Source organism: Klebsiella sp. PK18 (assembly GCF_057784655.1).
This window is the reverse complement of the sequence record NZ_CM173493.1, coordinates 3,287,569-3,343,097: the sequence shown is the minus strand read 5'-3', so window position 1 is coordinate 3,343,097 and position 55,529 is coordinate 3,287,569. Positions and strand designations below refer to the sequence as shown.

General features: G+C 53.9%; 57 protein-coding genes and 3 pseudogenes (1 of these 60 running past the window's edge). 21 read left to right on the top strand and 39 right to left on the bottom strand.

Annotated features, from left to right (window positions below; all coding sequences use genetic code 11):
• Positions 1-175: 175 nt before the first annotated feature.
• The gene (locus AC3EMD_RS16410; protein ID WP_016160694.1) at positions 176-862 is read left to right on the top strand and encodes a KPN_01159 family EAL domain c-di-GMP phosphodiesterase; all 687 of its coding nucleotides are present in this window, start codon (positions 176-178) and stop codon (positions 860-862) included.
• A gap of 129 nt (positions 863-991) precedes the next feature.
• Positions 992-1,402, top strand: coding sequence for a Spy/CpxP family protein refolding chaperone (locus tag AC3EMD_RS16405; RefSeq protein ID WP_049138355.1), 411 nt, complete (start codon positions 992-994; stop codon positions 1,400-1,402).
• A gap of 75 nt (positions 1,403-1,477) precedes the next feature.
• Here AC3EMD_RS16405 and AC3EMD_RS16400 read toward each other — a convergent pair whose 3' ends face one another.
• The gene (locus AC3EMD_RS16400) at positions 1,478-2,980 is read right to left on the bottom strand and encodes a UbiD family decarboxylase (RefSeq protein WP_016160696.1); all 1,503 of its coding nucleotides are present in this window, start codon (positions 2,978-2,980) and stop codon (positions 1,478-1,480) included.
• A gap of 120 nt (positions 2,981-3,100) precedes the next feature.
• Here AC3EMD_RS16400 and AC3EMD_RS16395 point away from each other — a divergent pair, with 120 nt between their 5' ends.
• Positions 3,101-3,991 (top strand): LysR substrate-binding domain-containing protein, encoded by an 891-nt coding sequence (locus AC3EMD_RS16395; protein ID WP_008807694.1) that lies wholly within the window; start codon positions 3,101-3,103, stop codon positions 3,989-3,991.
• Between the two features lie 6 nt (positions 3,992-3,997).
• Here AC3EMD_RS16395 and AC3EMD_RS16390 read toward each other — a convergent pair whose 3' ends face one another.
• Complete coding sequence (locus AC3EMD_RS16390; protein ID WP_012542132.1) at positions 3,998-5,782, bottom strand: sensor domain-containing diguanylate cyclase; 1,785 nt, start codon at positions 5,780-5,782, stop codon at positions 3,998-4,000.
• Positions 5,783-5,855: 73 nt separating this feature from the next.
• A complete protein-coding gene (locus AC3EMD_RS16385) occupies positions 5,856-7,064 on the bottom strand; it encodes an HD domain-containing phosphohydrolase (protein ID WP_008807692.1) in 1,209 nt (402 codons plus the stop codon).
• 308 nt (positions 7,065-7,372) lie between these two features.
• Here AC3EMD_RS16385 and fraE point away from each other — a divergent pair, with 308 nt between their 5' ends.
• The 4 genes from fraE to AC3EMD_RS16365 all read left to right on the top strand — a co-directional run bounded on the left by fraE (position 7,373) and on the right by AC3EMD_RS16365 (position 11,111).
• Positions 7,373-8,416 carry a fructose-asparagine asparaginase gene (gene fraE, locus AC3EMD_RS16380; RefSeq protein WP_012542131.1) on the top strand — a complete coding sequence of 348 codons (1,044 nt, stop codon included), beginning with the start codon at positions 7,373-7,375 and terminating at the stop codon, positions 8,414-8,416.
• A 657-nt stretch (positions 8,417-9,073) separates the two neighbouring features.
• Positions 9,074-9,988 carry a kdo(2)-lipid IV(A) palmitoleoyltransferase gene (gene lpxP / locus AC3EMD_RS16375; RefSeq protein WP_302073600.1) on the top strand — a complete coding sequence of 305 codons (915 nt, stop codon included), beginning with the start codon at positions 9,074-9,076 and terminating at the stop codon, positions 9,986-9,988.
• An 89-nt stretch (positions 9,989-10,077) separates the two neighbouring features.
• Positions 10,078-10,716: a leucine efflux protein LeuE gene (gene leuE / locus AC3EMD_RS16370; protein ID WP_004203730.1), complete on the top strand. Its 639-nt coding sequence runs from the start codon at positions 10,078-10,080 to the stop codon at positions 10,714-10,716.
• A 131-nt stretch (positions 10,717-10,847) separates the two neighbouring features.
• On the top strand, positions 10,848-11,111 hold the full coding sequence (locus AC3EMD_RS16365) for a DUF2534 family protein (protein ID WP_065883887.1): 264 nt from the start codon (positions 10,848-10,850) through the stop codon (positions 11,109-11,111).
• Between the two features lie 59 nt (positions 11,112-11,170).
• Here AC3EMD_RS16365 and AC3EMD_RS16360 read toward each other — a convergent pair whose 3' ends face one another.
• The 4 genes from AC3EMD_RS16360 to AC3EMD_RS16345 form a co-directional block, all read right to left on the bottom strand.
• Positions 11,171-11,296 (bottom strand): hypothetical protein, encoded by a 126-nt coding sequence (locus AC3EMD_RS16360; protein ID WP_012542130.1) that lies wholly within the window; start codon positions 11,294-11,296, stop codon positions 11,171-11,173.
• A 119-nt stretch (positions 11,297-11,415) separates the two neighbouring features.
• A complete protein-coding gene (gene yoaJ, locus AC3EMD_RS16355) occupies positions 11,416-11,490 on the bottom strand; it encodes a protein YoaJ (RefSeq protein WP_004892898.1) in 75 nt (24 codons plus the stop codon).
• A complete protein-coding gene (locus AC3EMD_RS16350) occupies positions 11,490-11,591 on the bottom strand; it encodes a YoaK family small membrane protein (protein WP_004150782.1) in 102 nt (33 codons plus the stop codon). Before AC3EMD_RS16350 ends, yoaJ begins: the two co-directional genes overlap by 1 nt.
• Before the next feature lie 57 nt (positions 11,592-11,648).
• On the bottom strand, positions 11,649-12,662 hold the full coding sequence (locus AC3EMD_RS16345; protein WP_302073599.1) for a GGDEF domain-containing protein: 1,014 nt from the start codon (positions 12,660-12,662) through the stop codon (positions 11,649-11,651).
• A gap of 155 nt (positions 12,663-12,817) precedes the next feature.
• Here AC3EMD_RS16345 and AC3EMD_RS16340 point away from each other — a divergent pair.
• Positions 12,818-15,064, top strand: a pseudogene (locus AC3EMD_RS16340) (replication endonuclease).
• Between the two features lie 40 nt (positions 15,065-15,104).
• On the opposite strand, the gene AC3EMD_RS16335 reads toward AC3EMD_RS16340, so the two are convergent.
• From AC3EMD_RS16335 to AC3EMD_RS16320, 4 genes are all read right to left on the bottom strand, one after another.
• On the bottom strand, positions 15,105-15,869 hold the full coding sequence (locus AC3EMD_RS16335) for a hypothetical protein (RefSeq protein ID WP_137963090.1): 765 nt from the start codon (positions 15,867-15,869) through the stop codon (positions 15,105-15,107).
• Positions 15,853-16,197, bottom strand: coding sequence for a hypothetical protein (locus tag AC3EMD_RS16330; RefSeq protein ID WP_064177961.1), 345 nt, complete (start codon positions 16,195-16,197; stop codon positions 15,853-15,855). Before AC3EMD_RS16330 ends, AC3EMD_RS16335 begins: the two co-directional genes overlap by 17 nt.
• Positions 16,194-17,588 carry a hypothetical protein gene (locus AC3EMD_RS16325; RefSeq protein WP_171004572.1) on the bottom strand — a complete coding sequence of 465 codons (1,395 nt, stop codon included), beginning with the start codon at positions 17,586-17,588 and terminating at the stop codon, positions 16,194-16,196. Before AC3EMD_RS16325 ends, AC3EMD_RS16330 begins: the two co-directional genes overlap by 4 nt.
• Positions 17,589-18,147: 559 nt before the next feature.
• On the bottom strand, positions 18,148-19,146 hold the full coding sequence (locus tag AC3EMD_RS16320) for a phage portal protein (protein ID WP_302073598.1): 999 nt from the start codon (positions 19,144-19,146) through the stop codon (positions 18,148-18,150).
• Positions 19,147-19,413: 267 nt separating this feature from the next.
• Between AC3EMD_RS16320 and AC3EMD_RS16315 the strand changes: the two genes are divergently transcribed.
• The 4 genes and pseudogenes from AC3EMD_RS16315 to AC3EMD_RS16300 all read left to right on the top strand — a co-directional run bounded on the left by AC3EMD_RS16315 (position 19,414) and on the right by AC3EMD_RS16300 (position 21,975).
• On the top strand, positions 19,414-19,872 hold the full coding sequence (locus AC3EMD_RS16315; RefSeq protein WP_254923362.1) for a hypothetical protein: 459 nt from the start codon (positions 19,414-19,416) through the stop codon (positions 19,870-19,872).
• Entirely contained in the window at positions 19,869-20,063 is a 195-nt protein-coding gene (locus tag AC3EMD_RS16310; RefSeq protein WP_254923361.1) for a hypothetical protein, read from the top strand. Before AC3EMD_RS16315 ends, AC3EMD_RS16310 begins: the two co-directional genes overlap by 4 nt.
• Before the next feature lie 16 nt (positions 20,064-20,079).
• Positions 20,080-21,179 (top strand): annotated as a pseudogene (locus tag AC3EMD_RS16305) (phage tail-collar fiber domain-containing protein).
• Between the two features lie 415 nt (positions 21,180-21,594).
• A complete protein-coding gene (locus AC3EMD_RS16300) occupies positions 21,595-21,975 on the top strand; it encodes a hypothetical protein (protein WP_137963007.1) in 381 nt (126 codons plus the stop codon).
• 377 nt (positions 21,976-22,352) lie between these two features.
• On the opposite strand, the gene AC3EMD_RS16295 is transcribed toward AC3EMD_RS16300, so the two are convergent.
• The 4 genes from AC3EMD_RS16295 to AC3EMD_RS16280 all read right to left on the bottom strand — a co-directional run bounded on the left by AC3EMD_RS16295 (position 22,353) and on the right by AC3EMD_RS16280 (position 24,997).
• Positions 22,353-23,093 (bottom strand): hypothetical protein, encoded by a 741-nt coding sequence (locus tag AC3EMD_RS16295; protein WP_302073597.1) that lies wholly within the window; start codon positions 23,091-23,093, stop codon positions 22,353-22,355.
• Positions 23,090-23,443: a hypothetical protein gene (locus AC3EMD_RS16290; RefSeq protein ID WP_137963008.1), complete on the bottom strand. Its 354-nt coding sequence runs from the start codon at positions 23,441-23,443 to the stop codon at positions 23,090-23,092. Before AC3EMD_RS16290 ends, AC3EMD_RS16295 begins: the two co-directional genes overlap by 4 nt.
• 457 nt (positions 23,444-23,900) lie before the next feature.
• Entirely contained in the window at positions 23,901-24,344 is a 444-nt protein-coding gene (locus AC3EMD_RS16285) for a phage tail protein (RefSeq protein WP_094955161.1), read from the bottom strand.
• 14 nt (positions 24,345-24,358) lie between these two features.
• Positions 24,359-24,997 carry a hypothetical protein gene (locus AC3EMD_RS16280; protein ID WP_302073596.1) on the bottom strand — a complete coding sequence of 213 codons (639 nt, stop codon included), beginning with the start codon at positions 24,995-24,997 and terminating at the stop codon, positions 24,359-24,361.
• A 542-nt stretch (positions 24,998-25,539) separates the two neighbouring features.
• On the opposite strand from AC3EMD_RS16280, the gene AC3EMD_RS16275 reads away from it, so the two are divergent.
• Complete coding sequence (locus AC3EMD_RS16275) at positions 25,540-25,779, top strand: putative hemolysin (RefSeq protein WP_302073595.1); 240 nt, start codon at positions 25,540-25,542, stop codon at positions 25,777-25,779.
• Here the strand turns inward: AC3EMD_RS16275 and AC3EMD_RS16270 are convergent.
• Both AC3EMD_RS16270 and AC3EMD_RS16265 read right to left on the bottom strand, forming a co-directional pair.
• A complete protein-coding gene (locus tag AC3EMD_RS16270; protein WP_016160702.1) occupies positions 25,769-26,125 on the bottom strand; it encodes a DUF488 domain-containing protein in 357 nt (118 codons plus the stop codon). The genes AC3EMD_RS16275 and AC3EMD_RS16270 overlap by 11 nt on opposite strands.
• Positions 26,112-26,621: a 2-thiouracil desulfurase family protein gene (locus tag AC3EMD_RS16265; protein WP_012968516.1), complete on the bottom strand. Its 510-nt coding sequence runs from the start codon at positions 26,619-26,621 to the stop codon at positions 26,112-26,114. Before AC3EMD_RS16265 ends, AC3EMD_RS16270 begins: the two co-directional genes overlap by 14 nt.
• A gap of 145 nt (positions 26,622-26,766) precedes the next feature.
• Here AC3EMD_RS16265 and AC3EMD_RS16260 point away from each other — a divergent pair, with 145 nt between their 5' ends.
• Positions 26,767-27,459, top strand: a complete 693-nt coding sequence (locus AC3EMD_RS16260; RefSeq protein WP_046878998.1) for a CTP synthase C-terminal region-related (seleno)protein — start codon at positions 26,767-26,769, stop codon at positions 27,457-27,459.
• Between the two features lie 31 nt (positions 27,460-27,490).
• Here the strand turns inward: AC3EMD_RS16260 and AC3EMD_RS16255 are convergent, their stop codons facing one another.
• Positions 27,491-28,666: a CynX/NimT family MFS transporter gene (locus tag AC3EMD_RS16255; protein WP_162494479.1), complete on the bottom strand. Its 1,176-nt coding sequence runs from the start codon at positions 28,664-28,666 to the stop codon at positions 27,491-27,493.
• Between the two features lie 106 nt (positions 28,667-28,772).
• Between AC3EMD_RS16255 and AC3EMD_RS16250 the strand changes: the two genes are divergently transcribed.
• Positions 28,773-29,567, top strand: coding sequence for an AraC family transcriptional regulator (locus AC3EMD_RS16250; protein ID WP_008807682.1), 795 nt, complete (start codon positions 28,773-28,775; stop codon positions 29,565-29,567).
• Here AC3EMD_RS16250 and AC3EMD_RS16245 read toward each other — a convergent pair.
• From AC3EMD_RS16245 to AC3EMD_RS16235, 3 genes and pseudogenes are all read right to left on the bottom strand, one after another.
• The gene (locus AC3EMD_RS16245; RefSeq protein WP_012542127.1) at positions 29,551-29,997 is read right to left on the bottom strand and encodes a DUF441 domain-containing protein; all 447 of its coding nucleotides are present in this window, start codon (positions 29,995-29,997) and stop codon (positions 29,551-29,553) included. The genes AC3EMD_RS16250 and AC3EMD_RS16245 overlap by 17 nt on opposite strands.
• Positions 29,998-30,114: 117 nt before the next feature.
• Positions 30,115-30,615 carry a YbaK/prolyl-tRNA synthetase associated domain-containing protein gene (locus tag AC3EMD_RS16240; protein ID WP_008807680.1) on the bottom strand — a complete coding sequence of 167 codons (501 nt, stop codon included), beginning with the start codon at positions 30,613-30,615 and terminating at the stop codon, positions 30,115-30,117.
• Between the two features lie 95 nt (positions 30,616-30,710).
• A pseudogene (locus AC3EMD_RS16235) lies at positions 30,711-30,870 on the bottom strand (hypothetical protein).
• On the opposite strand from AC3EMD_RS16235, the gene AC3EMD_RS16230 reads away from it, so the two are divergent.
• The gene (locus AC3EMD_RS16230) at positions 30,865-32,001 is read left to right on the top strand and encodes a glycosyltransferase family 9 protein (RefSeq protein ID WP_162823382.1); all 1,137 of its coding nucleotides are present in this window, start codon (positions 30,865-30,867) and stop codon (positions 31,999-32,001) included. The pseudogene AC3EMD_RS16235 and the gene AC3EMD_RS16230 overlap by 6 nt on opposite strands.
• Positions 32,002-32,172: 171 nt before the next feature.
• On the opposite strand, the gene AC3EMD_RS16225 is transcribed toward AC3EMD_RS16230, so the two are convergent.
• The 3 genes from AC3EMD_RS16225 to umuD all read right to left on the bottom strand — a co-directional run bounded on the left by AC3EMD_RS16225 (position 32,173) and on the right by umuD (position 34,362).
• A complete protein-coding gene (locus AC3EMD_RS16225) occupies positions 32,173-32,415 on the bottom strand; it encodes a DinI family protein (RefSeq protein ID WP_002901096.1) in 243 nt (80 codons plus the stop codon).
• Between the two features lie 262 nt (positions 32,416-32,677).
• On the bottom strand, positions 32,678-33,940 hold the full coding sequence (gene umuC / locus AC3EMD_RS16220; RefSeq protein ID WP_008807677.1) for a translesion error-prone DNA polymerase V subunit UmuC: 1,263 nt from the start codon (positions 33,938-33,940) through the stop codon (positions 32,678-32,680).
• Positions 33,941-33,942: 2 nt separating this feature from the next.
• Complete coding sequence (gene umuD / locus AC3EMD_RS16215) at positions 33,943-34,362, bottom strand: translesion error-prone DNA polymerase V autoproteolytic subunit (protein ID WP_008807676.1); 420 nt, start codon at positions 34,360-34,362, stop codon at positions 33,943-33,945.
• A gap of 494 nt (positions 34,363-34,856) precedes the next feature.
• Here umuD and AC3EMD_RS16210 point away from each other — a divergent pair, with 494 nt between their 5' ends.
• Positions 34,857-35,633: a BPL-N domain-containing protein gene (locus AC3EMD_RS16210; RefSeq protein WP_022065834.1), complete on the top strand. Its 777-nt coding sequence runs from the start codon at positions 34,857-34,859 to the stop codon at positions 35,631-35,633.
• A gap of 26 nt (positions 35,634-35,659) precedes the next feature.
• Here the strand turns inward: AC3EMD_RS16210 and AC3EMD_RS16205 are convergent, their stop codons facing one another.
• Both AC3EMD_RS16205 and AC3EMD_RS16200 read right to left on the bottom strand, forming a co-directional pair.
• On the bottom strand, positions 35,660-36,247 hold the full coding sequence (locus tag AC3EMD_RS16205) for a TetR/AcrR family transcriptional regulator (RefSeq protein WP_022065835.1): 588 nt from the start codon (positions 36,245-36,247) through the stop codon (positions 35,660-35,662).
• 386 nt (positions 36,248-36,633) lie between these two features.
• Positions 36,634-37,842, bottom strand: a complete 1,209-nt coding sequence (locus AC3EMD_RS16200) for a pyridoxal phosphate-dependent aminotransferase (RefSeq protein ID WP_044612786.1) — start codon at positions 37,840-37,842, stop codon at positions 36,634-36,636.
• Between the two features lie 68 nt (positions 37,843-37,910).
• On the opposite strand from AC3EMD_RS16200, the gene AC3EMD_RS16195 reads away from it, so the two are divergent.
• Positions 37,911-39,008, top strand: coding sequence for a glutamine amidotransferase-related protein (locus AC3EMD_RS16195; protein WP_039103095.1), 1,098 nt, complete (start codon positions 37,911-37,913; stop codon positions 39,006-39,008).
• Here the strand turns inward: AC3EMD_RS16195 and AC3EMD_RS16190 are convergent.
• Genes AC3EMD_RS16190 through AC3EMD_RS16160 form a run of 7 tightly spaced genes read right to left on the bottom strand, consistent with a single transcriptional unit; the run spans position 38,992 to position 45,670 of the window.
• Positions 38,992-39,915 carry a dihydrodipicolinate synthase family protein gene (locus AC3EMD_RS16190; protein ID WP_023297410.1) on the bottom strand — a complete coding sequence of 308 codons (924 nt, stop codon included), beginning with the start codon at positions 39,913-39,915 and terminating at the stop codon, positions 38,992-38,994. The two genes, AC3EMD_RS16195 and AC3EMD_RS16190, sit on opposite strands and share 17 nt — an antisense overlap.
• 10 nt (positions 39,916-39,925) lie before the next feature.
• Positions 39,926-41,095 (bottom strand): M24 family metallopeptidase, encoded by a 1,170-nt coding sequence (locus tag AC3EMD_RS16185; RefSeq protein WP_016160709.1) that lies wholly within the window; start codon positions 41,093-41,095, stop codon positions 39,926-39,928.
• Positions 41,082-42,182 carry a mandelate racemase/muconate lactonizing enzyme family protein gene (locus AC3EMD_RS16180; protein ID WP_302073594.1) on the bottom strand — a complete coding sequence of 367 codons (1,101 nt, stop codon included), beginning with the start codon at positions 42,180-42,182 and terminating at the stop codon, positions 41,082-41,084. The genes AC3EMD_RS16185 and AC3EMD_RS16180 overlap by 14 nt, the downstream gene beginning before the upstream one ends.
• The gene (locus AC3EMD_RS16175) at positions 42,179-43,354 is read right to left on the bottom strand and encodes a M20 family metallopeptidase (RefSeq protein ID WP_008807667.1); all 1,176 of its coding nucleotides are present in this window, start codon (positions 43,352-43,354) and stop codon (positions 42,179-42,181) included. The genes AC3EMD_RS16180 and AC3EMD_RS16175 overlap by 4 nt, the downstream gene beginning before the upstream one ends.
• A 13-nt stretch (positions 43,355-43,367) precedes the next feature.
• Positions 43,368-44,108 (bottom strand): amino acid ABC transporter ATP-binding protein, encoded by a 741-nt coding sequence (locus AC3EMD_RS16170; protein ID WP_012968502.1) that lies wholly within the window; start codon positions 44,106-44,108, stop codon positions 43,368-43,370.
• Positions 44,105-44,830 (bottom strand): amino acid ABC transporter permease, encoded by a 726-nt coding sequence (locus AC3EMD_RS16165; protein ID WP_008807665.1) that lies wholly within the window; start codon positions 44,828-44,830, stop codon positions 44,105-44,107. The genes AC3EMD_RS16170 and AC3EMD_RS16165 overlap by 4 nt, the downstream gene beginning before the upstream one ends.
• Positions 44,831-44,857: 27 nt before the next feature.
• Positions 44,858-45,670, bottom strand: coding sequence for an ABC transporter substrate-binding protein (locus tag AC3EMD_RS16160; protein ID WP_022065841.1), 813 nt, complete (start codon positions 45,668-45,670; stop codon positions 44,858-44,860).
• A 192-nt stretch (positions 45,671-45,862) separates the two neighbouring features.
• Between AC3EMD_RS16160 and AC3EMD_RS16155 the strand changes: the two genes are divergently transcribed.
• Positions 45,863-46,759, top strand: coding sequence for a GntR family transcriptional regulator (locus AC3EMD_RS16155; protein WP_012542124.1), 897 nt, complete (start codon positions 45,863-45,865; stop codon positions 46,757-46,759).
• A 51-nt stretch (positions 46,760-46,810) separates the two neighbouring features.
• The gene (locus tag AC3EMD_RS16150) at positions 46,811-47,596 is read left to right on the top strand and encodes an SDR family oxidoreductase (RefSeq protein ID WP_163595713.1); all 786 of its coding nucleotides are present in this window, start codon (positions 46,811-46,813) and stop codon (positions 47,594-47,596) included.
• Between the two features lie 122 nt (positions 47,597-47,718).
• Here AC3EMD_RS16150 and AC3EMD_RS16145 read toward each other — a convergent pair whose 3' ends face one another.
• Positions 47,719-49,161 (bottom strand): DHA2 family efflux MFS transporter permease subunit, encoded by a 1,443-nt coding sequence (locus tag AC3EMD_RS16145; protein WP_064171144.1) that lies wholly within the window; start codon positions 49,159-49,161, stop codon positions 47,719-47,721.
• Between the two features lie 166 nt (positions 49,162-49,327).
• On the opposite strand from AC3EMD_RS16145, the gene AC3EMD_RS16140 reads away from it, so the two are divergent.
• On the top strand, positions 49,328-49,915 hold the full coding sequence (locus tag AC3EMD_RS16140; protein ID WP_302073593.1) for a TetR/AcrR family transcriptional regulator C-terminal domain-containing protein: 588 nt from the start codon (positions 49,328-49,330) through the stop codon (positions 49,913-49,915).
• Positions 49,916-50,058: 143 nt separating this feature from the next.
• Here the strand turns inward: AC3EMD_RS16140 and AC3EMD_RS16135 are convergent, their stop codons facing one another.
• The 5 genes from AC3EMD_RS16135 to mgtA form a co-directional block, all read right to left on the bottom strand.
• Positions 50,059-51,192 carry an FAD-dependent oxidoreductase gene (locus AC3EMD_RS16135; protein WP_032732801.1) on the bottom strand — a complete coding sequence of 378 codons (1,134 nt, stop codon included), beginning with the start codon at positions 51,190-51,192 and terminating at the stop codon, positions 50,059-50,061.
• Positions 51,193-51,517: 325 nt separating this feature from the next.
• Positions 51,518-51,862, bottom strand: a complete 345-nt coding sequence (locus AC3EMD_RS16130; RefSeq protein ID WP_022065847.1) for an SLOG family protein — start codon at positions 51,860-51,862, stop codon at positions 51,518-51,520.
• Positions 51,863-51,927: 65 nt separating this feature from the next.
• Positions 51,928-53,580, bottom strand: a complete 1,653-nt coding sequence (locus AC3EMD_RS16125) for a Na/Pi cotransporter family protein (protein ID WP_012542118.1) — start codon at positions 53,578-53,580, stop codon at positions 51,928-51,930.
• 14 nt (positions 53,581-53,594) lie between these two features.
• Positions 53,595-53,819, bottom strand: a complete 225-nt coding sequence (locus tag AC3EMD_RS16120; protein WP_039103103.1) for a hypothetical protein — start codon at positions 53,817-53,819, stop codon at positions 53,595-53,597.
• 75 nt (positions 53,820-53,894) lie between these two features.
• On the bottom strand, positions 53,895-55,529 hold the 3' portion of the coding sequence (mgtA, locus tag AC3EMD_RS16115; RefSeq protein WP_012542116.1) for a magnesium-translocating P-type ATPase. It continues 1,059 nt past the right edge of the window; the window shows 1,635 of its 2,694 coding nt (coding positions 1,060-2,694); its start codon lies off the right edge, out of view — the gene reads right to left on this strand; it ends in the stop codon at positions 53,895-53,897.

Sequence of the window (55,529 nt, the reverse complement as noted above, 5' to 3'; positions counted from 1 at the left end):
TTTCAGAGGGAGTTACAGCAGTGGCTAATTTATATTAATTCAATTTACCGATCAATAAATTATATCTTGATAGTTTTTAACTATCGAATGATTATTATCGATCACTTTAAACTATTTTTGTTGGCGGAAAATATATGACATGCTTTAACCCTTTCTTATTTTTGGTATTTTTTAAATGGTTGAAGAAAACGTGAAAAATACCTCTTATCGCTTCGTTCTGGAGCCCGCTATTAGCGATGACGGCAGCTACCACTCGTGGGAGTTGCTTACTAAAGATATTATAGCACCCGCACAAAATACCACCTCTGCGTCGACGTTTTCTTTCTCCACGCTTACCGAACGCGATAAGCTTGCTCTATTTATTCGGCAAATCGAGTTACTTTCTGTATTTGATTTCGCCCGGGTCGATAATAAGCCGATATCGCTGAACATTGATGATTTATTAAGCCACTTTATTCTGACGGATCGCTATCTCTGTGATTTCCTGCGCTCCTGTAAACACATTGCTCTGGAAATAAATGAGAACTTTCACGAGTTTATCGCCGGACGTGAGCTGACGGCGCTGAGCACGCTGGCGGCGCTTTGCCCGGTCTGGCTGGATGATTTTGGCCGCGGACGGACGTCCTTCCCGCTGCTGGAGCGCTTCCGCTTCGATTGCGTCAAAGTGGATAAAGATTACTTCTGGGATAAAGAAAACGACCCCGCTTTTCCCGGGCTGTTGCAATCTATTCATACCCTGACCAGCCATGTGATCGTTGAGGGGATTGAAACCGAAAAGCAAAAACAGTTAATCAGCGCCGCCGGGGATATCATTGGACAGGGCCGTTACTGGAAGGATGAATATATCTTTCTGTGCTGCTGACCCGGGATCTGATTTCTGTTTCTTACCATCCTTTTTTTATCCAGTTTTAAATTAACCCTTTGTTACAGATAGTCTTTATTAGCGCAGTGATAATCGCCTCTCATTTTCTTTTTTGAAGGATCATTCACTGTGAATACTCGCTTGCGTAACACCCTGCTCGCCATTGCGCTGACCACCGGCTTTACGGCAGCCAGCCAGGCCTCGACCTCCGCCGATGTACCGTCTGTCTCGCAGGATCCGGTCGTCCAGCACCTGAAGCTGAGTGAAGAGCAGGTCGCCAAAATCCAGGCGCTGCGTCAGGGATTCGAAAACAATGTAAGCCAGATTAAAATCAGCGGCTATCAGGATGGTGCCCTGGCAGACGTTATTCACTCCGGGAAATGGGATGACGCTAAGGTCAAACAGCAGCTGGCCGCCTTTGGCCAGCTGGATCAGCAGGTGCGGTATTATCGTGTGAAATACTACTTCGACGTGAGCCAGGTGTTGACCCCCGAGCAGCGTGAGCAGGTGAAAAAAGACCTCTCCGCCGCGATCAACTAACCCTGCGTCAGCCACCCGCTGCAGGTGATGCTGGCCCGGAAGATGCCGCCGTGCTCCGGCGGCTACCACCTGATTTTACTGACCGTGGTTTTTTTCCAGCCGGGCAAAATACTCTGGCGCAAACGGACGCGGATCGACATCGGCAAACGGTGCGCGCTCGAAGTGTGATTTCAGCGCCCACGGCACCGTGCAATCGAAGATTGTCTTGCAACTGATACCCTCTCCGCGGATCGACGGGCTGTATGCCGGGGTCTGGGAAGGATCCAGCTGGTGACCACGGATGCCGGGGATTGTCGTGATGCTGACATCCCCCTGCATACGGGTGGTCATCGCCCACAGGATATCGTCGCTGTCAAAGATATCGACATCTTCATCGACCAGAATGATATTTTTCAGCTCGGAATAGGTCGCCAGCGCTACCAGCGCGGCCTGCCCCTGACGCCCTTCGTCGGCGGGCTGGCGTTTTTTCACCTGCAGGATCCCGAGGAATTTACCGCCGCCCGCGGTGTGGGCGTAGACATTTTGTAAAAAGCCCGGGATAGCAGCCTCGACAGCATTCCAGATACTGGCTTCCGTTGGCAGTCCAGCGAGGGTGGTATGCTCTTCGCCCGGCCCTACCAGCGTCTGCAGAATCGCATTGTTTCGCATGGTCACCGCTTTGACTTTAATGACCGGCAGCGACGGATTGGCGCCGCCGCAGTAACCAGGAAATTCCGGCATCGCGTGACCGCTGTTGGTGTGCTGATCCTCTCTGACGCGTACCCCCGGCAGCAGTTCCCCTTCGATAACGATCTCGGCGCGAGCGATGGCTTTCTCCGGGACGCTGACGCCCTGTACCAGCTCTACCGGACGCTGACGCAGCGCACCGGCGACGCCCAGTTCGTTATAGCCAAACGGGGTGGTCGGCGCTTCAAAGCAGGCGCCGATATAGATAGCCGGATCGAGTCCCATATTGATGGTTATCGGCAGCGGTTTGCCGGCGGCCTCGGCTTTCTGACGAAACACTTCGATATGGCGGCCTGCGGCGAGAAACATCGACAGCTCATCCCGGCCCTGGACGCACAAGCGGTGGATGGTGACGTCGGTGAGCGAGGCGTCGTCGGGATCGCTGGCCAGCGCCAGGCCCAGGCAGAAGAAGGGACCGGCGTCGATCGGGGTGTTGGTGGGCGCCGGGAGCAGGGTGCGCAAATCAAAATCCGGATCGTCGGCCAGAAAGACCTGTTCCTGACAGGGGGCGCTGCTGGCCGGAACGACCACCGGCGCGACCGGTTTTTTCACCGCTTTGCCTACCTCCAGCGCCAGCTGTGAGGCTTCGCAGCCCAGCAGCAGTGCGGCCCGCTGGCGGCTGGCGTGCATGCCCACCAGAATGCGCGAGTGCGGATAGCCCTTAATATTGTTAAACATCATCGCCGGGCCGATGCGCGTGGGGCGCTTCACGGTGCCGCCCGCGCCGATGTGGCGATAGACGCCGGCCAGCTCAGCGTTAGGGTCAACCGGATGATCGGTTTCGAGGTACTGATTGTCATGCTGTTGCAGCAGCGCGATGGCGTCGCGCAGATCCTGAATCGGTGCGGTCATGATGTTCTCCTTAGCGTGTCGATGCGCACAGTATGCTTCGCAGGCTAATGGTTATCAATTGCATCATTCATGCGTTATTGATAACATTTTTATTATCAATTTACTCCGCGGAGTCCGGCCATGTCCTTGCGAGCGTTACGCCATTTTGTGGTCGTTGCTGAAGAACTACATATGCATCGGGCGGCAGAGCGGTTACATATCGCCCAGCCCGCCCTCAGCCAGCAGATTAAACAACTCGAGCAGCGCCTGGGCGTGGTGCTCTTCTCCCGCGCTAACCGGCGCCTGACCCTCACCGCCGCGGGCGAGGCCTTCTTGCAGAAGACGCGGCTGGCGCTGGAGATGGCCGATCAGGCGGTCCTGGACGCCCAGCGCACCGCACGAGGCGAGCAGGGGCGATTGCATCTGGGCTATGTCTCCAGTGCGATGTATGACAGCAAACTGCCGGGGCTCCTGCGCGAGCTGCGCGCTGACTGGCCGGGGATTGAGCTGTCGCTGGTGCAGGGGGATGTGCAAATGCTCTACGAAGCGCTGCTGGATCTGCGTCTGGATATCGCCATCATCCGCGCGCCGCTGGCGTCACCGCCGGACGCGCTGGTGGTCAGGCCATTTGTGCGGGAAAAACTTTGCCTGGCGCTTTATCAACAGCATCCGCTGGCAGGCGTGGGGGCGCTCAATCTGGCCTCGTTGCGCACTGACAACTGGATCTCGCTTGACGATCCGCAGGGCACCGGACTGGAGCAGGTATTTATTGACGCCTGTCGCGTCGCGGGTTTTACGCCGCAGGTGGTGCAGCGAATTAACGATGTCACCTCGATGATTAGCCTGGTCTCCGCCGGGGTGGGGGTGGCGCTGGTGCCGGTCTCGGCGCGGGCCTTACGCCTTGATAACGTGGTGTATATCGATCTTCAGGATCGGCTGGCGGAGAGTGAGCTGAGCATGGTTTACCACCGCCATTTCCGTTCGGCGGTGGTGCGGAAAGTTATCTCGCTGCTTAATGCCGCTGAGCAATAATCCCGCTTAGCGGGTCTTCAGGCGGCCAAAGCTGACAATCCTTGAACGGCCCAGCTCTTTCGCCCGGTACAGCGCGGCGTCCGCTGCGCGCAGCAGGCTGTCGCTTTGGGTGTGCTGCGGGTAGCTGGCGATGCCAATCGACACATCCACCTGGCCTATCTCCGTCAGGCCATCGCGCAGCGTCATATTGTGCACCTGGGTGTAGATCTCGCTGGCGCACTGGTGCGCCCCGGCTTCGTCAATGCCGGGGAGCAGCACTAAAAACTCCTCGCCGCCGTAGCGGAAAGCCATGCCGATATCGCGCACCGCGCGCTGCACAATGGTCGCGACGCTCTTAATCACCAGATCCCCGGCTTCATGGCCGTAGCGGTCATTGATGGCTTTGAAGTGATCGATGTCGATCATCAGGCAGCTCAGCGGGGTGTGGGTATGGACCGCCAGCGCCATCTGCGAGTGCAGCGCTTCATCAAGATGATGGCGGTTACGCAGGCCGGTCAGCGAATCGAACAACGCTTTTTCCAGCAGGGCGCTGCGTAAACGCTGATTGGCGAGCGCCAGCCCCAGCGCTTCGGCCATCAGCTCCAGGTAAGCCCGGGAAGGGGCGTCACTGGCGGTGACGTTCTGAAAGCTCAGCAGACCGATCGCTTCGCCCTGGGCGATGAGCGGTACGCAGAGCGACTGGCCGGCGTGCGCCTCCGGCAGATGATAGCAGGTGATATCGGGCTCACCCTGCACCGGCGGATGGCTGAGTCCCCGCCGTATCGCCCAGCAGTCGTCGGGAGCAAAGGACGTCGTCTCCCCGGCGGGCGACAGCCACTGCGCCACGCAGCGCATCTGCCATGGATCGGTATCCAGAATATACAGTTTACCGGGGATCGTCGGGGCGATGTTCGGCGCGAACAGCTCCGCCACCTTAATCACATCCTCTATGGTTTCACAGCCCTGCAGACGCTGGGTCATACGCGCCAGCAGTTCACGGATCGCCCAGTCGGCGTCGCGCTGCTGCTCCAGCTGCTGGCGGGCCAGGCCGTTCTCGCGAAAAATGCGGATCGCCTGGGCCATATCGCCAATCTCATCCACCTGGGTGAAGTGCGGCGTCTCCACCGCATAGTCCTGGGAGGCGAGACGCTGCACCACGTCGCTCAGACGGACCACCGGGTACAGCACCCGGCGTTTGAGAATGAAGCCGAGGACAAACAAAAACATCAGGGCGGTCAGGCCGACCATGATTTCCGACAGCGTACGCCAGATCCGCGAGCGCTCGGTGGCCTGGTCGATAGCGATGGCGGCGCGATGCTCAAGCATCTGACGGAAGCGATCGATCTGCGTCTGCATGCGCTCCAGTTCGGTCTCATACGCTTTGCCGTACAGCACCGCGATGGCTGCTGGCGCATCGCCGCGGGCGACATGCGTCAGGGCCGCCTGCTGTTCATCCTGAAGCTCATCGGCGATCCGCAGACCATCCTGGAGTAGCGCCAGCTCCTCGCGGCTGGCGCCGTTATCTTTCAGTCCGGCCAGCCGCTGCTCAATGCTTTTGTCGGTCTGCTGCAGTTGCTGATACTGCGTAAGCGTCTCCGGCGAAGGCTTAACCACGTACAGCCGGGCGAGGTCAGACAGCGCCCAGGCGTCGTTTTCCACCTCGTCGGAGAGGGTATCAAAGACCTGGCGCTGTTGTACCGCCTGGCGTTCGACGCGGTCGGCGCTGGAGGCCATAAGCATGGCGCTGCCGGATGCCAGCGTCAGGCCGACGGTGATCCCGTAAGCCCAGTTGGTGATGGTGGCGATTCTCACCCTGTATTTCCTTGCATGCAGATGAAGCTGTTTTAATTATAGAACTCGCCCCCCGCCATGACGGCGGCCTGCCTCAGGGGCGGTGCTCGCTGCGGGGGTGTTCGAGGGTCTGAAGAATGATGGCGTGCAGCGTTTCCGCATGGTGGCGCAAAACGAGAAAGACATCGCTATCCAGAGCGCCATTTATAACATCCGCTTCCATAATCTGTAAGGCCTCCTGCCAGGCCATTCCTTTACGATAAGGGCGATCTTCGGTCAGCGCGGTGAAAATATCGGCGATAGAGATAATACGGTCGGCGAGGGTCAGATGATCTTTTTCGAGATGCAGAGGGTAGCCGCTGCCGTCCAGTTTTTCATGGTGATTCGACGCCCAGTTAATGATGTCGCCGAGCTCGCTGTAGTCGCTGAGGATCTCGCCGGTCATATAGCTGTGCTCGCGCACCTGGTTCAGTTCGTCCTCATCCAGTTCGCCCTCTTTTTCGAGGATGGAGAGCGGGATAGAGATCTTGCCGATATCGTGCAGATAGCCGGCAATCTGAATTTGCTGGCAGATGGGCTCCGGCAGTTGCATCCAGCGGGCAAGCTGGCGGGCGATTTCCCCCACCATGATGCTATGGGTGGCGGTAAAGCTGCTGTAGGTGTCGACAATTTTGGCAATCAGCAGGCAGATATCTTTCAGACCATGAATATCCAGATACAGCGTGTTGATGGGGCCAATAATTTCCAGCAGCCGTTGAATATGGCCGGGATGAAGGTGCTGCCAGAAGTTCGCATTTTCAGCGACCTCGCACAGCATATCGCACAGCGGCGGATCGATCTCCCGGTGCAGGGAGACGAATTGTTCCACCACCGCCCGTGTGGGCCAGCCAGCCACGTGACTCCCGGCAGGCAGCAGCCGTTCAAAGGCATCGGCGAAATAGACAATATGCTGTTCGCGGCTACCCCGGTGGTCCGGGCTAAAATGGTGATCGCGAATGAAGGGGACAATGGGCAGAAAGGTCACTAACCCTTCCAGCATCGCCGCCCCCTGGCGCTGATGCGGATCGTGGATGTTATCGATGGCATCCAGCGAATGAATGGTGCGTTTATCTCCCAGCACGCCGATATCGTGCAGCAGCGCGGCGCAAAAAATGGTCTGCTGCCGCTCGGCAGGCAGCCCCAGCCTTTGCGCCAGCGTCAGGGCGATTAAGGCCGTTCGTTGCATATGCCGGTGCAGTTCAGGGTTAATGATCTGAATGACTCTGGTCGTCAGCATTAGCGCTGATTTCAGGGCAATACGCATTTCTGTTCTCCGTACGCGTTACCTGGCGGGCAAAAATGACCTCGCGGGTGACGGAAGTGTCGATAATCTGATCGCAATGCGTGTTGTGTAGTTGGCTGCTGAACAGGTTAATACCCAGAATGTATCAGGTTCATAGCGCTGCCCGATTCAGAGCCTGCCGTGCACCAGATTTGGGCGATGTTGATGCGAGAACCTTATTATTGTCTGATAGTTAACCATTTCCCCCCCAAAAAATAAATAAATTCTGGCAAGCCCTTTGCATTAAGCAAGCGTTAGTTTGATTAATGTCTATGAAGGGAGTGACCTGTATGAATTTTAGAGCATTACTTACCATTGCGTTACTGACGATGAGCAGTCTGGCATTTAGCGAGACGCGTCTACCGCATATCGTTATTTTAGCCACCGGCGGGACGATTGCCGGTTCGGCTGCCAGCAATACCCAGACAACGGGTTATAAAGCCGGGGCGATTGGGGTGCAGACGCTGATTAACGCCGTGCCGGAAATGAGTAAAATCGCCCACGTCGAAGGCGAGCAGGTGGCGAATATCGGCAGTGAGAACATGACCAGCGACATTATTCTGGAACTCTCGAAGCGGGTGAATGCGTTATTGGCCCGGGATGATGTCGATGGCGTGGTGATCACCCACGGCACGGACACCCTCGATGAAACCCCTTATTTCCTCAATCTGACGGTCAAAAGCAACAAGCCGGTGGTCTTTACCGCGGCGATGCGTCCGGCGACGGCGATCAGCGCCGACGGGCCGATGAACCTGCTGGAAGCGGTCACAGTCGCCGCCGATCCTGATGCCCGGGGTCGCGGGGTGATGGTGGTGCTGAACGACCGCATCGGCGCGGCGCGCTTCGTCACCAAAACCAATGCCACTTCGCTGGATACCTTCCGGGCGCCGGAGGAGGGCTACCTTGGCGTCGTGGTGGGCGGAAAACCCCAGTTCGAGACGCGCGTGGATAAAATTCACACCCTGCGCTCGGTGTTCGATGTCCGCCAGCTGAAGACCCTGCCGAAGGTGGTGATCATTTATGGTTATCAGGACGACCCGGAGTATATGTACGACGCGGCGATCGCCCATCATGCCGACGGTATTATCTACGCCGGAACCGGGGCGGGGTCGGTGTCGGTACGTAGCGCTGCGGGCATCAAAAAAGCGCAGCAGGCGGGCATCGTGGTGGTTCGCGCCTCCCGTACCGGCAGCGGCGTCGTGCCGCCGGATGACAGCCAGCCTGGGCTGGTGTCCGACTCCCTCAACCCAGCGAAAGCACGTATTCTGTTGATGACTGCGCTGACGCAAACGAAAGATCCACAGCTGATCCAGCAATATTTCCACACCTACTGATCCTCTGCGGCCAGGGTGTCGCTCACGCCTTCGCTGCGGTTTGCCCCACAGTGACCCGATGTCGGGTCACTGTCCGCGCTAAACGCCGCGCTTTATGCGTATAAGGCGTAAAGAAATATTTTTTTTACGGCGGGTGTGGGCGGTATTAAAGTGCAAACAACTGGCAAGACGCTTATTTTTAAAGCATCTTTAAATAAGTCTATTCTTAATTATTCCCTTAAGGCGATTTTAATATTCCTTATGCCGACGGATAAAAAATGTTTCACTCTGAAGCGGGAGCGCTTTAATTCTTTCGCGGTACAGACGACGATCTTGTGGACGCGGGCAGGCTGCGGGCCACGTGGCTGAGCGGGCTCAGTCCCCAGCAGACAAGGCGTTCTCGCGGCGGGTTTCGGTTATGCCTGTTAGTAACGCTGATGATTAGCGTGAAAATGATATGCACGATGAATATATTAAGAAGAGGATAAGATTTAAGTTTACATTTGGTAACACTTGTGCCGCAATTATGTTTTTTTGTCAGCAAGTTGTTTTTTACTTGCCGGAGGGAATTTCAGCGGATTAGTATTGTCGAACTTGCTGTACGTACCGCCTAATGATGATAAATGGATTCTGTTTTCCTTAAGCGTTACCACATAATTAATGTTTACAGGAAAAATCATGGCCTGCGTATTTAATAAACAACTTTTACACCCGCGCAACTGGCTGACCTGGTTTGGGCTCGGCATCCTCTGGTTAATCGTGCAACTGCCTTATCCGCTGCTGCATTTTATTGGCACCAGCGCGGGTCGCCTCTCCCGACGCTTTCTCAAACGCCGCGAACATATCGCCCGGCGCAATATTGAGCTCTGCTTCCCGGACATGTCGCCGGCGGCGCGCGAGACCCTGATCGATCAAAACTTTATGTCGCTGGGAATGGGGCTTATCGAAACCGGCATGGCCTGGTTCTGGAGCGACGAGCGGGTCAAAAAATGGTTTGATGTCGAAGGATTTGCCAACCTTAATCATGCGCTTAGCGGCGGCAAAGGGGTGATGGTGGTCGGTGTGCACTTTATGTCGCTGGAGCTGGGTGGGCGCGTGATGGGGCTGTGCCGTCCAATGATGGCCACTTATCGTCCGCACAACAGCCCGCTGATGGAGTGGGTGCAAACCCGTGGTCGCCTGCGTTCGAACAAAGCGATGATCGATCGCAACAACCTGACCGGTCTGGTGCATGCCTTAAAATCAGGCGAAGCGGTGTGGTTTGCTCCCGACCAGGATTACGGTCCTAAGGGCAGCGTGTTTGCGCCGTTTTTCTCTGTCCCACAGGCGGCGACAACCAACGGCACCTATGTCCTGTCCCGTTTATCGGGTGCGAAAATGCTGAGTATCAGTATGGTGCGCAAGCTGGATCGCCAGGGCTACAGCCTGCATATTAGCGAAGTAATGAATGATTATCCGGGTGAAGATAAGCAGATCGCTGCCGGCTATATCAACAAGGTGATCGAGCGCGAGATTTTGCGTGCCCCCGAGCAGTATCTGTGGGTGCACCGTCGTTTTAAAACCCGCCCGCTGGGTGAACCTTCCGTCTATTAACCTTCCCGCACAGGCTGCGCTTTCAAAATCCCGACAGTTGGGGTAACGTGAGCCGGATCATGTTTTAGTCGTGCGCGAAGGAGTGCAGAGTGTTCGCTGAGTTTGGTGTTCTGAATTATTTGACCTACCTGGTCGGGGCGGTGTTTATCATCCTCGTTCCTGGCCCTAATACGTTTTTTGTGCTGAAGACGGGCATTGCCCACGGCGTGAAGAAAGGCTATCTGGCAGCGGCGGGCGTCTTTATTGGCGACGCGGTGCTGATGTTTCTGGCCTTTGCCGGCGTGGCGACGCTGATTAAGACCACGCCGGTGCTGTTTAACGTCGTCCGCTACCTCGGGGCGATCTACCTGCTGTGGCTGGGAGGTAAAATGCTCTACGCGGTGCTGACCCAGCGCGATGGCCAGGCCGACGCCAGCGCGGAGCCGGCGAGCGCGATCCTCAAGCGCTCTCTGACCCTGAGTCTGACCAATCCGAAAGCGATTCTGTTCTATGTGTCGTTTTTCGTGCAGTTTATCGATGTCAACGCCAAAGCGCCCGGCGTGGCGTTCTTTATTCTGGCGCTGACCCTCGAGGTGATTAGCTTCTGCTATATGAGCTTTTTGATCCTCTCCGGCTCATTTGTCACCCGCTACGTTAAAACCCGCAAGAAGCTGGCCAAACTTGGCAACAGCCTGATTGGTCTGGTTTTCGTTGGGTTCGCCGCGCGCCTGGCTACCCTGCAGTCCTGATCCCCTCGGGCCGGTTACCCGCTGACCGGCCCGCCGTCTCTTATTCTGCCCTGTAACAAAAACCCTTCATTTTTTTATTGCATTGGTGTTACATATACAGCCGTTTATCGCTCAGCAAAAAGGAAGCCCCGATGATTCTGCAAAAACTCCTCAGCAATAAAAACTGCAAAAAATACTGTCTGTCGCTCGCGACGGTGTTTGCTATCGCGCTGGCGGTGGTGGGGCGGGCGACCTTCGGGGGCGTGGTGAGCGAGTACAATATGCCGTACTCAGAGTGGACGACGTCCATGTTCTTCCTGCAGGGGGCGATGGTGACGGTTTACAGCATTGTCTTTACCGCGCTCTTCGCTATCCCCCTCGGCTTTATTTTCCTCGGCGACGAGCGCCAGGATTAAGCGTCAACGGGCGAACCGCGGTTCGCCCTGTCTTTTCGGCTCATCAACAGCCTGAAGGATTAATCATCGTCATGATAGTGATGATGGTGGTGATGGCGATGGGCGTGGTACCCATCGTCAATAATGCATCCCGATAACAGCGTGCACAGCGCAATAATCAACGGTAACACGATCGGTTTTTTCATCCCTTACTTCTCCCGCTATTCTGCTTTCCCCGGGGCAGAGAATGCCGCGGTGGATAACGTGAGTGTAAAGGGTTAACTTGTTGATGGGATAGGATAACTCCGCAATATCGCCGCCGCGATCACCACCAGCCGAACTGGCTGCCGGCCACCGCCACGATGGCGACAACCAGCATAATAATGGTGCTTTTTTTCATTATGCCCCACCCGGCGCCGCATAGCCGCCGACAAAAAACCAGCCGAGAAAGACGACGGCGATGATAAAGATCGCCACCGGGAAAAGAATACCCAATTTCATGATAGTGTCCCTGTACCCACGAATGATGCCCTGCATGATACTGGATATCGCGGTACTTTAGTCAATATGAATGAAATTCTCCTGACGGCGGGACTTCTTATCCTGGTACATCGCCTCATCGGCGGCGCGTAAGGCCGCTTCAACATCGATACTCTGCGGATCGCAGATGATCACCCCGAAGCTGGCGCCTTCATAGTCGATACGCTGTTCGCCGAGAAAGTAGACGCCGCACAGGGCCTGGCGCAGGATCGTGACATACGCCTGCTGTGCCGCGGGCTCCTGGGCGCTACCGACGATCAAAAACTCATCGCCGCCAAGGCGGCCAACGATATCCTCACGGCGCGCGACGGCGGTGAGTCGTTCGCCGACCTGCACCAGAAAGCTGTCGCCGCACGGGTGGCCGAACCGATCGTTAATGGCTTTGAAACCGTCGAGATCGATAAAAATCAGCGACACCTGCTGCTGCTGGGCGCGGGCGGAGGCAAAGCGTAGCGCCAGCTGCTTAAACAGCGCACGGCGATTAGGAAGCTGGGTGAGCTCATCGGTCGACGAGTGCAGCTCCAGCGCGACGTTAGCCGCCTGCAGCTGTTGCACCAGGGTGTCTTTTTCCACGTAGTGGGAAATAAGCCGGGCGAACAGCCCCATCACCTGTTCACCTTCGAGATTATAAGGTTGCTTCTGTCGGCTGGTGGCGCAGAGGGTACCGAACAGCGAGCCATCGGCCAGGCGGACGGGAATGCTTAAAAAGGTGGCGATCCCCAGCTCCTGGGCGGCGATGCAGGAGTGCCAGCGATGGGCCACGTCGTTGCTAAACGTGCACTGATCCTCAAGGGCGCGTTTGCACAGGGATTCATTCCACGGGACGGAAAATCCTTCCGGGATCTGCATTTCGCTGCTGTTATGCGCGAACATCACCTGCTGCCGCTGGGCGTTCAGATCGATGCGGGTGAGGTAAGTGGACTCCATTCGCGTCACCGCCTCCAGCATCTCCAGCAGCTGGCGCACCAGGGTTTCCAGGGACTGTTCCGCAGCGAGGGTTTGCGACACCCGGGCAAGAATAAAATCTGACATGAATAATACAGCTCCAGCACGCCAAACGTCACCCCAGCATAATGAGCTGCAAACGGACATCAGCGTCGAATAAACAGTGATATTTTTAAATTTATCACATCTGTTTGGGGAATACTTGTCCACGCGGAAGGAAAAAAAGCCCCGTCGGGTGCGTTATGCCTGACTCCACATCCCTGGCATGGAGCTGGAATGCCAGAAAGCAGCCAGTAAACCCTTATGCTGTTGATGTACCTGCACGGAAACCATCTGCGCTGGCCGTCTGGATTGCGCTTTATGAGCAGGATAAAAGCGATCAACGCGAGCAGGCTGAAGCAATGAGTCGTGCAGCAGAAGAGTGCCTCTTTTCTGTTGCACATTGCGATCCCTGGCGCTATGACGAACTGAATGATGCGCTGATTGAGAAAGCTAAGCGACATGCAGAACTCCATCGTGTTGATCCTCTTACCCTGATTCGTGATGACGTCGCCAGCTTGCCTGGTTTCCTGCGCAAGCCGCTGGAAACAAGGATTAAGTATTTGGAAAAATCAGAAGATCCGCGCCATTTGCCTACCTATCTGAATGAGGTCATTACTCCCTCATTAGTGAGGATTGACAAGGTCCGTACTAACCAGGCGTCGCTGTCATTCCAGGCCATGGCTGGCAGGGATAGTCTTGATCAACTCCTTCGACTTGCTGAACTGAATCAGCGGGAGGTTAAGCGGCTTTCAACGCTGGTCGCAGCGCACATTGATATGATTTTTATCCAGCTTTGCGGTGAGATGCTGACCGATGAATTAGCTTCTCCCATCGTAATACTGGAGCTCTATCGTCGTGTGGCGGCCGAAGTGTCACGCCTCGATGTTATCCCGCCGGGTTATGAAGCGCTCCGCAGCAAACATAATCGCCGCAACCCGATTAACTACGAGCTGATACCGGGCGCGCTTGCCCGTATGCGTTGTGCTGACTGGTGGCAACGTAAGCTGTGGCAACTCCGCAACGAATAGCGGGAAGAGTTGCTTCGGGTAGCGTGCCTTGTTCATCGGCACGCATCACCTTATGTCAGCCATGACATTCTGTTGCAGAAGCGGGAACAACGCCGTAAGGCGATGGATTTTTTCCGCAACCATGATCTGATTAACGAAGATGGCGACACGCTCAGCATGGAGGATGTGGTGCTTGCAAGTGCCAGCAATCCAGCGCACCGTCGTAATGAGATGATGGCCTGTGTTAAAGGCCTGGAATTGATAGCTGAAATGCGTGGCGACTGCGCCATGTTATATACCATCACCTGTCCTTCTAAGTACCACGCCACACTGATGAACGGGAAGCCTAACCCTACATGGGATCACTCGACAGTTAGGAAAAGCAGCGACTATCTGGTTGATACGTTTGCGGCATTCCGTAAGGCAATGCACAAAAAAGAGCTGCGCTGGTACGGCGTCCGCGTAGCCGAACCACATCACGATGGCACTGTGCACTGGCATTTATTGTGTTTTATGCGCAAAAAACATCGACGTGCAATCACATAGCTGCTGCGTCGTTTCGCTATCCGAGAAGATCGCGCCGAACTTGGCAATAACACTGGCGCTCGTTTCAAGTCAAAGCTGATAGACCCGCGAAAGGGGACTCCGGCCAGTTATATTGCAAAGTACGTCAGTAAAAACATCGATGGGCGTGGGCTGGGTGACACCGTCAGCAAGGAGACGGGTAAATCACTACGTGATAGTGCCGAGTACGTCACTGCGTGGGCATCGTTGCACCGTGTTCAATAATTTCGTTTTTTTTGGGATTCCAGGCCGGCAGGCGTACCGCGATTTACGATTGTTCGCATCGCAGGCAACTCGTGCAATGAAAACCAGCAAACCGGGTGCTCCGGTACTTATGGATCCAAAACTGGACGCTGTGCTTGCTGCTGCTGATGTTGGCTGTTTTGCCACTTACATCATGAAGCAGGGCGGTGTACTTGTTCCCCGCAAAAATTACCTCATTCATACCGCCTACGAGCCGACAGTCGAACCAGGAACCTATAGCGATCACGGGATTCGTGTTTATGGCATTTGATCGCCTATCATCGGTAAGGAAAACAAAATATGCACGCATGTCCATACCTGGAGATGGTGAAGAAGGCTCCCGCTAACCCAGGCGCTGAAAGCGCCGCCCAGGGCGACCCCGTCGCCCCTTGGACTCGTGGCAATAACTGTCCCTCAAACCAAAAAATCCGTAAAAAAGAGATGGTAACTGACGTTGCTAAACCAAAGATAACGACCCCTAGTGAAGGAGCGGGATCGCTTGATGTGAATAAACTGCCTGCAAATGAGCGCCGGGCTATGCTGAGAAGACTTACAGAAGAGTGCTATAATATGAAAAAAACGCCAAGCTACGTAGAATTCTGCAATTACTCTCCGCTTAATTTATGGCGCTGATCATTTTATCAATCATAATAGCTTGCCGAGTGCCGATTTTTTAGGAAATGAGTTTGTGGGTTTTTATTAATTCTTGAGTGAGTTTTAATTGAAAGGAATATACATCAGCTCTTCTTACACTGATTGTTTCATCTAAGTGATCTGTAACATTATCATCAAAATCATCGCAATATTTTTCAAGTAGTTGAATAGCACCACTGGCATTAGGAAAGGCTTTAAATAACGAGAATGAGTCTCTAAGTTCATTCAGTAATGGTAAGAGTTCATCTCTATAACTAATTGTGAAGTCTGGTTTGTTAAGGTTTATTCTATTGCGAAAGGTAGAGCATAGATTGAATATCTTCGAGTTAATTTGTGGCATTACTACTTCCCGAATCCAAAAACCTTCATTAATGGAGTCCAGCTTCTGGCTTTGAGAGTCTTTTTGTTGAAGGGATCTTTGCCATAAAGGTATACCTATTGATGCTAATAGTGCAAGTATTGAAATTATGTAAGAACCATAATCCGTTGAGGGTTCCGGTTGTTGAATATAGGTGTTTATAGATGAGGGGGACTCTTTAAGTTCAACTAAATTTTGAGATGTAAAAGATTTAGTAAGAGAGTTTGGGCTAAACCCTAATGGTTCAGATTTACAGATCTGAAATGTATCTTTAGTATTGTTAAAGCATATGTTGTTCTCAAGCTTGGCTGGTTTCTCTTCGGCTAATGCATTAAAAGAGAAAAGATTTATGCTACCTATAGCAATAGTAACTATTACTAATGATTTATTTAAAATGGAGTTGATTAAATTAGAAAAAAGGTTCATTTTTATATAATCCACGCTCTACAGCCCGATCGAGTTCCTTAAGCATCCCTTCTTTATAGGCGCTATTGTCAAGCTTAGCCCGGGAATAAAACTCAGGTATTGATGTAAAGTTAGGTAAAATATTTTCAAGCATACCTAAAAAATAAGAGCTCGAGACCACAATGTCTTGCGGAATGATAAAGTTCAAATAATCATCATTAGAGATGTCAAATTTATCTACTCCAAAGAGTTCAGAAGCTTTACGCCCATTGGCTCTGCCAGCAAAAAGAGTTTTATGCTGATTGCTTACTAACCTATTGAAATTTATATTTATTAGTGCCATGGTCATTTTTCCACCTCTTCAATATCCTGCTGTCCATTACCTGCAGTTTTCAATGTTACGGACGGTAATGGGAACCTTATATTTATCATTACACCAGGAAATTTAACATGTTGCATCTTACTAAGATATGCGCGATCAGGTGCATTTTCAAGTCCAACTTTGTTAAAAGGATAAATCTGACGAGTTTTGTTACCTTGTTGAAGTTTCTTTTTGATTATTCTTAGCTTAGAGTCAAATTTTATGTGAGTGTTGCCAGTGGTTAGAGACATAACAGGTTCAATCACATCTTGTCCTTGAATACGGCGAAGATGGTCATGCATTCCTTGAAATACATCAAGTAACTCCATTGTACCGGTACCATTACTATCATTTACATCTAGATTTTTACAGCTTACTCTCTCCTGTAAAGCAGCAACAGTAATTAATCCCTCACGGAACATTCCTCTAGCTTTTTTGTGTTTATCAACGTAAGGCAATATTTGAGAATTGTATGAATAATGACTTTTTGGCAGACATTGAAATGTTTCTGGGATAGTTTTACCAAAGTTGAAAACGGCTAATTCACAAACAGGTTGAGAATGGCTATGGTTAACGTACCCTCTCACATACCATCTTGGACGTTGTGGTAAACCACAATGCCTCTCTGCATTATCTAACAATTCACCCATGCATGATTTTAGTTTTGCTTCAGGGTCAGGTAATAATTCTAAATCGTAAGGATTTAGACAATCATTGATATATTTGGTGAAAAGCTCTGAAGCTTTATTTTTAGAATCATCAGCATATGCAGATGAGTTTTCTTTGCCTATGCTATCATTGATGAATACAATTTGCTCTAAAGGCGGGGTTTTCTCTGATGAGTCCTCTATTTCTGTATCTTCAGCATCATGCAGATCTTTAACAAGGCCAACGTATCGAATTATTTCTAAATGCTGAGTATTCCTTGGATATACACCATTAATCAAAACATTGCCTTTTTCAATGTTTTCGTTTGATTTTCTAGCTTCGGTCAATGCTATGCTGAGAAGGCACTCAGCACCTAAGCAATAGTCTAAAGAGTCACTGTAATCTAAAGTTACTGTCTTGTACTTTGATTCTTTTACTAATCGCATTGCTCTATATATGAACGAAAGGGCTATTTCTGGTTGTTCAAACAGAGTGAATTTTCTCGGAACACGCAAATGACCTAAAAAACTGCGCATGCCAATATTATCACCATGACTTAAAGAAATAGAATCAATAAAGTCAAGAGTGGGGTTTTTAATTTTTATTTTTCTAGTTGTATTTTTGTTATAAACTTTAGGGTAATAGGTTTTATTCTTTCTTAATATGAAGTTCAAGTGGCGAAGCCACCCTCTTTTGAATTTTAACTTAGTATCACCATACTCTTTTCTCATTTTATCTTCATCCGTTTTAACAGAAGTCTCGTTTAAGGGGCAACAAGCGATACATTGAGCCTAGGTGATGAACAAAATACAATGAAGAGTGTCTTTTGAAAAGATAATTTATACTAGGAAAAGCAGTGATTAGTAGTGTTTAGGTTACTAAAATGTTGTCGCACATGAAAACGAGTCTACAACCTATCAGTTGCACTAATTTGTGCAAAATTGCAACATTGTATGGGGCACTTCTTTGACTATAAAATCATACACAGCATGGTCTGTGGCTGGTATTGTGCATGCACGAAAAATGAAAGGATCTTTACGCGCAGGTGACGGGGGCAAGCCCCCGCAAGCGGGTCAGGGTAGGGAAGGCGGCAGAATACGCAATTTCACGGGTTCTGCGTCACGGTGAGCGGTGATTTTAGATAGAGGCATGGCCTCGCTCAGAAAAAAAGCAGCGATGCATAGAGGGCAGCAGATGCGGGATTCTTTAAGCAGAAAAGATGAGGCCAGCGAAAACGCTGGCCTGTTATAAATGGCTGATGTTGTTTAAAGAAACTGAATTTTCTGGCGGTTACTTCCCAGGGGTAAGCAACGCGTAAGGGTTAAAGCGGATCACTTCTTCTCCGATCCACTCATTGACCACCTTCAGCGCCTCCATTACGGGCGTCAGCTCGTTGATAGCGTAGACCCGGGCGGCTTTCTCGATATCCCCAAATGATCCGTTTCCCTCTGGCATGGCGTCCATCAGCTGCGGCGGGATACGGTGCGCTGCGAGTATGTCGTCCCGGGTGGCGTTCTTAATGTTGATAAACTCATCTTTCGCCGTGATCTGCTGGAAGGGGAGGATTTGCACGCCGTCTTTGCCGCCGCCTGGCGCATGCAGCAGCAGGTTTTTAAATGCTCCTTTACCGCGCGAGCCGGTCAACGTCTCTTTGACTGCCTTCATGCTTTTATCGTCAACCTGTCCGGCGCCAATATAAACAATGCATCCAACATGCGATCCATTGTCGTAGTAAAGCTTACGGAACATGTCAGCGGAGTGGGCCAGGCTGGCGGCCAGCAATGCTGCCATATATTCCGGCATACCGTAGACCTCCTGATTAATATCAGGGTTCAGAACGTGACAAACCGTTCCTGATTTGAATGTGTGCTCTTCTTTCCAGCGCCGGATAAACCAGTATTGATCGAGATCTGTGCTCCCGCGCCGGGTGTACTTCGCAAGAGAATGTTTGAAGGGAAGCGGGCCGCCCAGGCGATTACGCGGCAATTCGAGATAGGCATTGCCAAACGTGAACCAGTCCAGCGCAAACGCGGAAAAGGTCTGGCGATTGAGCAGTTTGTGCGGGATAAAACAGCCGGTGAGCACATTACGTTTGAAGTACAACGCCGACTCATGCCAGGCGCTCTGGCGCGGAGCTTTAGCCAGTCCGTAAAAATCTACTGGTGTCTCATAGTATCGCCCGTTATCGATGCAATAGAGATTGTCCAGCAAATCGGCCATATCCCGCACGGGATAAGGGCCGTCAAAGCTGAACGCTGTCAACGCGGGATCAGCCTTCAGTGACTCCACAATGTCAGGGCCGGCGGTGCTGGCTATCGGCTTTTTACCGTATTTATTTTTTTCAAAGGCTGCATCAATCTCACTTCGTTAACGCTGACATTCTCGGGCTGTACCTCACTGGTGGTATTGCCCGGCGATTTACTGAGAAACAACATTCTCCTATCCGGCGCCGGATCGACGTTCTACGGTTGCACCTCACTGGTAAATATTCCGCCGAGACTGTTCGCGTCCTGCTCGCTTATTACTTCCTTTGGCGCCACGTTCCAGAATACCGGCGTGAACGAAATACCGGGAAACCTGTTCAGCAGCAACCCGCTGGTGACCTCTTACGGCCAGACTTTCAGGGGCTGTAAAAACTTTCGTTCAGTGCCAGCCGGTCTTTTTACTGCCAGCATAAGTGCCACGGTATTCACGAATGCCTTTTCGGAATGTAGCGCGCTCGAAGTCGTCGGGGCGGGATTACTAAACACCACGGCGGTCACGACGGTGGGTTATCTGTTTGATGGCTGCGTGTCATTACGCCGCGACGTTAATGCGGTATTTAATCTTGCGACTTACCCGGAGATTGTCACCACAACGGCAATATTCAGAAGCTGCGCATTACTGACCGGCAAAGGCCTGGTATTTATGGGCAAGGTACCGAACGTCACCGTGCATTATTACGCGTTTTATGCCTGTGCAGGCCTGGACGATTACGACGATTTACACGGCAACTGGATAACGAATAAATTATGAAAACATTCAATCAATTAAAAAGCCTGATCGACTTTTGCCAGACCGATGCGTTTTTCCTAGAGCATCTGAATCGGCCCCATGTCGCTGGCGTGATTTATTTTGATGACGGCAATATCGATACTGATCGCAAGACCGTGAGTGATGATTTTATGATCGCCTTGCCAGCGTGTACGGCATTGAGCCAGAAATAAAAAGTGAGGAGGCATAATGGCCACGGGACTGACACTAACCACGGCGGGCGAGGCTGAAATCGAGGCTGCATATTAGGCGGGAGAGGTGGTGGATATTTCCGCCGAACTGATCGGCGATGGTGGCGGCGTGACATTGCCGACCGATCCCGATGATCTGGCGGCAGTGAAAGAGCTTTTTGGACAGTTTGGCAGTGAAACCTTTGACTCTGATTCAAGCTATGAGGGGTTTTATCAGCGGTTAGATCGTTATCAACTGCCAGGATTATCCTGGTAAAACTCTCAGAGAAGCGGGGCTGGTCAGCGCTAAGGGTACGCTCATTGCTTACGGCGCATACCCGGCGACATACCTCCCGGCGCAATCTGATTCCATCATCAAAGAGATCATTTTGACGCTGGTGTTGACGCTGACGCACAGCTCAAGTGTACAGCTCATTATCGATCCGGCGCTTGCCACGATAACGCAGGAAACGGGCGATAAACGTTATCTGCGGCGAGCACAAAATCTTGCTGATTTAAACGATACCGAAGAGGCCCGAGAGAATCTGGGGCTGGGGGAACTCAGCCACGCGGGACGTGGGCACCGAGGCGGGAACGGTAGCTGCGGGGGATGACTCGCGCATCGACGGCGCACTTCAGAAAGAAAATAATCTTTCCGATCTGAGCGATACATCCGAAGCCCTGAAGGCGCTGGGACTCAACAGCAACGGGGCGGCCTATAGGGCTATTGTTGACGCTATTTTTTACGTTGGGATCATCATTTCAGGAGCAAAAAGCCCAACAGAGCGTTTCCCCTGGCAGACGTGGACGGATTTAAGCGAAACCTTTGCTGATAGGGTTGTCAGGATTGGTTCTCAGTATGGCGTGACTGGTGGTAGTAACAAGATAAAACTCGAAGCTGATAACTTGCCTCCCCACTGGCACCGTTCAGGTGATAGATCTCCCGGCGCCACCTGGGATCCAAATACAACTCACGGAACAGATAACCAGAAAAGCGGCCCGTTAGCTCTAACTGAAGGAACCTACATTGATGCAGCAGGCCTGAATGAATCTAGCAACATACCGGTAGATGTGACCAACGAATACGCCACTCTGCGTATGTGGAAACGCACGCTCTAGAAGAGCGATAGTGATTTGTTTTCGCTCTGAGTTGGCTTACTAGCCATTACAATTAGGACTTTATCAAACAGGGACTTGCATTAAACAAAAAATAAATATTATGCTAAAGATTGGGAGTAACACATAACTATAGAATTAAATGTGGTTTTTTTTCGTAACACTGGAGGTTACGGATTATGATATTTTTAATGACGCTAGATTCAAAGGAGGATGTTAAATTTTTATCATACGACAAAACATTATCAGACAAGCCGCATGTGATTACTCCTTGTCAGTTAGTTACATATGCTGAATGTAGTATGTAATTAAGTTTTTTTAACTACAAATAAAAATGAGTTGTACGTTGATGAGATAATCTCTATCAGCTATTTTTGATCTGTAACATATCATCAACTTCGATGGGGAGATGAGAGCAATGAAATCAATAATAACAAAAACACTTTTGGTGTTAGCTATCTCTGGTTTACCGTTCATTTGTGATGCTCAATGTGAGAATAATACTATTAAAGACTTGGCCAAGGGGGGGAATAAACCAGAGGATATTGCTAAAGCCTGCAATATGTCCGTTAAAGAAGTATTGGCTGCAATGAATACCACACCCAATCAACCTCCCACATCTCCCACACCTCAAAAACTACCTCAAAATACTCCTCTTGCACAATGTGGATGTTGGGGGCCAGTGAATCTACAAGTACAGGTGCCTGCACAACAATGTCAAAGTGGTTATGCTGTAGCACAATTATGTAATGCTATGTGCCCCGCAGGCGGTTATATGTGGCATGGGGTCTGTGGATAATAATTATAGTTATTAAAGTGTGTGTTATAATTCAGTGCATTTTATATGCCATAACTACAGTTGATGTTAATGAAGTGGTTACTTTCCTTGAACTGTATACTAAATCTATAGTTGTTAAGTTAACTTAAGGTGATTATCTATAAGGTGGTAGTTGAGGCAACTTGCGAAAATTATAGGATCATAACCAAGCAATAGCTAGCCAAGATAAGTACGAGTATTTTGTTTTTTTAGTGCGAAAATAGTACTTTAATTTGCTGAGTAAATGGATGATTTTAAAATCATTATGACGGATATGTATGCTAATTTTTTATGATAGGCGCCCATACCAGTTATATGCCAAGCAATTTCTTGTTGTGACGGTGCACCTAAAATAAATTTTAATCTTCATTAAGTTCACATTTGGCTGCTAAACCGCTACCCTGTACAGTATCTAAATTTATTGATATAACAGGTCGTAAAGTTATATTTTTATTTAATTTAAACGGTATGGCACATGTCCCCTTTAGGTTTGGAGTGTCTGAGTTTTCAAGCTCAATATCATAGGTCATTTTTATGGTGTAATTCCCTTCTGTCATTTCAAATTCTTTAGGTGGAATATTGTCATCAATTCTTGTGTCATTAATAATATATGTGTTCTTTTTGTATTTAGTATCGAGTCTGTATTCTACACGCCACATGTCATACAGGTCTGAATTCTTAATCGATGGTTGAATAAATGAATCAATGTTCGGTGACAATACAACCTGAAACCATTCTTTTTCCATGTCATTAATAACGTTTAGCGCATCTTTTATTGCGTCCTGTTTTTGCGAGGTTAAAAGGTCGCTGTTCATTATTAATACACAAACTTGGTATTGATAATATGTTGAGGCCAAGACTTTATCTGCATTTTTATATTTATTGAGCGAATCAGTATAAGATTGAACAATGGTGGTTGTAATATTTCCACTATCAACATTAAGTTTGTTAGTTTCCTCTTTTACAGTACGTGTGATTGAACTGTCTTTAATAATAGGCGAGGGGCCACATTTAGCATCTGTATCTACAGTGTCTGCATAGGCTTGAAATGAGAAACTAATGATTAGCATGCTAAAAAAGAACGTACTAATTAATTTCATTCTGAATTTACCTGAGTGATTTTATAGGATTCCTGTACTCTGCTAATCTTTTGATCATCAGTTAGTTGTGTGCTGCTCATGACAATAGTACATGTTGTCCATTGGAGAAAGATCTTAGTGGCTATTTTATCTGCATTGGGGTATCGATGTAGGACATCTCTTGTTTCTTCCTTTATTGTTACATCAGCATTTGCTTGGCCTAATTGCTTGAATATAACGTTGGCACTTGCTTTAAGTGATGCTTCTGATATGTGATCTGGTACTGTAGGCGAAGGGCCGCATATTGGATCTGCAAATGAATTACTCGCAAGGAATAGTAATGAGATTGGAATTAAATGTACTTTTTTCATTTGAGTTCCTCATTTTTATAAGCCTAGGAGAAGACATTCTTGTACTGTGTGGTTATTTTAAAAAATAGCTCTTAAAAAGGAAGGAGTAAAGTATTTAATGAAAATATTAAAGTGATAGGTTTGGGATGTTAACAATCATGTAAAAACAAGTCCGCTATCACAGTGATGAAATAAAACATCAATGTAATCATGGCATTGTAAGCACCGTGTCATATTTTGGCATGTTCCTTGAATGGGTGCCTACTAATTGTTTATCGAAGGTCTTATAATAAAGTGTAGTTTTTATACTTTATAGTTGTTAGATTTACTTCTGGCTTAGATCTGTCTATAAGTAGTCGTATAACAACACGTTAGAAAATCTGAGTTGTTGCCGGTATTGAATTCTGGCACAAGTCATCATGTTATAGCTCTGGATGTCAGACCACCTCGCATCTATTGCATCGTATTCAGTACAGTTTCAGCACCACACTTTTAGTGTTGTCATCAGTTCACTAACAGAGGCACTTTGCAGTCGCTCCCGGATATCTTCATCAACCCTCTGTAATGAAAGCGTAAACTCTATCTTTTTAGCTTTGCCATAGCGATCAAACTCCTGATGCGTCTCCTGCAACCCCGTGATGACATACATCCCGTAAATGGACCCGACGCCATCAATTAGCGGCCAGGCAAGCCCAGTGAAAGCCATTGTCGAGACGGCACCCAAAGACAGGTTGCCGCCGGTGATCTCAGGATATAGCAACTCACCCAGCGTCAGCTGGTTCTCACCGGCGCCAACGTACTGCCATTTTGCGCTCCGACCCACACGGTCATTCTTAACGTGCCGCCAGTTACAGGACAGCTGCAACTGCTGATAGGGCAGTGTCCTGAGATCAAATACAAAGAGCCCGAATGCCATCATCATAGCTATAATTCCTGTTAATCATGGTCCCGGAATGAACCCCGGGCAGCGTGTTGCTGTTTGTCCATTTCTGCGCGGACCGCTTCGCCAACAAGTCGCGCCAGTTCGCGCGGATTGCTGCTCTGAACCCCATGCAGATGGATGTGAATATCACCGGAAAAACTACCTCCTGAAGCCGCAGCCGCCTTATAGGCGCGTTGATTTCGGCGAACCGGTTGCCATGCCTGCATCTGTTTTATCAATGGTTCGCCAGCGGCAATAACCGGGCGAGCGCTGACAGACTGGCGGACAAGCCTCGATCCCTGCCATTCTCCACTCACTGCAAAGGCTGGAGGGAGGTTTTGAAATACAATGTCACCCGGCCCGATACGTTTTCGCTTTTCCTCATCTAAAAGGCCTTTAGTGTTATCCGCGATTTGGCCCAGCCGTCGCTCTGTTCCAGCGTTAACCCCGAGCACATTGGGCGGCGGGGCGTTGCCTTTGCTTGCTGGCTTTTCAGATGACCATTGCCACTCCCTTTTAACCATGCGCCCGGATTTTTCATCCCATTCCCACATAACCGGAATAGCCCTGAGTCTGGCCGCTTCCAGCCTGGCTCTTTCAATGTCATTGGGGATGAGATCGAGCTTCTCCAGTAACCAGCCGACGCCTTCCATTAACTTCTGAAGGGGCCAAAGCAGAACGCTAAGTGCGGTCCCCAGGACCTCGCCAAAGGTCTGCCCGGCGCTGGCGCATTTGTTTAGCGCCTCGCGACTCTCCTCTGTGGGCCTTAATACTTTTTAAACCAGTTCCAGACGTTTTTGACTCTATCCTGCATCTGACCGTGTCTGGCTTTAAGCCTGAAATTGATATTCAGGATTGGATCATTGCAAGAGCGGAATATGTGATCGGTGATAACGGATTTACCATGAAAATGGAGCTTGAGGCTAAAATAAGCGACCTCTTGGAGAGGGGGCTATTCTTGTCAATGTGGTCGATATGTGGACACTATTTGAAATAAATCCTTTTATTTCAATTTATTAAATCCCAAAAAAAGCCCCGTCGGGGGCGACGGGGAAAAACTCATTGATTATGGAATGATCTGTTCTCTGGTCAGTTCGAGAACAGGGGCTACTCTACGGGGGAAAAGTGCAGGCAAGATGGAGAAAACGTGGAGATTCAGGCTAAAATCCCCGGGCATTCAGGAAAGGGAGGAACGATGAAAAAGTTACTGGCTATTCTGCCACTGGTATTAGCCGGCTGTACCCAGCCGCAGTCCACCGCGCTGACGAAAACCATCGGCATGGCCAATCCCGCGTCGGTGTACTGTCAGCAATCCGGCGGTACCCGGGTGCCGGTGCAAACGCCGCAGGGCATTAGCACCCAGTGCAAACTACCCAGCGGCGAAACCCTCGACGAGTGGGCGCTGTGGCGCCGGGATCATCCGGCTAAATCGTAACCGGCAGGGCCGCCAGCCAGGCGGCCAGCACCCGGGCATGATTCTGCTCGGTGTTCTTCGCAGCGTACAGCAGCGTCAACGGCTGGCGCTGCGCCAGCGCCGCCAGCCGCAGGCCCGTTTCACGGTGGGCGTCGAGCTCCTGGCGATAGCGCTGGCTGAAGTGGGCGAAATCGATCGCCTCGCCGTGAAAGGCTTTTCGCAGCTCAGCGGAAGGCGTTAACGCCTTACACCACTCATCACAGGCCAGCGCCTCTTTTTTAATCCCCCGCGGCCAGAGACGGTCGACCAGCACCCGGTAGCCGTCGCTGCTTTCCTGCGGGTCATACACCCGTTTACATTGAATCATCATCCTGCTCCCTCTGTGCCATCCAGGCGAGCAACTGCGGGATTTGCCCGTCGGAAAATACCGTGATGCCGTGAGCGCGCAGCAGATCGGCCGCGACCCCGGCGCCCGCTTTGCGTCGTCCGCGAAAGGAGCCGTCATAGACAAACTGGCTGCCGCAGGTAGGGCTGCCATCGGTGAGTAACGCTGCCTGACAGCCCGCTTCCCGGGCGGCGCTGAGCGCCAGCCAGGCGGCCAGCTGGTAATGTCCCGTGACGTCGCGGCCGTCGCTTTCCACGATCCGCGCCCGCCCGGCAAGGACATCCCCGCCTGCGCCGCCGACGATCTCCGCCGGCAGACGGGGCGTGGACAGACCGGCCGCCAGCTCCGGGCAGTGGATCACCAGCCGCCCCGTCTGCTGCCAGCGGGACAGCGTCGCCGCCAGCTGTGCCTTCTCGCTACCGTTATACCGCACCTGGAATCCCATCAGGCAGGCGCTGACCAAAAGCTTACTTTTCATCCTTTCTCCCTTTCACGCTTGCTCCAGTATACCTTACCCGCCGGCGGGGGCGGTGGGGCGAAAATAAGGATTGTGTTCCACAGGAGGGATCGCTATCCTGACGTGCCTTGTGCTGCTCGTCTCGTCCAGACATAAGGAACCTGCTATGAAAGACCCTTTACGCCTCGCCCTCGTCGGCGATTATCACCCCGATATTGTTGCCCATCAGGCCATTCCCCTGGCGATAGACGATGCTGCCGCCGTGCTGGAGCAGCCGGTGAAATATGACTGGCTCGCCACTCCGTCGATCGTCTCCGGCGAGGCGCTGGCCGAGTACGATGCCGTCTGGGTCGTTCCCGGTAGCCCGTATCGTCATCCGCAGGGGGCCTTTACTGCGATCCGCTATGCCCGCGAAAACGGCATCCCTTTCCTCGGCACCTGCGGCGGCTTTCAGCACGCGGTGATTGAATACGCCCGTAACGTGCTCGGCTGGCAGGATGCCGGCCATGCGGAAACTGACAGCGAAGGGCGGATGGTGATCGCTCCCCTTAGCTGTTCGCTGGTGGAGACCTCCGCCGTCGTCGAGCTGCGGGCGAATACGCTGATTGCCCGCGCCTATGGCCGGGAGAGCATTGAAGAGGGCTACCACTGCCGGTACGGGGTGGACAGCGCGTTTGCCGGTGAGCTGGAACAGGGCGATCTGCGCGTCACCGGCTGGGATGAAGAGGGTGAGATCCGCGCCGTCGAGCTGGTGACGCACCCGTTTTTTGTCGCCACGTTGTTCCAGCATGAACGCCACGCGCTGGATGGGCGTCCCTCGCCGCTGGTCCAGGCGCTGATTCGCGCCGCGGCACAATAAACCCACCGGCAGCGGGCGCTGCCGGTCATCTTCAGGAATGGATTTCCCGGTCACGTCCGGCGAGGGCGCCGCAGACCGCCATCACCAGCGAAATCAGCGCCACCGCCAGCAGCGGAATATGCCAGTCGCCATTAGCATCGTGGATCTTACCCATCAGCGGCGGCCCGCAGGCGGCCAGCAGATAGCCGACGCTCTGCGCCATCCCTGACAGCGCCGCGGCCTGGTGCGCCGAGCTGGCGCGCAGGCCGATAAACGTCAGGCCGAGGATCATGGTAGCTCCGGAGCCAAAGCCGAACAGCAGCGTCCAGCCGATCGCCAGCCCTGGCAGCAGCCACAGCCCGGCGGCGCTGATGGCGCACATCAGGGCGACCAGCACCGCGATCCCACGCTGGTCGCGCAGCCGATGCAGGATCAACGGTATCGCCAGACCTGGCGCGGCGGTCGCCAGCTGCAGCAGGCCATGCAGCGAGCCGGCCTGCGCTTCGCTATAGCCCATACTCTGTAGAATCGACGGCAGCCAGCCGATAATCACGTAATAGACCAGCGAGTTGATGCCGAGGAACAGCGTCACCTGCCAGGCCAGCGCCGACCGCCAGATCCCCCGATTATGCATGGCGCCTGAGCCGGTCAATGGCGCCTCCGCCCGGTGCCGGGACTGTGGTAGCCAGCTGAGGATCGCCAGCAGCGGGAAGACCATCAGCAGCAACAGCGCGCCGCGCCAGCCGAATCCGGCCATTGCCACGGGAACCACCAGCGCCGAGCCGAGCGCCGCCGCGCCGCCCATCGTCAGGGAATAGGCGCCGGTCATCCGCGCGACATGCTGCGAGAAATCCCGTTTAATCAGCCCGGGCAGCAGGACATTGCCCAGCGCAATACCGCAGCCGATCACCGCCGTGCCGATAAACAGCAGCGCAGCGGAGGGCAGGGAGCGCAGGGCAATGCCGGCGCAGATCAGCAGCATCGCCAGCAGCAGGCTGCGTTCCATGCCGAACCGGCGGGCAACCCCTGCCGCCAGCGGCGAGACAAGGCCAAAGGCCAGCAGCGGCAGGGTGGTGAGCAGCCCGGTCTGCGCGGTGGTCAGGCCATAGTCGCTACGAATCGCGTCCAGCAGCGGCGCCGCGCCGGTAAAGACCACGCGCAGGGTGGTGGCGATGAGCAAGATACCGGCAATCAGCAGCGCGGGGCGGCGGCCGGTAGAGGAGATCACAGAAGACATATCATTCTCAAGGTAACTAACGAGGGGGTTACGATAGCGACTTTGTCCTCTGTTTAAATCAAGCTAAAATGACAGATTATCGCTAATATCGGACAACATAATGATCGGACTGGGTCTGGATGGTTATGAGCCGGACAGTGGCCACGAATCGGCCATTGCCTTTCGTATTCAGGTGGTGGAGGCGGAGCAGTATATTCCGGCGCATTCTCACCGTAAGGGGCAGCTGATCCTCGCCCTGCACGGCGCCTTGACCTGCGAGGTGGAGAACGCGATGTGGATGGTGCCGCCGCAGTATGCGGTGTGGGTCCCGGGACAGCTTTCTCACAGTAACCGCGCCACCCCCGGCGCCCAGGTGTGTTTCCTGTTCATCGAGCCGGGCGCCGCGCCGATGCCGGACCGCTGCTGTACGTTAAAGATTTCCCCACTGGTGCGGGAGCTGATCCTCACCCTGGCGGAACGCGGCGGGGAGTTGCTGGCCGCCCCTGCCACGGCCCGGCTGGTGCAGGTTCTGTTTGATGAGCTGCCCCGGCAGCCGCAGGAGCACCTGCAGCTGCCGGTATCAAACCACCCGAAAATTCGTCAGATGGTGACGATGATGGCCGAGGATCCGGCGCGCTGGCAGACCCTGAGCCAGTGGGCGGCGGTGTTTGCGATGAGCGAGCGCAATCTGGCCCGCCTGGTAGTGCGCGAAACGGGGCTGAGCTTTCGCCGCTGGCGCCATCAGCTGCAGCTGATCCTCGCGCTACAGCTGCTGATCCGCGGGCAGACGGTGCAGCAAACGGCTCAGGCGCTGGGCTATGATTCCACCACCGCCTTCATCACCATGTTTAAAAAAGGACTCGGACAGACGCCGGGCCGCTATCACGGCAGCCTGGCTACGACTTCCCAATAAACAATGAGATGATCCCGGCGGCAATCAGCGGTCCGACCGGGACGCCGCGAAACAGGGCGACGCCGAGTACCGTGCCGACCAGCAGCCCGGCCACCAGATGCGGCTGGGTGCCCATCAGGGAGACACCGCGCCCGCCGAGCCACGAAACAAACACCCCGACCGCAATCGCCAGCAGTGATTTCCAGTTCATAAAGGAGTGGATCAGCGTCGAGGGCGGCAGCGTACCGCTGGCGATAGGCGCCATCACGCCGATGGTTAAAATAATGATCCCGACAGTCAGCCCCTGTTTCTCAATCCAGGGAAAGAAGGTGTTCAGCGGTGTAACGCGCACGATAATCAGCACGAGGATAGAGATCGCTACGGTGGTGTTATGGCTGATAAAGCCGAGCGCCGCCAGACCCAGCAGGATCAACAGGGTGGTATCAAACATGTACAGAGGTCCTTGCCAAAAAAAGAAAGCCAAAAAATATCCCGCTTACTCTACGCATCGTGGCGTGAATAAACAGGATTTTCACGCCATGCGGCGAAAATCAGGGCGGATGCCCGGTTAGCTAAGGCGGCGAAAGGTCGCGATCTCCGGTCGGGCGATATGTAAATAATCCTCGGTATCGAGAATGATCGACCGGTCCAGGCGTCCGGCGTTAAAGGCGATTTGTGGAAAGCGCTCAAACAGCAGCGGGTCGGCCACCAGCCGCAGCGCCGGATGGAAGCTGAAGGGGGGAATGGCGCCGAACACGCAGGCGGTGAGGGCATCCACTTCCGCCGGACTGGCCAGCGAGGCTTTGCTGCCGCCGATATGTCGGGCCAGGCTGGCGAGATCGGCCTGCTGATCGGCGGCGAGGATCGCCAGCACATGCTGGTTGACGCCGTTTCCTTTTACTTTACAGACTAGCGCTTTTGCGCCCTGGCCAAGCGCGGTGCCGCGGATCGCCGAGACGGCTTCGCACTGGCCGACCGCGTCGTGCGCCATCACCCGGTAGCGCGCCTGGTGTTCGTCGAGCAGCGCGCACAGCCGCTGGTGGATATTACCTTCTACTGCTTCAAGCATAGCGTCCTCCTGACATCATCAAGCCGCCAGCTTAGCGCTGTTGCGTCAGCCTGCCAACGATGGGCCGGGAAATTCACCATTCGCTCATTATTGCTTCACAGTGCTGTGGTGCAATCTCGCAGGCGCAGCAGATGAGTTTTGTAAATAAAAAAAAGAATGATTTTCATTTTCAATCGAACTTTTTTTATTTCGCTCAGTCTCTATCGGACGACACAGAATATTAATAATTGCCGTAATGAGGTTAGGATGATGCACGATGCAACCATGCAGGGTTCCCCACGCAAGAAGTTTAATAAAATAAGGGAGCTCAACAGACGGCGGAATTACTTTACTAAGAAAGTACGTAATGCCCTGCGGGTGGGAGTGGCGAAAGCGCTCTGGGACCGCCGACGCCGTCAGCCGGTGGATTTGTCGTCCGCGAAAACTGTCTTACTCATGCGCAATGAGGGGGCGGTCGGCGATGTGGTGGTGGATTCCGCGCTGGTAAAATGCCTGCATCAGTCAGGTTATATCGTTGATTTTCTGCTGACGACCTCTAACAGCCAGGTGATGCGCTATAACCCGCGGATCCGCCATATTTATGAGGCTGAGCCGGTCAATTCCGCTGATTTTTTGCGTAAATTTAACCATAACGTACCCCGCGACGTCATTAATGAACTGGCTAATAATAAGTACGATATTATTATTGACCCTTCGCTGTTCGATATTCCCGTGCATCGCCTGCGGCTTTTTCGACAAATAAAAGCCAAATCAGTACTCGGGTTTAATAAATGGCCATCGATTAAACATTACTCTCACTCTTTTGATTTTGACTGCCAGCGCTGGCACGTAACGAAGACGTTCGCGTTGATCGCCGACTATCTCCAACTGGACACCCGCGCTCTGGACACTTACGACCTGGCGGTGCCCGGGCCGATTATGCAGGAGGTGGCGCAGTATCTGGCGTCGCTGAGCGGAAAAGCGGTAGTGATTAATATTTTTGCCGGCCATGCCGACCGGAGTCTCTCCCAGACGCAGCTGGCCGAACTGCTCGACAAGCTGCGGGCTCGCCATCCGGGGCTGGCGGTTATTCTGCTCGATCACCGGCGTGAGATCCGCATCCCGCTGCCGCCGGAGGTGGTGATTAATCCGTTTAACACGCTGCACCATGCGATGGCGCTGATTGCCCAGGCGGAGCTGATTATCTCTCCGGACACCTCGGTGGTGCATATGGCGGCGGCGTGGAACAAACCGCTGATCGCGGTCTATAAGGACGTTCTGCTCAATAACCGGCTGTGGGCCCCGGGCTATGACAACGCCAGGCAGATCATTGTTAAATGCGGGAAGGTCCATCAGCATCGCGAGCTGGTGGATAGAATTATAGCGGCGCTACCGGAGACGCTGTGAGGGCGATGAGGGGAGGCTGGTAGGGCTCACCTGCTGGCCGTATGCAAGAGCCTGCAGGTGAGCGAAGGTTGCATTGCCAGTCTGCAACCGCCGCTATTGTACTGTTGCCCGCAGCTCTGACACATCCGGGAAAGCTCTTAAAGAGATGGCCACCGCCAACGACGGGCGGCATCATTCTTCAGTGAGCCACATATCCGCTTCTTCAAACATCTCCTGCACCGTACGGCTGATCAGCTCTTTTTCATGCTTGCTGGCGTCGGTGTTGATCGCCGGAAGCGTCATCATCGGCTTCACCCGCACTTCCGCTTCCGGGAAAATGCGCTGCATGCGTTTGGTCAGTTCGTTAAGAATGGCCTCTCTGGCACCCGGCAGCCCGGCAAAATTGCGCTTGTCATAAATCAGTTCCACAAACATCTTCTGTCCTCTGTATGCTGATCGCGGGCGATAGTTTTACTGTATTAATGTACAGTGTCAAGCGAATGCCGCGGTGCTGCTCATCCGCAACCTCGTGCGGGAGAGGGCTGCGCGCAAAAGCAGCACCTCGTCCGCCGGCGGTCAGGCAGGCCTCACTGACGAGCGGAGGGGATTTCCGCGCTGCAAAGGCGTTATCGCTGATTGCGTAGGCCTGGTAAACGCAGTGACCTTCACCCGAAGCGATGTCATTACCTGCGTACATTCATTTCGCGACGGGTAGGTCTGAATATCGGGTAGTGTAAGCCGGGGAAAGCATTTCACGCTTCATCGCCCAGGATTTTTCGATCCCCTGACCGGCAAACCAGACCTTTCCTTTCCCGGATTGATTTAATTGGTCGATAACATCCATTAACGCAGCACTATTTTTGCGCGGCGCGTTATCGTCAAATAAGTTTAGCTGCGCTATGCCATTACTGAAGAAATCAGCAAGCATAACACCGGCTTTCATATATCGATAACCATCAATCCAAATTCTCTGCAGGCAGTTTGTGGCACAATTTATAATGTCACGGGTATCATTAGACGGCGTTAATAGCTTCATTGACGCTTGGTTGCCATAATATGTTTCATTAACGGCGTGCGGACTCGTCCGGACAAATACGCTAACGAAGCGGCAAAATTGATGCTCACTGCGTAATTTTTCTGCTGCTCGCTCAGCATAGGCGCAAATGGCTTGATGCATATCTGAATACTGCGTTACCCGGTTGCCAAAAGAGCGACTACAAATAATCTGTTGTTTTGTTGGGGAAAATTCTTGTAGCTCAAAACATGGCTCACCACGCAGTTCGCGAACGGTCCTTTCCAGCACCACATTGAAGTGCTTTTTTATGACCCATAATGAGCTTTCTGCCAGATCCAGAGCGGTATTAATACCCATTAAATTAAGTTTTTTACTCATTTTTCGCCCAACGCCCCAGACCTCTTCAACAGGGACAAGGGCGAGTAGCCTGCGTTGGCGCACAATATTGGATAAGTCGACAACGCCGCCCGTGCCGCGCCATGTCTTGGCGGCATGGTTAGCGAGCTTGGCTAATGTCTTGGTTTGCGCAATACCTACGCCCACCGTTAAGCCAGTATTTTTCAATACGTGAGTTCTTATTTCATGGCCGAAGGTGGATAAGGGGACGCAATTCATTACTCCGGATAAATTAATAAAGGCTTCATCGATGGAGTAGATTTCTATTGATGGAGACATTGCCGTGAGCGTTTGCATAACACGGTCACTGAGGTCGGCATAAAGCGCATAGTTAGAACTGAAAAAATGAACACTGGAATAATAAGGGTTATTTTTTATTTTAAAGAAAGGTTCGCCATTTTTTATACCGAGGGATTTTGCTTCGGCAGAGCGAGAAATAATGCAGCCATCGTTATTGGACACGACCACAATAGGCTTCCCCTTTAAATCAGGGCGAAAAACCGTTTCACAAGAAGTATAGAAATTATTGACATCGACGAGGGCAAACATAATTATTTATGCGCTTTAATGCTAAAAATGACCACGCCAAATATTTCTAACTCTTCGGCATTATGAAACGAAATGGAAGCGTAATCGCGATTGTGCGGCACTAGCTGTAAAAAAGGATGAGTGCGAAGTTCTTTCACGGTGAATTCACCTGCGATAGCCGCAATGACGATATCACCATGTACGGCAGACAGTGAGCGGTCAACCACTAAAAGGTCTCCATCACTGATGCCGGCATCACGCATAGACTCTCCGCTGACTTTGATGAAGTAGGTAGCACTCGGATGTTTTATCAATAATTTATTGAGATCCAGCCTGTCCTCAACATAATCCTGAGCGGGGCTGGGAAATCCGCAGGGCACCCTCTCGGAGAAGAGGGGGAGCATGAGTGGGGGCGAAATCTCAGTTGGCCGAGTAAACTGCATGGTATCGATCCTCGAATACTGTTTTTATATACAGTATTATTGAATGTGCTGATGGATCAAGGCGCACGTGACGTTGTTTTTATAACTGCATGAATATAATGATGATTTATGTAAAGCATGCCATGTGGTGTTGTTGCTGAACTGCCATCGCTGTGTAGCGCGACCAGTACGCCCAGGTTGATGTTTGCCCGGTAAGACGACCGCTGTATTACATGGAGCATGATCGACTCTTTTTTCACCCTCTCTTCGGTATTTAATGTTATTGAGAAGGCAATAAGATATGAGAATATCTCATTAAAAGATATTTATAAAATATTGTCGCCTTTACCTTACAGAATAAATAAATATTATTTATTTTAACTAAAACGGCTTGACAAATTTGATGTTGAGGATAAATTTGAGCAATCGCTCTAATTTATTGTCATCATCTGCGGGATCCAAAAGTGATACGCTGTGATTAACCATGACACTACATAACCAGGGGATCTACTGACATGAAAATTTTTTTCCAGGGCACCAGACTTAAAAAAGCAAAAATACTAACGGTTGCCTTTTCTTTCGCCTTTTTCACCGCATCGGTGCTGGCAAAGCCCTCGCAATCAGAGAGTTATAATGTCGCCGTTTATCGCGGGGAGGCCGGGTGCCCAGGCTGTTCTGAAATGGTGGTAAAATCGCTGGTCGCGACAGGCCTGCCTCTGCACATCTCTTATGTTGGCGAAAAAGAAAAGCTGAAATTAAATGCGCAAACACTGAAAAAATTCGATCTCTATATTCAACCTGGCGGCGGTCAGGATATACCCGGCTCTTATCAAGCCCTGGGTGATGAAGGGGCAGAGGCTATCCGCAATTTTGTGAAAAGTGGCAAATCCTTTCTTGGTCTTTGTATGGGAGCCTATCTTGCCGACAAAGACTGGATAGGGCTTATTGATGCGCCTTTAGAATCAGAGGTGGGGAGACCCGGTTCGCAGGCCGTTGATGAAGGCGATTATACCCTGCAACTGACATGGAATAATAAACAAGAGCCTTTTTACTACCAGGATGGGCCTTATCTCAACAGTAGTATCTCAAGTACTGGATTCCAGCCGATCGCTTACTACAAGAATGGAGATATCGCCATTGGTAAGTACCGGTATGGTAAGGGAAACATCATCCTGTCAGGTCCGCATCCTGAAGCCGATGAGACCTGGATAGACAGCGCTGCGCCAGGGAATACGACGGCAGAAAGTAAAATGCAGCGTATTTTAAGTTATCTCAATATAAAAAAGGGTTAACTGATACGCTACCTTGCTTCACCCACTCAGAAATCTTTTTTAAGTATTTTAAAGGCAAGCTCAGATATTTCATTAAGAAAAATGCTGCGTCTGTCTTCTGAATAATCGAGGATCAGCAAGCTGGAATACCCATCAATTAATGTGTTTATTTGTCTGGCTGAGGTAGCGGCGTTTTCCGCAAGGAACTCGCCTTCCTGCATCCCTACGCTAATGATGCCTTCAAGAATAGTGATCCATTGCAGGGAGTGATCGTGCACTAATTTAGCATAATCCGCATCGCGTGCTGCCATTGGCCATAGTTCAAGGTAGAGCAGCCAGTGTGCCGAAGGTGCATCGGGTAACAGCGTTCTGATATAGAGGTTTACTCTTTCACTAGCGCTCATTTTTTCTGACGCGTTTAAAAACGCATGACATTCTTGTATGTCATTTTCAAACATATACTGAATAGTGGATTTCTTGAGCGTTTCCCAGTCTCGATAATAGTGATAGATATGACTTCTGGAAATATTCATTTTCTGCGTCAAATCACGGGTTGAGACATTGCTAAACCCTTTTTCTCTGAACAGTTGTAGCGCAGCTATTTTTATCAACTCAGAAAAATTGGCCGTTTTCAATATTTCAACCTTAATCACTATCCATTAAAGCGCGAACTATATCATAATTTCTGAAACCTTGCACGTGTTCAACATTCGGGGATAGCTGTTAGCATTGTGTTTTTTATAGCATTAACAAAATAACGAAAATCTATTTTGTGGGTCTGGTATAAATTCAGCTGCAGGGAGGTTGCTTTATTATTAGCTATGCGCAGGATGCTATTCCTGCCGCGTGCGGTAGTGGCCGCAACGGTGGAGTGGAAAACCGGGAAAGAGAACGTCGCTATTACCCGGTGAGCTATCATGATGACAACGTGCTTATCGGCAAGGTAGGCGATAAGCACGGCATTTTTCAGACCGAGCGTGGTTTGCCGCCGCGTGGGTAGCCGCTGCGCCACCACACGCTTTTAACGCAATTGCGCGCAGGCGCCCGCTATCCGCTGGCAGGCTTGGGTTAGCAGGCCATCTTCTATCGCATACGCAATACGCAAATACCCCGGCATTCCAAACGCGGAGCCGTGTAAAACGGCCACCTGGGTTTGTTCTAATAGCCAGTTCGCCAGCGCGCTGTCGTTGCGAAGGATTTCGCCGCCAGGGGTCATCCGGCCCATGAGCGCCTGGCAGTTAGCAAACACATAGAATGCCCCCTGGGGAGCGGTGGCGCTCAGGCCATCGGTGGCGGCAATCATTCCCAGCACCTGCTGGCGGCGTTTATCTAACACGTTGAGCCAGCCGTCGAAGAAATTGGCTGAGTGGTTAAGCGCTGCGACCGCCGCAGCCTGCGAAATACTGCTGGGGTTGGAGGTGCTTTGTGATTGCAGGATCTGCATGGCGGCAATCAGCCATTGCGGCCCTCCCGCATAGCCCAGACGCCAGCCGGTCATGGCGTGGCTTTTGGACACACCGTTTACCGTCAGGGTACGTGAAACCATCTGCGGGGCGGCCTGGGCAAACGTGGTAAAAGGGGTATTGTCATAGCGCAGCGGCTCGTAAATATCGTCGGCCATCACCAGCACCTGTGGGTAATCCGCCAGCACCGCAGCCAGGGCACGCAGTTCCTGCTCGCTGTAAATCGCCCCCGTCGGGTTGCCCGGCGAGTTGAGGATCAGCCAGCGCGTTGATGGGGTGAGAGCGGCGGCCAGTTGTTGTGGCGTCAGCTTCCAGCCGTTTTGTTCATCACAGGGCACAATCACCGGTTCGCCATCGGCCAGAGAGACCATATCCGGATACGAGACCCAGTAGGGGGCGGGAATGATGACCTGCTGCCCGGCGTCGAGGGTGGCCAGAAAAGCATTGAAAATAAGCTGCTTGGCGCCACTGCCTGCGATGATCTCTTGCGGACGGTAATGCAACTGATTGTCGCGAGCGAACTTGGCGGCAATGGCCTCCTTTAACGCGGCGGTGCCGGAAACGGCGGTATACTTAGTCTGATGATGCACGATCGCTTCAATGCCCGCATAGCTGATATGGGCCGGGGTAGCAAAATCCAGTTCTCCTTCGCCCAGGTTGATAACCGGCTTGCCTGCGGCTTCCAGTGCCCGTACCTGGTCAGAAATGACCGCTGTCGGTGAAGGGCGTACAGATTGCATACGACGGGCGATTTGACTGTTATTCATAAATCCTCTTTTGTATCTAATGATTCAATTAATACAATTAGGTCCCCAACCTCAGCAGGAAACTCGCCGTGTCACCGATCTTTATTCTCGATAACACCTCTGCGCCCGCTCGCTACGGTATTACCGCCAGCCTGTGGGCTAATCGTCTTGGACTGCCTCTCTGGAGCCTTCGCCCCGACTTCGCCGGCGATGTTCCCGACAGCCATCAGCACGTCATTCGTGCCGGGTACTGCGTGACCAGCGGCCTCTGGCGCAGCGATACGCTGCGTGAAGAGGTGCGCGATATCGCCAGCCTGCCTGAGTCAGATGCTGTCATTGTGCTGGCGTCCTCGCAGGCAGCGCTTATCGCCGACCTGCCGGGCCAACGGCTGTTCAGCGATGACCGCAACCAGCGCCTGACGCTCAGCGACGGGCAACATACGGTGTTAGACCTCACCGCCGATCGCTATGGTCGCTGGGATGCCGGGGAGCCATCCTCTGCCGGGACGTCCTTGCGCATCGCACTGATTGGCCGTGAGTCAGACCACCGTCTGGTTTACCCCGCCACGCTTGGCTCACTGGGTGATGCCGCGGCGTCGCTGGGGCTGAAGCTGGATGTCCATTTCTTCTCGCCGGTCAGTCTGTCCCCTGGGTTACACGACCTCCACGACGTCCAGGGCGTCGTGTTGCCAGGCGGTTCCTCGATGGCCGCCGTCAAGGGACAAATCCGCGTGGCGGAAGATACGCTTGCCCGCGGACAGCCCACGCTGGGGTTATGCCTGGGAATGCAGAGCATGATGACCGCAGTCGTGCGCCGACGTCCGGGTTGCGAATCAGCCATTCCCGCCGAAGTGGCTCCGGATGAGGCTCTGCACAGCTTTGTTCCCTTTGTCGATGGCCGTCATCGCTGCGGCGTATTCCCTTTTTCCTTCGGGTTGATCCCCGGTGATATCCGCGAAATGCACTACAACCATCGCTACTGCTTTAACACCGACTTATTGCCGGCGCTGGATCGCAGCGGAGTCAGCGTCAGTGCGCAAACGGACGATATCGTGGAGGCCATCTCCCAGCCGGAACTGCCGTTCTGGCATGGTGTGCAGGGGCACCCGGAACTGATGTCCCGCCCGGATGCGCCCCATCCGCTGTTCGTCGCCTTTTTACGGGCGGCGCTTAACGCGCCAGCGTAACGCCGCTACGGCTGTCGCTGGCAAGCGCCGACATGACGTGAGTCAGCTCCGCCAGCGCCGCGTCGTCGATCGGTTTTAACGGTGCGCGTACGGTGCCGCCGTTAAAACCGCGCAGCGCCATCGCCGCTTTCACCAGCTGCGGCTGACCATGTTTGCGCGCCAGCGCGCGATACGCGTACCACAGCTGATGCAGATCGCGGGCCGTGGCGGCATCGCCCTGTTCCACGGCCCGGAAGGTATTGATAATCAGCTCCGGCAGCGCGCCGCTGTTGGTGGTGCTGATGCCGTCAAACCCGGCCATCATTGGCCCGAGGAAGGCCAGATCGGAAGCACAGAACAGGCGCAGACGCCCACGCAGACGGTTGGCAATCTGGTCGATGGCGGTGGGGTTGAGATCGCCCTGTTTGATGCCGACCACGTTGGGGATCTCTGCCAGTTGTTCCAGCAGCGCCGGGGAGAGGGTGATGCCGATGCCCGGCGCGTTGTACACCAGGATGCCGGTTTTGGATAAGGGAGCCATCTCTTTGAAGTAGCTGACGATCTGTTGGTCAGTGATTTCGCTAACAAAGGGCGCGGTCACCATCGGCAGGCCGCCCAGCTCGCTTGCCAGCAGCGTCAGCTCGCGGGCATCGCGCGGGTCGGCGCTGGCGCTGCACAGCATGACCGCCACGCGGTCATCCACACAGGCCATGACTTGATGAAACAGCTCACGGCGTTCTTCGACGGTCATCACCGGGAATTCACCGTAGGTGCCGCCAATCAGCAGACCGTCATAACCCAGACCAATCACGCGTTCAATATTTTCACGTAACGCCGGAAAGTCGATCGCGCCGCTGGCGGTGAACGGGGTGACGGTGATGTTGAAAATACCGCGCAGGCGTTCACGGCATTCATTGATATCTTTCATTTTTCTTTCCTTACAGCAGTGTGAGAGGGCGAGCCAGGGAACCCAGCTGACGATATCCGGTTTCGGTCACCACCACGGTTTCACTGACGCCGACGGTAAATTGACCGTAGATCCGCAGAGCCGGTGGAATGTGGAAGGTCATTCCTGGCTGCAGCTCAGTGGTGACGCCACGATACAGACTGAGAATGCCGCCTTCGCCCCAGTCCGGCGCAAAGGCGATACCGATGGAGTAACCGGTGCGTTTTTTGAAGTTTTCGGTGAACCCGGCGCGATCAATCACCTTCTGGCAGGCCAGGTGCGGCGCTTCGCAGGTGGCGCCTGGACGAATGGCATCAAGAGAGGCCTGCAGGGCTTCCTGACACACTTTTTCCATTTCGATGGCGATAGCGGGCGGCCGCCCCAGCCAGGCGGAGCGCATCATCGCGGCGTGGTAGCGGTCGTGAGCCGCTGACATTTCCAGAAATACCGGGTCGTTATCCTGCATCACCCGACGACGCCATGTGCCATGCGGCACGCCGCTGCGTGGGCCGGTCGAGACCAGCGGTTCCATGCCGACATACTCGGAACCGGCGGCAATGGCGGCCCCCATCATCGCCGAGACCAGCGCGTTTTCGTCTGCGCCGCTGCGAATCGCCGCCATGCCCGCGCGCATGCCCGCGTCCACATAGCGCGCTGCGATGGCGATTTTTTCCACCTCCGCCGCCGATTTCACGGCGCGCAGCGGCTCGATGACGCCCGCGGTATCGGCAATGGTGCCGAGCCTGGCCTGCAGGGCTTCATACACGGCAACCGGCAGGAACCAACCGCGTTTGTCCAGCCCAATCCGTTTGTGGAGCCAGCCGCGCTGTTGCAGCATGCCCACCAGGAAATCCACCGGGTTATCGCCATCCTGGTAGATGGCGGCGTCAGAAATAAAGGTGTTGGCGATAAAGTTAAAGTATTCGAGCTGGCGAATCACAAACACCGGATCCCCTTCTACCGGCAGCAACAGCGCCTGGAAGGTGTAATAGCCCGGTGTTTGCTGACCGGTGAGCCAGAAAATGTTTTCCGGGCCGGTAACGATCATGACGTCCACGCCCGCGCGGCTTAAGCGTTCGCGGGTGCGTCGAATGCGTTGCGCATATTCATCAGCGCTAAAGGCGGACTCACTGCCCTGAATCACATTGTTAACATCTTGCATGAGTAAACTCCTGGAGTAAGTGGGCCTGCGCGGCATTAAACTGCACGCCCAGACCGGGTGAGTCATTGACGGTGACCAGGCCATTGCGGTATTCCAGCCCGCTGACGGGATCATCCGTTAAGCCATCGGCGCCATACAGCTCGGCAAATGCCGGTTGCACGACACGACACAGCTGGAGCGCGGCGGCGGTGGCAGCATGGCCTTCATTCATCTGGCCAATCATGAATGGCACGTCGGCGAGTCGCAGCCGGTTGGCGGCGGCCAGCGTCGGCGCAAGGCCACCCAGTTTCACCAGTTTGAGATGCCCCCACAGCGCACCTTTGGCGGCGATCAGCCGGGTGATGGCGGCATCACTGTTGAGGCTTTCGTCGAGCATGATCGGGATGCCGTAGGCGTACAGCTCCGCAAGCTGGCTGTCGTTTGCCGGGCTTAACGGCTGTTCGATGTAGCTGAGCTTCAGCTCGCGCAGAGACGGGAATGCCGCGTGAGCCTGCGCCAGAGACCACTGGCCGTTCACGTCAATCGCCAGCGAAATCTGCTGGCCGAACCGCTGGCGCAGCCGTTGCAGACGGGCCAGGTCGGTAGCGAAATCCGCCACGCCTGTGCGCAACTTCAGCTGGGTGAAACCGCGAACGACATAGCGTTGCGCCTGCTCCAGCATCTGTCTCTCGCTGCCCCAGAACAGGGTCTGGTTGGTGTGCCACGCAGGCAGGCCATCCCGCGCCCCCAGCCAGGCGGCAACGCTTACCCCTTGCTGACGCGCCAGCAGGTCGTGCAAGGCCATATCCAGCACCATGCGCGATGGCGGCAGGAGCGTGCAGTCTTCGTCATCTAGCGCGGCGAGTCGCGCGGCGGGCGCCTGGCGCCAGTCCCAGCGGCGAAGTATCTGAAGCAGGTTGTTCAGCACCTGCTCTTCGCGGTAGCCATGCAGGTAGCGAATGTTGAGCCGCACTTCGCCAATCCCGATCACTCCCTGGTCTTCCAGACGCAGCCAGAGCGTATCGAGCGCCGTCACCGGACCAGAGGCAGCGGTATGCAGCGTCACATCGGCGTAATGCAGATCTCCCCGAAAGAGCTGCGCTTTCATAAACCGGGCTCCGGCGGCAGCATGGCGAGCGCAATATCGAGATAGAGGTAGGCCGCTGCGATAAATTCATCGACAGGGACAAATTCATCGGGTTTGTGAGCCACGGCCAGCGAACCGGGGCCAATCACGACGCCTTTTGCGCCCAGCGAACGGAAATGCACCAGGTCACATCCCCCCTGAAAACCAAACGGGCCGGGTTCGCTCTGCCCATGACGGCGACAGGCAGCAAGGCTTTGCTCGACAATGGCTTCGCGGCTGTCGGTTTGCGTCGCGCCGCCGGTAGTGGGCTGCCAGGCGATAATTTCGGCTTCCACACCTGCATGTGCGTATGCGTGGTCGAGCAGTTGCTGCAGTTCGGCTTTGACGACCTCTTCGTCTTCGCCCGGAACCATGCGACGGTCAAGCAGCAGCTCACAGCTGTCTGGCACCACGTTGTCCGCATGGCCGCCGTGGATGCGGGTTACCGTCAGGCTGGCGTTGCCGACCAGATCGTGGCAGCGGCAACGCACCTGCTGGTGGTGGGCTTCTTCAATCAACCCTAACAGGCGCGCTGACTGGTAAATCGCGTTAACCCCCAGCTCCGGCGTACCGGAATGCGCGGTGACGCCTTTAACCCGCACGCGAGGACGTAAGCTGCCTTTGTGGGCGGAGAAGGTGGCATTCGAGGTCGGCTCGCCAATCACCGCGAAATCAATCGCCGGTGGATTATCGCGGACGTAGAATTTCGCCCCTTCGCTGGCGACCTCTTCATCGGCGGTGAACACCCCCATCAATGTGCCGGACCACTGCTGACGGTTGGCAGCCAGCAGACGCAGGGCTTCAACCATCGCCACCAGCGGGCCTTTGGCATCGCAGGCGCCGCGTCCATACAGGCGTCCGTCACGCTCGGTGAGCGTGAAGGGATCGCTGGCCCAGCCGCTGCCCGCCGGAACGGTGTCAAGGTGGGTGTTAAAGGCGAAACACGGCCCCGGTCCATTGTTCAGGACGGCGATAACGTTGGTCCGCCCCGGTGCGTATTCGCTAAAGGAGAGATCGAACCCGGCGGTCAGCAGCCAGCCTTCCAGACATTCGGCGGCTTCGCGCTCATGGCCCGGTGGATTCTCCGTGTTGATGGCAACCAGCGTCGCTAAGTCCTTTTTCATACGAGCGCTGTCAACCTGATAACTGGACATAGGAACTCCGTGATTAATGTAATATTTGCGTCAGGAAGCGCTGCGCGCGGTCGCTGACATGGCCGGCGAAGAAATCGCTGGTGTTGGCGCGATCGATAATTTCGCCGTCTTCCATAAACAGAATCTTGTTAGCGGCCCGACGGGCGAAGCCCATTTCGTGAGTCACCACCATGCTGGTCATGCCTTCTGCGCTAAGCTCCGCCATGACTTCCAGCACTTCACGGATCATCTCCGGGTCGAGGGCGGAAGTGGGCTCGTCGTAGAGCATCAGCTCGGGCTTCATCGCCAGCGCCCGGGCAATCGCCACGCGCTGCTGCTGTCCGCCGGAGAGCTCGTCCGGAAAATGGTCTGCACGTTCGTTGATGCGCACTTTTGCCAGCAGGTTGTCCGCCAGTTTGCGGGCATCAATACGGTTCATTCCCAACACCGTCATCGGGGCCAGCATGATGTTTTCCGCTGCGGTCAGGTGCGAGAACAGCTCGTAGTTCTGGAACACCATGCCAATGCGCTGACGCAGTTTGTGCGCCGGCACATCGCCCCGGCTGATGTGCTGGCTGGCGAAGAACACATCGCCGCTGTCGGCGGGCGAGAGCATGTTGACGCAGCGTAGCAGGGTGGATTTTCCCGAGCCGGACGGGCCAATCAGCACCACGGTTTCTCCGCGTTGCACGGTCAGAGAGCAGTTTTTGAGTACGGTCTGGCGACCAAAAGTCTTATCAATGCCGATCATCTCCAGCAGCGGTTTCTCACTCATGGTTCCTCCCGGACGGTTTTCGGTAATTTAAACAGGCGAGTCAGCCGCTTCTGGCTTTTGCTGCGGCGCTGCCTGGGATCCAGCACGCGTTCCAGCCACGACTGGAAGATCATGAACAGGCTGGTGAGCAGCAGGTAATAGATGCCCGCAGCGCAAAGCGCTTCGAAGTAACGGAAGCTGGCGCTGGCGGCCTGGTTAGCGACCAGCAGCAGTTCCTGAACGGCGATAACCGAGACCAGCGCGCTCGATTTCAGCATGCTGATCATCTGGTTACCCATCGGCGGCAGAACGATGCGTGCGGCCTGAGGCAGAACGATTTTTCGCATGATCTGGCCGTGAGTCATCCCCAGCGCCATGCCGGCGGTGCGCTGGCCGCTTTTCACCGCCTGCAGGCCAGAGCGCAGAATTTCCGCCATGTAGGCGCCTTCATTGAGCGAAAGGGCCAGCACTGCACAGGTAAACGCGGAGAAGCGTAAGCCGAAGCCTGGCAGCACGTTGTAGACAAAGATTATCTGGAACAGCACCGGCGTCCCGCGAAACAGCCACAGGTAGAAAAAGGCCAGCCCTTTCCCGGCGCGAAACGGCGCTTCCTGCAACAGCGCCAACACCAGGCCCAGCACCACGCCACACAACAGTGAGCAGAGGGTAATCAGTAGCGTCATCCACGCACCCCGAATAAATTCGGGGGAGAGGAAGTACTGCCACATTAAATCGATCGACATAGCGTTCTCCGGTTAATGGCAAACGGGTTAGAAAAGGGCAACGGAGTCTGGGAAGTTCCACTTCTTAATCAGTTGCGTGTAGGTGCCATTTTTGACGAGGCTCTGCAGACCTTGCTCCAGCAGGGCCTGGGTTGCGGTATCGCCTTTACGCACGGCAAAGGCGATGTGAGTATTCGCTTCGAACTCGGCGCCAACCGCTTCGAACATGCCGGCTTTTTCGGTAAACAGGGCGACGGTGCCCGGCGTGGAGAGGAACTCGGCATCGGCACGTCCCTGGGCGACGGCCACGGCGGAATCGGTGGCGGCGGGGAACGTCATGACGTTGATGGCCGGTTTTTTGGCCTCCACGCAGCGCTGATTGTCTGCCCGCGCCTGGCTCTCTTCGATCCCGCCGAGCGTCACGGCGATGTTTTTGCCGCAGAGGCTCAGGTCACGTCCGGTGATGTTGGCCGGGTTACCTTTGCGGACCACCACGCGGCTGCCGATTTTCAGATAGGGTACGAAGTCAACCTGCTCGGCACGGGTCGGATTGACGTACATGGCGGAGTTGATGATATCCAGACGTTTACCCTGCAGCGCCGGAATAAGCCCTTTGAATTCCATCGGCATTGGCGCCGGCGTCAGTTGGATCTCTTTGCTTAGCGCGTTGATCAGGTCGATATCGAAGCCGGTAAGCTTGCCTGCTTTCACGTATTCAAAAGGCATGAACGTCGCTGCCGTTCCATAGGTCAGTTGACCCTTGGCGATGGTTTCCACCGCCGCATGGCTGACCAGCGGCAGGGCGGTCAGCGCGAACATCAAAGTACGCACATGGCGAAACAGAAAAGAATTGCTGGACATAGTCGTCTCCTGGCTAAGGTTTAAATTGAATTTAGTGAGTCAATAAATACAATTATGCGTGTGAAAAAAATGTCTCATTCTGGTGCGTATTGCACGTTAAGCGTGCACTCCTTGCTTTACTTTGCTGCGTTTTGTTGCTCGTGATATTGTATATATCGACCACAACAATGCACTTCAGGGAATCGTGAATTCATGCAGCCTGACTCCACTGCGAGCAGTCGCCGGATAGCCCGGCAAATACTCGACCTGATATCTGAAGCAAGATTCGATCCAGGTCATCATTTACGTGAGCAACATCTTGCCGATGCGTTGGGTGTTTCGCGTACGCCGGTACGTGCCGGGCTCAAGGAACTGACCCGAATGGGGGCGGTTGAAGCGCGGCCAAACCAGGGTTTTTTCCTCCTTAAACGCAGTAATGAGCTGGATCAGCTGGAGATTGAGCAGTCCAAGAGCAATGACCAGAAGTTGTACGAGCAACTGGTCCATGACCGCATTGCAGGTATCCTGCCGGAATCCTTTACCCAGACCGAAATCAGCCAGCGCTATGATGTTGATCGCGGCGTGCTGACCCGTACGCTGGTGAAGCTATCGGAGGATGGCCTGATTGCCCGCAATGCAGGGCATGGCTGGCGCTTTCTGCAAACCCTGAACTCCGATATCGCTCTGCGCAATAGCTACGGTTTTCGCCTGATGATTGAACCGATGGCGTTGCTGACGCCCAACCTGCATGTTGACCGGCAGATGCTTAAACGTCTGCGCGCCCGGCATCTGAGACTCATCACCCACCCGGACATTACGCAGGTCCCGGCCAAAGAGATTTTCGAAACCGATGCGGCGTTTCATGAGTTGCTGGCAGAGGCCAGCGGCAACCTGTTTGTATTACAGGCTATTCAGCAGCAAAACCGGCTGCGCCGCCTGCTGGAATTTGGTAGCTATCACAATAAGCGTCGCGTAAAAGAGTGGTGCGAAGAGCACGTTGCCATCATTGATGCCCTGCGAGAGAACAAACAGGAACAGGCGGCAGAGTTGATGAGAAAACACCTGCAATACGCGTTTGACCAGGTCAATGTAAAAAGCCCACGCGTATAACTGGCATCACTATTGCACATAATGCTCCTGAAAATACAATCAGGAGCATTTATGAATTTGCAGATACAACAGCGTGTGGCACTGGTTTGCGGTGCGGGAAGTGGCCTTGGACAGGCTATCGCCTGCTCGCTGGCGCAGGAAGGCGTGAAGGTCGCCGTGACAGGCCGCAACAGAGAGAAGCTGGCGCAAACGGTGGAACGCATCAATCAGCTGGGCGGTACCGCCCGCGCCTGGCCGCTGGATCTTGCCGTCCCGGAACAGTTTGATACGGTCATCGCCGATATCCGCGAGCACTGGGGCGACATCGATATTCTGGTCAATAATTCCGGTGGCCCGCCGCCCACGCTGGCACAGGGAACGGACGGCGCCGTCTGGCAACAGCAATTTTCAGTGATGGTCGCCTCGTTGATCCAGCTCACCGATAAACTACTGCCCGCCATGCGCAGCCGTGGCTGGGGACGCATTATTACCTCCACCTCGTCCGGTGTGATTGCCCCGATTCCGGGTCTCGCCCTGTCGAATGCGCTGCGCATGAGCTTACTCGGCTGGTCGAAAACCCTTGCCGCTGAAGTGGCGGCCGACGGCGTCACGGTGAATGTGATGGTGCCTGGGCGCATTGCTACCGACCGGGTGGGGCAGCTGGATGCTATCAAGGCGAAACGGGAACATTCCACTGCGGAAGCGGTCGCGGAGAAGAGTCGTCTGAGCATTCCGGCGGGACGTTATGGCCACCCCCATGAGTACGGCGCTACCGCTGCCTTTTTGGCAAGCCAGCCTGCCAGCTACATTACCGGGGCGGTGATCCGGGTCGATGGCGGATTGATTGGTTCGGTTTAGTGGGGAGTCGCGTGCAATGCCAGTCGCTGGTGTCGTTGACTGGCATTCACGCCTCTCTCGCGCTCATTCAGAATGAGGTGTTAACTATTGCGTACCGGGTGCGGGACAGGACGCCAGACCGGTTATCTTGTTTCTTCCCGCGTTGATGATCCCTGATGGTTCACCATGAAAAGTGCTGAAAGGGTGAGCAGTATGGCGCCGCTGATCAGTATCCACCCGGCGTGCTGAAAGGCGGCTAAGCTACCCTGCGTATGCGCCAGTCTGACGTAGCACGCCGTCACCAGGGCCGCGCCAGCCATCGCGCCAACACGCTGCAGGATGTTGAGAATCGGTGCTGCATCAGAAACATGACGGGTACCCGCCATCGCCAGGCCTGCCGCCATCGCCGGCACTGTCGCAAGGGCTAAACCGAACCCTCTGATAGCGAGTGCGCTACCGACCAGGAGGTAGCTACTGCCTCCATCAATCATGGCCAGCGGCCATGTCGCTAACACCGAGAGCAAGCCGCCAACGATCAGCACCACGCGAGGACCCAGCCGGTCTGAGAAATAACCGGCGACCGGGAATCCTGTGGCAGAACCGATTAACTGCGGGGTAAGGAGCAAACCCACATCAGCCAGTGCTTCATGGCAAACGTCGCGGAAATACAACGGGAGCAGGAACTGTCCACCAAAATTCACCGCACCTCCGATAGCCATCAGCAACGCCGATAATGTGAAGCCACGATGTTTGAAAAGGCTGAGATGAAGTAAAGGCGAGTCAATGCGAAAAGAGCGATAGATAAACAAGCCGATAAACAGTGCGCCCACGCTGAGTAAGATAATGTTCCCGCTATTTTCACCACTATTCAGGCTGACGCCTTTAATACCCTCCATGAGCAGGGGAAGGCTACAAAGAATCAGTATTAACCCCATCCAGTCCAGGGAGAGCGGCTTATCATTTTTTATTGTCGGGCGAGGGAGTAATTTCCATCCCGCAAGCCAGGCACAGAGAGATAAGGGGACATTAATAAAAAACAAGACTCGCCATCCGCAGACCTGAAGCAGCACGGCACCCAGAGACGTTCCCAGTAAGGGCGCAATGACGATAGCCACGCCTATCGTACCAATGATCCGCCCGAGGCGCTCACGACCGACCACCAGACCCAGGATCGTCTGCCCGGCCGGCACGAGTAACCCGCCTGCCAGACCTTGCATTATTCTGGCGGTGAGCAGCACCTCGACATTCGGGGATAACGCGCAAACTGCCGAGAAAACACCAAATAAAATAAGTGCATAGAGCCAAAGTTGGGTGGCGCCAAACCGTTTTACCGCCCATGCGCTAACCGGAACGCCTGCGGCCAGCGCCATGAGGTACGCGGTGGCTATCCACTGGATGGAGGCGTCCGTCACCCCAAGGCCGTTTGCCATGGTCGGAAGCGCAGCACTGAGCATGGTGGATGAGAGCATGGTAGCGAATGCCCCAAGGGTGATGATGGCGGCTTGCATCCACAAAACCGGCGGGATGGCATTGATGGGGCCAGCATGGTTTGTTTTCTTTACCTGCGTATCTCGATTGATATTCATGGGATGACCTTTAGGTGCGATGCGTTAAAAAATCTATCATTGATCAATTTTTCTATCAATGATAGATTTATTTTCATCAATGGCGCCGGTAGGCTCCTGGTCAGGAGAAGATCTCTTTTCATCTACCACGGGCTCGGTTGGATGCATTAACAACAGGATGAACACCATGGCTAAAATTCAGCGGGATCAGGTCATTAATGCTGCATTAGCACTCTTAGATGAAGTTGGGCTGGAAGCGTTAACGACGCGAAAGCTGGCGCAAAAGCTGGGGGTAGAATCCGCAACGCTGTACTGGCATTTCAGGAACAAGGCCTGCTTACTGGAAGAGATGGCCGCAACTGTTTTGGCCAGGCACCATTCGCTTCCGCTGGCTGAAGACACGGCCGAGTGGGCAGACTGGCTGGCAAATAACGCGCGCAGTTTCCGCCGCGCACTTCTCGCTCATCGGGATGGCGCACTGCTCCATGCGGGGACAACACCGGCGCGGGTAGGAGGGGAAACGTTCTACCCAAAGGTGGCTTACCTTATGCGGGCCGGCTTTTCTGAGGCCGAAGCCGCAATGATATTACTCACTATTAGCGAATATACCCTGGGATGCGTATTGGAGGAGCAGTCTCGTACAGACAGACATGATGATGAAAGATTGTCTACACCCTCAACAGAAATCAGTCGTATCGATGCGCTTACCCACCAACATCCGGATACCTGTTTTGAGTTCGGTCTGTCTTTGATCATGAAGGGGTTATTAAAATAACTCGTTCCAGATTTCAGCTATTGCGACAGCGTTTTAATGATTTTATATCCGGAGCGTTATTCTCCGGACATTACTGAACATTGACCTCCCGATGGCGGGAGGGTTATTTGTTCATGGCGCAAGAATCACCGCAGCGTCGGGGATCAGGATCCTGTTTTATACTGGTTAAAAAAATGCAACAACGCGCCGGGTGTCTCGTCCCCAAAGAGAATGCCTGCCATTGCCTGCGCGTCGTTGGCCGCACTTTCGACGCGGATAAACATCTGTTCTTCATAAGCGGACAGCGCGGCTTCAGGATTATCTGCATTGGCCGCAATCGCGAGTCCCAGCTCAGCGCCATCCTCTAACGCGAGATTAGCGCCTTCGCCGAACGGCAGCATAAGATGCGCGGCGTCGCCCAACAGCGTTACGCCTGCTGTTCGCGGCCATCGAAGTCCGGGAGGTAAAAAGTGAATAGGGCGCAATACGGGCTCACCATCACCCTCCGTAATCAATGTTTGCAGTGGATGCGCCCAGCCATCGAATTCATCGACTATGCGTTGCACGTCAACCTGTGCATTAGCGGACGTCACGTCAGCGAACCAGGCCTGGGGTTGGCACAGAGCAATGTAAACGTGGATCACGCCGCCAGGCTCCCGGTGCGCCATGATACCCTTGCCTGGCGAGAGCGCAAAAAATGAGCCGCGGCCTACTGCTTGCGCGCAAGCCAGATGATCAGTATCAACGTGACTAAGCCAGCGCTCGACATACGAAAATCCCGCATAGGCAGGGACAGCATCGGTGACCAGAGCGCGGACACGCGACCAGGCACCATCTGCGCCCACCACCAGGGAGACCCTGGTGGTGGCGCCATCCGTAAAGTACAAACTATGCGTGCCGTCATCATGGGGGACGATATCTGCCACTTTACGGCCCCATTGCACGGTGTCCGCAGGAAGCGACTCCAGCAGCAGCGTACGAAGCGCGCCGCGAGAGACTTCTGGTCGGCCGCCCAAACCATCATCGAACTGCTCGAACAATACGTTGCCCTCTTTATCGAGTACGCGCGTGGATTGACCACCAGGAAGAATAAGGGCCCGGAAGGCATCGTACAGGCCTGCCGCTATCAGCGCCCGCTGGCCATTATGATCGTGGATATCCAGCAAGCCACCTTGTGGGCGGGCCTCGGGAGAGGCTTCAGCTTCGTAGACCACAGAGGAAATGCCGTGAACATGTAAAACACGTGCGAGCATGAGGCCGCCGAGTCCTGCTCCGACGATGGCAATGGATGAGGTCATTTTTTCGCTCCAGGTAAGGTATGGCGGGTGTCGTTGTCCGGCTGTTCCTGGTTTCGATACCGCACGAATAAGGGGAGTGGACGTGAAATCTCATCCCGGGGACCAACGGAAGCCTGAGGGTATGCTGAGCGGTATTGCCCATAATGTTCCCGGACAATTGGGGGCCGGGCCCCCCGCCTGACTCTCCTCTCTGCGCTCAGCTTACACTTAGACGAGTAAGGTTCTCTATATTGACCATTGCTGGTTAATCGTCAAGGCCGTCATTCAATACCCCTTCAGCGGACGCCAGCCTGTGGCCATGGTCACCGAACTTCACCCACTCAGGTTAAACGACGTCGATGACGCGGATCCCTCTGTGTTTCGCCATCTTTATGCACTCCGCCGTATCTTCTCCGCCAGGAAATGCCAGCAGTACGTCAGGGCGGCTATCTTCCAGCATAAACAAATTGCGCCTTGTCTCCGCATATTTTCCGTGCAGCGCCCAGTTTGCCGGGTAGCGGATCACGTGAACGTCGATCCCGCGCGCCCAGTTTTCTATCGCGCCGCCCAGCGCCTGGTGCCCTCCGTGAATCAACACGTTAATTGTCTGTGTACGGGCATAGAGATCCAGCACATGGGTGATGGTATGGGTGTCGGCATAAAACCGACCCGAGCAGATTAACACTCGCATTTTTTGTACCTTAACGTTGCTTGCCTTGAAAAGGATCTCGTCCGCGCGCTGGCGGTTATTGTTTTTTAAACATCCGGCGGCGTTTCAATAAACCGCAGCGAGGTATCGCCCAGGCGGTCAATGACAGGGTAGGCGACGGCGGCGATATGGTGATGCACGCGGCGGTAGTCCCGTAGCACCCGCTGGAAAATGTCGCCGGATTCCGCCCAGGCATTCTTGTCCTCCCGCAGTTTTTTGAAGTGCTCGCGGCTGGCGGAGGCCTCCAGCTGGCGGATGGTTTCTTTGCGCTGCACCAGCTGGTGGGCAGCAGACAAGTCTTCACGCAGGAATGCCGCTATTCCTAAGTTCAGGCTGGTGAGGAGCTCCGCATGCAGCAGGCGAATATGGTGTAATTCAAAGTCGTTAAAATGTTCTCCCCGGCGTGCGCGGCGCGTGGCCAGCTGGGTCAGATTGCTGGAGAGAATGTCGCCCGCGTGCTCAACATTGATGATGAACATCAGGATCTCCTGGGCACGATCGGCATCTGCATCATTCAGCCCGTCCTGACCAATGTCGGCGAGGTAGGCGCGAACCGCCGCGCTGAGCAGATCGACCGACTGCTCCAGCTGGCGGATGTCATCGGCAGCCTGTTTTTCCTGGGTCACAAACAGCATCAGCAGTCGGTCCAGCATGATGGTTAGCATGTCGGCGGCGCGCAGCGATTCGCGAACCGAATTGGACAGGCCGATATAAGCCACTTCCAGACCCGCATCGTCGAGATACATCGGCATACCCGGGTCGCCTACGCGCTCTTCTTCCGGAAACAGTCGCTCCAGGAAGCGAGCCATTGGCACGTTCAGGCCGATAAACAGCAGCGCGAGCGCCACGCTAAAGGCGGTATGAAACCACACCACCAGCTGCGGCGTGTTCAGCCCGGATTTACGGGCGATCGCCATCAGCAACGGCAGAAGCAGTAACGCCAGCGCGCAGCCGGACAGGCGGACCATCAGGTTGCCAACCGGCAGGCGGCGGGCCACCGCGGACCCGGCGTTTAACACCGGCGGTAACGCGCCGCCGATGTTGGCGCCAAGCACCAGCACCAGGGCCGTAGACGGGGTCAGCGTGCCGGTACCGGCGAGGGAGGCGATCAGCAAAATCATCGCCACGCTGGAGTGGCACAGGAGCGTCAGGAGCGCCGCCACCAGCAGGGCAATGAAAATATCGCCCTGTAGCCCCTGCATCACGGCATGAAACACCGGCGTGACCTCAATGTCCTGCAGCGTGCCACCCAGTAAATGCAGCGCCAGCAGCATCAGGCCGAGGCCAATCAGGGCGCAGCCCACGCTTTCAAAGCTGGAATGGTCGCGTAGCTTGAAAACCACAAACCCGGCCAGCAGAAGCAGCGGAATGGCGATTTCCATGTTAAAGCTCATCAGCTGGACCACCAGCGTGGAGCCGATGTTGGCGCCGAGCATCACCGCAAGTGCGGGGGCAAGGCTTAGCGTACCTGCGGCGGTAAATGACGTCGCCATCATACTGACCGCCGTGCTGCTTTGCAGAATGCCGGTAATGCCAATGCCGGAGAGCAGGGCGGTCCAGCGGTTAGTGAGGTGGCGTCCCATCCAGTTGCGCAGCGGCGTGCCGAAGCCGCGCTGTAGCGCCGTTGAAATCATATGGCTGCCCCAGAGCAGCAATGCGATGGCGCCAGCCAGGTGAATTAACAGAGTGGTTCCGGACATTATGAATTCCCCCTCTACAGGGCGGGTAGTGAAATAAAACGCAGTAACCTGATCGAAAAACGATGTATGGCGCTGGCGAGGTTCAGTAATGCTTTAGTGTGTTGATAGTTAATCTTCCCTCCGGCGTACCATGCCAGGGCACGGACGCGAAGGGTGCGGGTTATTTTCATTAAAAATAAGACAATCAACGCGATGGACTTATTTTTAATCAGGAAAATGAGGGAATGTTGCTTTTCCATAATGCTTCCAGCCTGTGTGGCCTGCCTGAAAGGTGCCGCCGAAGCGGCACGTGAATCACCGTCTTTAACGCAGAATTAGTGCCACTGCCTGAAGCGACGGATGTAGAACGTTTTCATGCCCTGCGCCACGCAGCAGTAGGCGAGCAGGGTGCCGACCAGCCACGGGAAGTACTGCCACGGCAGCGCCTGCAGCCCAACCAACGGCCCGAGCGGAGAGAACGGCACGTAAATTCCAATAGCCATAATCAGACCGGTCATCATCAGTACCGGCCAGGCGGCGGTGCTCTGAATGAACGGAATTTTCTGGGTACGCAGCATGTGCACCACCAGCGTCTGCGACAGCAGGCCTTCAACGAACCAGCCGGACTGGAACAGGGTCTGCATGTGTTCGCTGTTAGCGCTGAACACAAACCACATCAGCGCAAAGGTCGTCATGTCAAAAATGGACGAGGTCGGGCCAATCCAGACCATAAAGCGGCCGATGTTTCTTGCATCCCACTTGCGCGGTTTGCTCAGGAACTCTTTGTCCGTTTTGTCCCACGGCAGCGCGAGCTGGGAGATGTCGTACATCAGGTTTTGCAGCAGCAACTGGATCGCGAGCATCGGCAGGAACGGAATGAACGCGCTGGCCACCAGTACCGAGAACACGTTGCCGAAGTTGGAGCTGGCGGTCATGTTCAGGTATTTCATAATGTTGCCAAAGGTCTCGCGGCCTTTGATAACGCCTTCTTCCAGCACCATCAGGCTCTTTTCCAGCAAGATGATGTCGGCCGATTCCTTGGCGATATCGGTGCCACTGTCGACCGAGATACCCACGTCGGCATCGCGCAGAGCAGGGGCATCGTTAATGCCGTCACCGAGAAAGCCCACCGTATGACCGTTGGCCTGCAGCGCCTTCAGCACGCGTGATTTCTGCAGCGGCGTTAGCTTGGCGAACACCGTGCGCTCTTCCACCAACTGCTGCAGGGCCGTGTCGCTCAACGCCTCAATCTGCGGGCCGAGTACCGGTTCGCCTGGCTCCAGTCCCACCTGGCGGCAAATCCGCGTAGTGACAATCGCGTTATCGCCGGTCAGCACTTTGACTGCGACGCCAATATCCATCAGGGCAGCAATCGCCGGACCCGCGCTCTCCTTAGGTGGATCGAGGAAGGTGAGGAAGCCGCGGATAATCAGATCGTGCTCATCAGCGGTGCTGTACAGTCTTTTCGCTTCGGCTTTCGGAATGTCGCGCGTAGCGACCACCAGAACGCGGAAGCCGTCTTTGTTGTAGTCGTTCGCCATCGCCAGCATGGCGTCACGGCGCTGATCGTCGAGGGGGATAACCTTGCCATTCTCTTCCATGTGGGTGGCGATGCTCAGCATCTCCTCCACGGCGCCTTTGCACACCAGCAGATGATTGCTCTGGCTGTCTTTCACCACAATCGACAGGCGACGGCGCACGAAGTCGAACGGCATCTCATCGACTTTGCTGTACCCCTGAGGTTGCACAAAGCCCGACTCATTTTCAGAGAAGTAAATGACCGCCTGATCCATCAAGTTTTTGATGCCGCTTTGATAGTGGCTGTTGAGCCAGGCCAGCGCCAGCACGGACTGATTTTTCTGACCGTGCGTGTCGACGTGGTGCTCAAGGATGATTTTATCCTGCGTCAGGGTGCCGGTTTTGTCGGTGCACAGCACATCCATCGCGCCCAGGTTCTGAATCGCGTTAAG

Excerpts from the sequence above, each read along its gene's own strand:
- AC3EMD_RS16410 (WP_016160694.1), top strand. The coding sequence starts at position 176 with ATGGTTGAAGAAAACGTGAAAAATACCTCTTATCGCTTCGTTCTGGAG.
- AC3EMD_RS16400 (WP_016160696.1), bottom strand. The coding sequence starts at position 2,980 with ATGACCGCACCGATTCAGGATCTGCGCGACGCCATCGCGCTGCTGCAA.
- AC3EMD_RS16395 (WP_008807694.1), top strand. The coding sequence starts at position 3,101 with ATGTCCTTGCGAGCGTTACGCCATTTTGTGGTCGTTGCTGAAGAACTA.
- AC3EMD_RS16385 (WP_008807692.1), bottom strand. The coding sequence starts at position 7,064 with ATGCGTATTGCCCTGAAATCAGCGCTAATGCTGACGACCAGAGTCATT.
- fraE (WP_012542131.1), top strand. The coding sequence starts at position 7,373 with ATGAATTTTAGAGCATTACTTACCATTGCGTTACTGACGATGAGCAGT.
- lpxP (WP_302073600.1), top strand. The coding sequence starts at position 9,074 with ATGGCCTGCGTATTTAATAAACAACTTTTACACCCGCGCAACTGGCTG.
- AC3EMD_RS16365 (WP_065883887.1), top strand. The coding sequence starts at position 10,848 with ATGATTCTGCAAAAACTCCTCAGCAATAAAAACTGCAAAAAATACTGT.
- AC3EMD_RS16360 (WP_012542130.1), bottom strand. The coding sequence starts at position 11,296 with ATGAAAAAACCGATCGTGTTACCGTTGATTATTGCGCTGTGCACGCTG.
- AC3EMD_RS16350 (WP_004150782.1), bottom strand. The coding sequence starts at position 11,591 with ATGAAATTGGGTATTCTTTTCCCGGTGGCGATCTTTATCATCGCCGTC.
- AC3EMD_RS16345 (WP_302073599.1), bottom strand. The coding sequence starts at position 12,662 with ATGTCAGATTTTATTCTTGCCCGGGTGTCGCAAACCCTCGCTGCGGAA.
- AC3EMD_RS16335 (WP_137963090.1), bottom strand. The coding sequence starts at position 15,869 with ATGAACCTTTTTTCTAATTTAATCAACTCCATTTTAAATAAATCATTA.
- AC3EMD_RS16330 (WP_064177961.1), bottom strand. The coding sequence starts at position 16,197 with ATGACCATGGCACTAATAAATATAAATTTCAATAGGTTAGTAAGCAAT.
- AC3EMD_RS16325 (WP_171004572.1), bottom strand. The coding sequence starts at position 17,588 with ATGAGAAAAGAGTATGGTGATACTAAGTTAAAATTCAAAAGAGGGTGG.
- AC3EMD_RS16310 (WP_254923361.1), top strand. The coding sequence starts at position 19,869 with ATGAAAACATTCAATCAATTAAAAAGCCTGATCGACTTTTGCCAGACC.
- AC3EMD_RS16300 (WP_137963007.1), top strand. The coding sequence starts at position 21,595 with ATGAAATCAATAATAACAAAAACACTTTTGGTGTTAGCTATCTCTGGT.
- AC3EMD_RS16295 (WP_302073597.1), bottom strand. The coding sequence starts at position 23,093 with ATGAAATTAATTAGTACGTTCTTTTTTAGCATGCTAATCATTAGTTTC.
- AC3EMD_RS16290 (WP_137963008.1), bottom strand. The coding sequence starts at position 23,443 with ATGAAAAAAGTACATTTAATTCCAATCTCATTACTATTCCTTGCGAGT.
- AC3EMD_RS16285 (WP_094955161.1), bottom strand. The coding sequence starts at position 24,344 with ATGATGATGGCATTCGGGCTCTTTGTATTTGATCTCAGGACACTGCCC.
- AC3EMD_RS16280 (WP_302073596.1), bottom strand. The coding sequence starts at position 24,997 with ATGGAAGGCGTCGGCTGGTTACTGGAGAAGCTCGATCTCATCCCCAAT.
- AC3EMD_RS16275 (WP_302073595.1), top strand. The coding sequence starts at position 25,540 with ATGAAAAAGTTACTGGCTATTCTGCCACTGGTATTAGCCGGCTGTACC.
- AC3EMD_RS16270 (WP_016160702.1), bottom strand. The coding sequence starts at position 26,125 with ATGATTCAATGTAAACGGGTGTATGACCCGCAGGAAAGCAGCGACGGC.
- AC3EMD_RS16265 (WP_012968516.1), bottom strand. The coding sequence starts at position 26,621 with ATGAAAAGTAAGCTTTTGGTCAGCGCCTGCCTGATGGGATTCCAGGTG.
- AC3EMD_RS16260 (WP_046878998.1), top strand. The coding sequence starts at position 26,767 with ATGAAAGACCCTTTACGCCTCGCCCTCGTCGGCGATTATCACCCCGAT.
- AC3EMD_RS16245 (WP_012542127.1), bottom strand. The coding sequence starts at position 29,997 with ATGTTTGATACCACCCTGTTGATCCTGCTGGGTCTGGCGGCGCTCGGC.
- AC3EMD_RS16240 (WP_008807680.1), bottom strand. The coding sequence starts at position 30,615 with ATGCTTGAAGCAGTAGAAGGTAATATCCACCAGCGGCTGTGCGCGCTG.
- AC3EMD_RS16230 (WP_162823382.1), top strand. The coding sequence starts at position 30,865 with ATGCACGATGCAACCATGCAGGGTTCCCCACGCAAGAAGTTTAATAAA.
- AC3EMD_RS16225 (WP_002901096.1), bottom strand. The coding sequence starts at position 32,415 with ATGTTTGTGGAACTGATTTATGACAAGCGCAATTTTGCCGGGCTGCCG.
- umuC (WP_008807677.1), bottom strand. The coding sequence starts at position 33,940 with ATGTTTGCCCTCGTCGATGTCAATAATTTCTATACTTCTTGTGAAACG.
- umuD (WP_008807676.1), bottom strand. The coding sequence starts at position 34,362 with ATGCAGTTTACTCGGCCAACTGAGATTTCGCCCCCACTCATGCTCCCC.
- AC3EMD_RS16210 (WP_022065834.1), top strand. The coding sequence starts at position 34,857 with ATGAAAATTTTTTTCCAGGGCACCAGACTTAAAAAAGCAAAAATACTA.
- AC3EMD_RS16200 (WP_044612786.1), bottom strand. The coding sequence starts at position 37,842 with ATGAATAACAGTCAAATCGCCCGTCGTATGCAATCTGTACGCCCTTCA.
- AC3EMD_RS16190 (WP_023297410.1), bottom strand. The coding sequence starts at position 39,915 with ATGAAAGATATCAATGAATGCCGTGAACGCCTGCGCGGTATTTTCAAC.
- AC3EMD_RS16185 (WP_016160709.1), bottom strand. The coding sequence starts at position 41,095 with ATGCAAGATGTTAACAATGTGATTCAGGGCAGTGAGTCCGCCTTTAGC.
- AC3EMD_RS16180 (WP_302073594.1), bottom strand. The coding sequence starts at position 42,182 with ATGAAAGCGCAGCTCTTTCGGGGAGATCTGCATTACGCCGATGTGACG.
- AC3EMD_RS16175 (WP_008807667.1), bottom strand. The coding sequence starts at position 43,354 with ATGTCCAGTTATCAGGTTGACAGCGCTCGTATGAAAAAGGACTTAGCG.
- AC3EMD_RS16170 (WP_012968502.1), bottom strand. The coding sequence starts at position 44,108 with ATGAGTGAGAAACCGCTGCTGGAGATGATCGGCATTGATAAGACTTTT.
- AC3EMD_RS16165 (WP_008807665.1), bottom strand. The coding sequence starts at position 44,830 with ATGTCGATCGATTTAATGTGGCAGTACTTCCTCTCCCCCGAATTTATT.
- AC3EMD_RS16160 (WP_022065841.1), bottom strand. The coding sequence starts at position 45,670 with ATGTCCAGCAATTCTTTTCTGTTTCGCCATGTGCGTACTTTGATGTTC.
- AC3EMD_RS16155 (WP_012542124.1), top strand. The coding sequence starts at position 45,863 with ATGCAGCCTGACTCCACTGCGAGCAGTCGCCGGATAGCCCGGCAAATA.
- AC3EMD_RS16150 (WP_163595713.1), top strand. The coding sequence starts at position 46,811 with ATGAATTTGCAGATACAACAGCGTGTGGCACTGGTTTGCGGTGCGGGA.
- AC3EMD_RS16145 (WP_064171144.1), bottom strand. The coding sequence starts at position 49,161 with ATGAATATCAATCGAGATACGCAGGTAAAGAAAACAAACCATGCTGGC.
- AC3EMD_RS16140 (WP_302073593.1), top strand. The coding sequence starts at position 49,328 with ATGGCTAAAATTCAGCGGGATCAGGTCATTAATGCTGCATTAGCACTC.
- AC3EMD_RS16135 (WP_032732801.1), bottom strand. The coding sequence starts at position 51,192 with ATGACCTCATCCATTGCCATCGTCGGAGCAGGACTCGGCGGCCTCATG.
- AC3EMD_RS16130 (WP_022065847.1), bottom strand. The coding sequence starts at position 51,862 with ATGCGAGTGTTAATCTGCTCGGGTCGGTTTTATGCCGACACCCATACC.
- AC3EMD_RS16125 (WP_012542118.1), bottom strand. The coding sequence starts at position 53,580 with ATGTCCGGAACCACTCTGTTAATTCACCTGGCTGGCGCCATCGCATTG.
- AC3EMD_RS16120 (WP_039103103.1), bottom strand. The coding sequence starts at position 53,819 with ATGGAAAAGCAACATTCCCTCATTTTCCTGATTAAAAATAAGTCCATC.